Annotated in this window: 35 protein-coding genes, 1 tRNA gene, 3 rRNA genes, 4 pseudogenes and 1 other annotated feature (2 of these 44 only partly in view); of the genes and pseudogenes, 13 read left to right on the top strand and 30 right to left on the bottom strand. The window is 68.5% G+C overall.

Annotated elements, in window-relative coordinates:
- Nucleotides 1–52, bottom strand: the 5' portion of a protein-coding gene (gene gcvH / locus SOY78_RS05500; protein WP_002854607.1) for a glycine cleavage system protein GcvH. 335 nt of this gene lie to the left of the window's left edge; only the first 52 of its 387 coding nucleotides appear in the window; the start codon lies at nt 50–52; the stop codon falls past the left edge of the window.
- 85 nt (nt 53–137) lie between these two features.
- The gene (locus tag SOY78_RS05495; RefSeq protein WP_269600675.1) at nt 138–1673 is read right to left on the bottom strand and encodes a peptide MFS transporter; all 1536 of its coding nucleotides are present in this window, start codon (nt 1671–1673) and stop codon (nt 138–140) included.
- 100 nt (nt 1674–1773) lie between these two features.
- Between SOY78_RS05495 and SOY78_RS05490 the strand changes: the two genes are divergently transcribed.
- The gene (locus tag SOY78_RS05490; protein WP_073116589.1) at nt 1774–2295 is read left to right on the top strand and encodes an adenine phosphoribosyltransferase; all 522 of its coding nucleotides are present in this window, start codon (nt 1774–1776) and stop codon (nt 2293–2295) included.
- A 309-nt stretch (nt 2296–2604) separates the two neighbouring features.
- A complete protein-coding gene (locus SOY78_RS05485; protein ID WP_324701903.1) occupies nt 2605–2808 on the top strand; it encodes a hypothetical protein in 204 nt (67 codons plus the stop codon).
- 42 nt (nt 2809–2850) lie between these two features.
- Here the strand turns inward: SOY78_RS05485 and SOY78_RS05480 are convergent, their stop codons facing one another.
- The 5 genes and pseudogenes from SOY78_RS05480 to SOY78_RS05460 all read right to left on the bottom strand — a co-directional run.
- On the bottom strand, nt 2851–5475 hold the full coding sequence (locus SOY78_RS05480) for a TrlF family AAA-like ATPase (protein ID WP_324701902.1): 2625 nt from the start codon (nt 5473–5475) through the stop codon (nt 2851–2853).
- Between the two features lie 28 nt (nt 5476–5503).
- Nucleotides 5504–9202 (bottom strand): DNA-binding protein, encoded by a 3699-nt coding sequence (locus SOY78_RS05475; protein ID WP_269600369.1) that lies wholly within the window; start codon nt 9200–9202, stop codon nt 5504–5506.
- On the bottom strand, nt 9195–11990 hold the full coding sequence (locus SOY78_RS05470; RefSeq protein WP_269600367.1) for a DEAD/DEAH box helicase family protein: 2796 nt from the start codon (nt 11988–11990) through the stop codon (nt 9195–9197). The genes SOY78_RS05475 and SOY78_RS05470 overlap by 8 nt, the downstream gene beginning before the upstream one ends.
- Complete coding sequence (locus SOY78_RS05465; protein WP_324701901.1) at nt 11974–13959, bottom strand: site-specific DNA-methyltransferase; 1986 nt, start codon at nt 13957–13959, stop codon at nt 11974–11976. Before SOY78_RS05465 ends, SOY78_RS05470 begins: the two co-directional genes overlap by 17 nt.
- A gap of 358 nt (nt 13960–14317) precedes the next feature.
- A pseudogene (locus tag SOY78_RS05460) lies at nt 14318–14536 on the bottom strand (integrase core domain-containing protein); the annotation flags it as partial.
- A 166-nt stretch (nt 14537–14702) separates the two neighbouring features.
- Between SOY78_RS05460 and SOY78_RS05455 the strand changes: the two are divergent.
- The 5 genes and pseudogenes from SOY78_RS05455 to SOY78_RS05435 form a co-directional block, all read left to right on the top strand.
- Complete coding sequence (locus SOY78_RS05455; RefSeq protein ID WP_042752856.1) at nt 14703–16046, top strand: IS256-like element ISMlu11 family transposase; 1344 nt, start codon at nt 14703–14705, stop codon at nt 16044–16046.
- A 68-nt stretch (nt 16047–16114) separates the two neighbouring features.
- A pseudogene (locus SOY78_RS05450) lies at nt 16115–17398 on the top strand (IS256 family transposase).
- Nucleotides 17399–17460: 62 nt separating this feature from the next.
- A complete protein-coding gene (locus SOY78_RS05445) occupies nt 17461–17793 on the top strand; it encodes a DUF3024 domain-containing protein (protein WP_036315702.1) in 333 nt (110 codons plus the stop codon).
- 44 nt (nt 17794–17837) lie between these two features.
- Complete coding sequence (locus SOY78_RS05440; protein WP_324701900.1) at nt 17838–18035, top strand: hypothetical protein; 198 nt, start codon at nt 17838–17840, stop codon at nt 18033–18035.
- Between the two features lie 59 nt (nt 18036–18094).
- A pseudogene (locus SOY78_RS05435) lies at nt 18095–19323 on the top strand (IS3 family transposase); the annotation flags it as partial.
- Nucleotides 18394–18528 (top strand) — a sequence feature (AL1L pseudoknot). Its footprint overlaps the pseudogene before it by 135 nt.
- Before the next feature lie 306 nt (nt 19324–19629).
- Here the strand turns inward: SOY78_RS05435 and SOY78_RS05430 are convergent.
- The 8 genes and pseudogenes from SOY78_RS05430 to SOY78_RS05395 form a co-directional block, all read right to left on the bottom strand.
- Nucleotides 19630–19706 (bottom strand) — tRNA-Pro (locus SOY78_RS05430).
- Nucleotides 19707–20084: 378 nt separating this feature from the next.
- Nucleotides 20085–20564 carry a hypothetical protein gene (locus SOY78_RS05425; RefSeq protein ID WP_020628098.1) on the bottom strand — a complete coding sequence of 160 codons (480 nt, stop codon included), beginning with the start codon at nt 20562–20564 and terminating at the stop codon, nt 20085–20087.
- A 104-nt stretch (nt 20565–20668) separates the two neighbouring features.
- A complete protein-coding gene (der, locus tag SOY78_RS05420) occupies nt 20669–22207 on the bottom strand; it encodes a ribosome biogenesis GTPase Der (protein ID WP_324701899.1) in 1539 nt (512 codons plus the stop codon).
- Nucleotides 22204–22935, bottom strand: coding sequence for a (d)CMP kinase (gene cmk / locus SOY78_RS05415; protein ID WP_002857424.1), 732 nt, complete (start codon nt 22933–22935; stop codon nt 22204–22206). The genes der and cmk overlap by 4 nt, the downstream gene beginning before the upstream one ends.
- 1 nt (nt 22936) lies before the next feature.
- Nucleotides 22937–24097, bottom strand: coding sequence for a prephenate dehydrogenase (locus SOY78_RS05410; protein ID WP_141843108.1), 1161 nt, complete (start codon nt 24095–24097; stop codon nt 22937–22939).
- Nucleotides 24094–25051: pseudogene (locus tag SOY78_RS05405) on the bottom strand (pseudouridine synthase). The gene SOY78_RS05410 and the pseudogene SOY78_RS05405 overlap by 4 nt, the downstream one beginning before the upstream one ends.
- Nucleotides 25052–25273: 222 nt before the next feature.
- On the bottom strand, nt 25274–26134 hold the full coding sequence (locus SOY78_RS05400; RefSeq protein ID WP_324701928.1) for a ParA family protein: 861 nt from the start codon (nt 26132–26134) through the stop codon (nt 25274–25276).
- Between the two features lie 158 nt (nt 26135–26292).
- Entirely contained in the window at nt 26293–28248 is a 1956-nt protein-coding gene (locus tag SOY78_RS05395) for an AMP-binding protein (RefSeq protein ID WP_324701898.1), read from the bottom strand.
- 215 nt (nt 28249–28463) lie between these two features.
- On the opposite strand from SOY78_RS05395, the gene SOY78_RS05390 reads away from it, so the two are divergent.
- The 4 genes from SOY78_RS05390 to SOY78_RS05375 are packed head-to-tail and all read left to right on the top strand — an operon-like array spanning nt 28464 to nt 32816.
- Complete coding sequence (locus tag SOY78_RS05390; RefSeq protein ID WP_002857413.1) at nt 28464–29153, top strand: GntR family transcriptional regulator; 690 nt, start codon at nt 28464–28466, stop codon at nt 29151–29153.
- Complete coding sequence (locus SOY78_RS05385) at nt 29150–30676, top strand: MmgE/PrpD family protein (RefSeq protein ID WP_250161775.1); 1527 nt, start codon at nt 29150–29152, stop codon at nt 30674–30676. Before SOY78_RS05390 ends, SOY78_RS05385 begins: the two co-directional genes overlap by 4 nt.
- The gene (prpB, locus tag SOY78_RS05380) at nt 30676–31614 is read left to right on the top strand and encodes a methylisocitrate lyase (RefSeq protein ID WP_250161774.1); all 939 of its coding nucleotides are present in this window, start codon (nt 30676–30678) and stop codon (nt 31612–31614) included. Before SOY78_RS05385 ends, prpB begins: the two co-directional genes overlap by 1 nt.
- Before the next feature lie 56 nt (nt 31615–31670).
- The gene (locus tag SOY78_RS05375; protein ID WP_324701897.1) at nt 31671–32816 is read left to right on the top strand and encodes a bifunctional 2-methylcitrate synthase/citrate synthase; all 1146 of its coding nucleotides are present in this window, start codon (nt 31671–31673) and stop codon (nt 32814–32816) included.
- 245 nt (nt 32817–33061) lie between these two features.
- Here the strand turns inward: SOY78_RS05375 and SOY78_RS05370 are convergent, their stop codons facing one another.
- From SOY78_RS05370 to tyrS, 12 genes are all read right to left on the bottom strand, one after another.
- Nucleotides 33062–34771 (bottom strand): CTP synthase, encoded by a 1710-nt coding sequence (locus SOY78_RS05370; protein ID WP_080695883.1) that lies wholly within the window; start codon nt 34769–34771, stop codon nt 33062–33064.
- Between the two features lie 9 nt (nt 34772–34780).
- A complete protein-coding gene (xerD, locus tag SOY78_RS05365; protein WP_036315732.1) occupies nt 34781–35797 on the bottom strand; it encodes a site-specific tyrosine recombinase XerD in 1017 nt (338 codons plus the stop codon).
- Nucleotides 35794–36501, bottom strand: coding sequence for an NUDIX domain-containing protein (locus tag SOY78_RS05360; protein ID WP_036315735.1), 708 nt, complete (start codon nt 36499–36501; stop codon nt 35794–35796). Before SOY78_RS05360 ends, xerD begins: the two co-directional genes overlap by 4 nt.
- Nucleotides 36502–36542: 41 nt before the next feature.
- On the bottom strand, nt 36543–38285 hold the full coding sequence (gene recN, locus SOY78_RS05355; RefSeq protein WP_036383274.1) for a DNA repair protein RecN: 1743 nt from the start codon (nt 38283–38285) through the stop codon (nt 36543–36545).
- Nucleotides 38282–39370, bottom strand: coding sequence for an NAD kinase (locus SOY78_RS05350; protein ID WP_036383271.1), 1089 nt, complete (start codon nt 39368–39370; stop codon nt 38282–38284). Before SOY78_RS05350 ends, recN begins: the two co-directional genes overlap by 4 nt.
- Before the next feature lie 114 nt (nt 39371–39484).
- Entirely contained in the window at nt 39485–40327 is an 843-nt protein-coding gene (locus SOY78_RS05345) for a TlyA family RNA methyltransferase (RefSeq protein ID WP_324701896.1), read from the bottom strand.
- Complete coding sequence (locus SOY78_RS05340) at nt 40320–41150, bottom strand: HAD-IIA family hydrolase (protein WP_051995271.1); 831 nt, start codon at nt 41148–41150, stop codon at nt 40320–40322. Before SOY78_RS05340 ends, SOY78_RS05345 begins: the two co-directional genes overlap by 8 nt.
- Nucleotides 41147–42049, bottom strand: a complete 903-nt coding sequence (locus tag SOY78_RS05335) for a hypothetical protein (RefSeq protein ID WP_324701895.1) — start codon at nt 42047–42049, stop codon at nt 41147–41149. Before SOY78_RS05335 ends, SOY78_RS05340 begins: the two co-directional genes overlap by 4 nt.
- A gap of 519 nt (nt 42050–42568) precedes the next feature.
- Nucleotides 42569–42685, bottom strand: a 5S ribosomal RNA gene (gene rrf, locus SOY78_RS05330).
- A 192-nt stretch (nt 42686–42877) separates the two neighbouring features.
- Nucleotides 42878–45969: ribosomal RNA gene (locus tag SOY78_RS05325) — 23S ribosomal RNA — on the bottom strand.
- 438 nt (nt 45970–46407) lie between these two features.
- A 16S ribosomal RNA gene (locus SOY78_RS05320) occupies nt 46408–47930 on the bottom strand.
- Together the 16S, 23S and 5S rRNA genes form the textbook arrangement of a ribosomal RNA operon.
- A gap of 784 nt (nt 47931–48714) precedes the next feature.
- Nucleotides 48715–50058, bottom strand: a complete 1344-nt coding sequence (gene tyrS / locus SOY78_RS05315) for a tyrosine--tRNA ligase (RefSeq protein ID WP_036315682.1) — start codon at nt 50056–50058, stop codon at nt 48715–48717.
- A gap of 127 nt (nt 50059–50185) precedes the next feature.
- On the opposite strand from tyrS, the gene SOY78_RS05310 reads away from it, so the two are divergent.
- Nucleotides 50186–51196, top strand: a complete 1011-nt coding sequence (locus tag SOY78_RS05310) for an IS481 family transposase (RefSeq protein ID WP_122054731.1) — start codon at nt 50186–50188, stop codon at nt 51194–51196.
- 55 nt (nt 51197–51251) lie between these two features.
- On the opposite strand, the gene SOY78_RS05305 is transcribed toward SOY78_RS05310, so the two are convergent.
- From SOY78_RS05305 to SOY78_RS05295, 3 genes are all read right to left on the bottom strand, one after another.
- Nucleotides 51252–53540, bottom strand: coding sequence for a HelD family protein (locus SOY78_RS05305; RefSeq protein WP_324701894.1), 2289 nt, complete (start codon nt 53538–53540; stop codon nt 51252–51254).
- A gap of 168 nt (nt 53541–53708) precedes the next feature.
- On the bottom strand, nt 53709–55169 hold the full coding sequence (gene argH, locus SOY78_RS05300) for an argininosuccinate lyase (protein WP_324701893.1): 1461 nt from the start codon (nt 55167–55169) through the stop codon (nt 53709–53711).
- An 85-nt stretch (nt 55170–55254) separates the two neighbouring features.
- Nucleotides 55255–56496, bottom strand: a complete 1242-nt coding sequence (locus SOY78_RS05295) for an argininosuccinate synthase (RefSeq protein ID WP_060775414.1) — start codon at nt 56494–56496, stop codon at nt 55255–55257.
- Nucleotides 56497–57117: 621 nt separating this feature from the next.
- On the opposite strand from SOY78_RS05295, the gene rpf reads away from it, so the two are divergent.
- Nucleotides 57118–57671: the 5' portion of a resuscitation-promoting factor Rpf gene (gene rpf, locus SOY78_RS05290; RefSeq protein WP_225348551.1), read on the top strand. The gene runs 412 nt beyond the window's last position; only the first 554 of its 966 coding nucleotides appear in the window; the start codon lies at nt 57118–57120; the stop codon falls past the right edge of the window.

Here is a 57671-nt window from a genome sequence, read left to right as displayed (position 1 = left end):
CGATCCACTCGTGCTCGGCGGAGTACTTCAGGCCTTCGGGGATGGAGCTCATGGAGTGCGCGTCCTTTGCGTGGTCGGGAGTGATGACGTCGTCTCGCAGACTACCGAGCGGCGCGTGATTCGCGCCACTGGCGCGCTCAGAGCACGCCGCGCATGCCGCGACGCACCGGCTTGGCGATGGCCAGCACGAGCAGGCCCACGCCCAGGGTGACCGCGCCGATCACGCCGAAGTAGCCCACCTCGTTCTGTTCCGAGTAGGAGCCGGCCAGGGAGCCCGCCAGGGCCGTGCCCAGGGCGACGGACAGGTTGTACAGCGACACCATCATCACCGGGAAGCTGCGCGGGGCGACCTTGGTGGCCAGGGAGAGGCCCACCGGGGAGACGAGAAGCTCGCCCATGGTGCAGACGAAGAGGATCAGCGTCAGCCACAGCAGCGGCACGGCGACGACGTCGGCCACCGGGATGAACAGCAGGAAGGCGATGCCGATCAGGACGATGCCGATGCCGAACTTCACCGGCGTGGCGGGCTGGCGGGCGCCCAGCTTGGTCCACAGCGCGGCGAACACCGGGGCGAACACGATGATGAAGATCGGGTTGATGGAGTTGACCCACTCCATGGGCATGAGCCAGCCGAACAGGTTCCGGTCGAGGCGGTGCTCGGAGTACAGCGCGATCACGGTGAACTGCTGCTGGAAGAGGGCGAAGAACACGGACGTGCCGATGAACAGCGGGATGAACGCCTTCACGCGCGAGCGCTCCTCCTCCGAGACCTTCGTCGAGGTCAGCAGGACCGCGAAGATCGCGATGGCCGCGACGGCGGCGAGCACGACGACGGCGTCGGAGAGGTTGTCCAGGGTGATGACGTCCGTGAGGAACAGGGCCACGACGACGGCGACCATGCCCAGGCCGATCAGGCCCCAGCGGCCGTACTGCGACCGCGGCAGCGGATCCGGGACCCGGTGCACGGTGCTCGGCAGGTTCTTGCGGGTCAGGGCGTACTGCGCCAGGCCGATGGCCATGCCGGCGGCGGCGAGGCCGAAGCCCACGTGGAAGCCCATCGTGTCGCGCGCCAGGCCGGTGAGCAGCGGGCCGAAGAGGGCGCCGATGTTCACGCCCATGTAGAAGATGGAGAAGCCGGCGTCGCGCTTGGGGTCCTCGCGGGAGTACAGGGAGCCGACGAGGTTCGTGGCGTTGGCCTTGAGGCCGCCCGAACCGACGGCGACGAGCACGAGGCCGAGGGTCAGGCCCGGGACCCCCGGGACGAGGGCCAGCGCGATGTGGCCCAACATGATCCCGACGGCACTGAAGAACATGGTGCGCTCGGAACCGAGCAGGCGGTCGGCGACCCAGCCGCCGAGGATGCAGAACACGTACACCATGCCGCCGTAGGCGCCGACGATGCCCGTGGCCACGGCCGGGTCGATCCCGAGGCCGCCCTCGGCGGCGGTCCAGGACATGTAGTACACGAGCATGGCCTGCATGCCGTAGAAGGAGAAGCGCTCCCACAGCTCCACGGAGAACAGGTTCGCCAGCGGGCCGGGCTGGCCGAGGAACGGGCGGCCGCGCCAGTCGGGGGTGGCGTCGTCGGGACGGGTGGCCGTCGACGCCGCCACGCGGGCGGACGGCTCGACGTCGGGCACGCGGCCCGCGAGAGGATTCTGGGGATTTTCCACCGATCTACTGTCCTCCCCTGAGGGAGCCAGAGCAAACTCCCCGCCCGATGACGCCGATCACATCCGCGGCCCGGGCGGCGTCCGTCCTAGAGTGGAGGCCGTGTCCGTCACCTCCGAGATCGCCCGTGCCCGCTCGCTCATCCGTGTGGTCCCCGACCATCCCAGCCCGGGCGTGGCCTTCCAGGACATCACGCCCCTGCTCGCCGACGCCCGCGCCCTGAGGGCGTGTGTTGAGGCCCTGGTGGCGCCGTTCGAGGGGCGGTTCGACCTCGTGGCCGGCCTCGAGGCCCGCGGGTTCCTGCTCGCCGGGGCGGCCGCCGTCCTGACCGGCACCGGCCTCGTGCCGCTGCGCAAGGCCGGGCGCCTCCCCGCTCCCGCGGCCCGCGCGGACTACACGCTGGAGTACGGGACCGCGAGCATCGAGGTCTCCGAGGACCTGCGGGCCGGGTCACGGGTGCTCCTGCTCGACGACGTCCTCGCCACGGGCGGCACCCTCGCCGCCGGCCGGCGGCTCATCGAGGCGCGGAGCGCGGAGGTGGTGGGCCCGGCCTGCCTGCTGGAGCTCACGGCCCTCGGCGGCCGGGCCGTCGTGCCGGACACGCACGTGCTGTTCGCGGCCTGAACCGCCCCGCCCGACCGACGGAGAGTGGCGGACCAAGCTGCCCCGCCCCCGGGCACGACGAAGCCGGAGCCCTGCGTTGCAGGACTCCGGCTTCGTCGACGTGGTCGGGCTGCTGCGAAACTACTGCCAACAAGGGCGGAAACCCGCGAAACTAACCGATCTCCTGGCCACGGCACCCGAGTCGACACGAGAGGTCAACGACCGCCCGCTCCCCCCCAGCACAATGCGCTGCGTCGCTCGGTTGTCGAGCTCCTGATCGAGGACTACGAGGCCGGCGCTTCGACGCACGAGCTCGCGAAGCGGTACAACGTGCGCCGCAAGACCGTCCGCGACACACTCCGCCGCGCGGGGTTCGACCCCGCTGACAAGGGGAAACGTGCAGCCTTCAGCGACGAACAGAAGGCCGAGGCGAGGCGTCTGTTTGCCGGCGGTTCGACCCGTCGCGAGCTGATGGAGATGTATGGGGTAAGCGAGTCGACGATCCGGCGGATACTGCGGACGCACGCACCGTAACAACAGATGTCTGGACGGCGCTGCCTTGAACCGGAATAGCAGTTAGAACCCGTAAAGATGCTGTCGAGCGTTGAATGCTGCAGGCCCTCCCTCGAGCACGTTCTCAACGTGTGAGCGAATGGCTACATCGTCCAGGGATCCGATCCCGTCCGCTGCAGCTCGGCCGTTCTGGCCATCTCCTTCGAGAGCCACGATCAACTCAGCGTCACCGAGCACTGGAACGTTCGCGTTGTGAGTACTCGCGATGATCTGACGCTTACCCTTAAGGCTCCGAAGGTTGGTGACGATGCCGTCATAAACAAATCGGTTGTCGAGATCATCCTCAGGTTGGTCGATCACGAGCGGAGCATTCGATGCGCCGAGCAAGAGAAGAAGCAGTGCGGTCGCACGCTGGCCTTTCGACAGATCGTCCATCTTCTTGAACTCGCGTGTTCCGGTTCCTGCCTGCACGTCCAGCTGCACCTCCACAGCTCGCCCCACCGACTGCTCTTCGAGGTGGCGGAAAAGGGGCTCGCCGGCTTCGACCAGAGATCGCGCCTGCGCGCCAGTGATCGAGAACTGCGCGCTCAGCTCCGGCTCTCCGGCCCGCGCCGCTTCCACGAAAGCTCGCGTTGAGAAGTTGTCCTGGTCGATAGCCGCCATGATGCGATTGCGCTGGCCGGAGATGGACTGCTCAATCAGCGACTTGATGTGCTTCCGATCCGACGCGGGGACGGGTTTCACGATCACGACTCCGCCGGTCGCGGCGTTCGCGGCACGGATCGCCTCGGTCAGTTCTCGTGCCCGGTCGTTCTCGTGGCCTGCGAGCGCCTGCAGCAGGGTGTCCCGCTCGGTTTGCAGGGCCCGAAGGCTTGTTGCGATACCGGCGCGTCGAGACTCCTTAGCCTTCAACGTCTCCAGCGCTCTGGTCGTGTCGAGGTACTTGTTGGGCTCCAGCCCTTCCTCCACGAGCTTGCGCAGCACCTCATCGTGTTCGTCACGCTGCTCACGAACTGCGTCTGACCACTCGCTCTTCGCTGTCTCGATCTCCAAGGATGCCGCGTCGAGCGCTGTGCGGGCCTCAGTCGCAAGCGCCGTCAGCGTGGCGGCCAACGCCGTCGATGCAGCCTGCGCGCGCTTGAGATACTCAGATCTCGGTGAGTCATGGATGTTCTCAAATGCCGCCTCCAGCTTGGTGATCAGCTGCGGGTCAGTGAGCGCTGTTAGCGACTCCTGAGCAGTGGTCACGCGCGCCGTTGCTTCGGTGAACACCGCTTCATCTTGGGTGAGTCGCGTGACCTCCTTGAGCCGAGTCGGCACATCCGTGTCGGTGTAGTGCCGCACCTGTTCCTCAAGCCGCGGGATATCCGCAAGCTCATCTTCGAGCTGGGATCGCCCTTCCTCCGCACGAATCAGCTTCTCTCGATTCAGCTTGAGCTTCTCCAAGGTGTCGATGTGCTCGACTGTCAGTTCGCCGCTCCCTTGGAACCGCTGCAGCATGCTCGCGACCTTCGAGCTGTCATTCGTCAGCTCGGCGAGCTCGTGCTGCCCGAAGATCTCCACGTTCGCGATGACATCGACTGGCCGCAGGTTGGTGGCAGTACCGCTCTCGTCTTTCACGACCGGAAGGTTGTTGACGGAGCGTTCGATGGTGAATGTTCGCACGGACGGCGAGGCGGTCTCGACAAGTAGCTTCACAACGGTGCCCGACTTGAGTACGCCGCTCACGATGTCGTCATGGTCTCGTTTCGCCTCTGCGCCAATCGGGGTGAGCCCCAGCACGAATCGGAGGCTCTCAATGGCGGTCGATTTCCCAGTTCCTCGTCCACCAATGAGTGTCGTGAGATCGGTCGAGAGCGGGATCGTTACGCCATCCAGGAAGCCGCCGACCCACGAGATCTCCTTCAGGGTGGGGCGCGCCTCGATCGCGGGATCTTCCAGCGAGACTCGGGTCTCAGGAGTTCGGACGGCGAGCTTAAGGCTGTCTACGGAGAGGCGGCTGACCTTGAACCAGCAGCTCGCGCCCTCGTTCTGGAGGGCGGAGGGCTTCGTCACATCGTCAGCATGGATCGCGGCAAGCGGATGAGCCCTGTCGTAGGGCTTGGTGCCGTTGAGGATCGCAGCCTGATCTGTACCATCGGCTTGGCTCGGCGTGATGCCGAGTGCATGAAGTTCCGGGTGCTTGATCTTCGTGACGAGCGGCTGTCCGGCTCGGCCGGTCAGAAGGCCACTGTTCGGGACATTCACGTGGGCAGGAATCACGAGCGCACCCTGCGCGGTCATTTTCTCGAGGATGTCGGTGAACGACGCACCAGTTGTCCCGTTGGCGCAGCCCGGTGCAACACCGCACATCCCGATCGCGGCGTTGATCGCCGCAGCGCTGGTACCCGCTTCGAAGATCACCAGGATATGGATGCCCTCATCGGAGTTCGCCTCGAAGCCAGGAAGGGCAACGATGCCCCGATCGGCTGCGTCGCGGATGAGCTGGAGCGCGGAGTCGACCTTCCAGTGATCAGTGACCGCGAACAACTCAGTGCCCTGCACTTCGCACTCGTCGAGCAGGGCCTTGTTGTAGTCAGCCTCGGTGTTGTATGTGGCCGACGGTGCGTTCTTCCCCTGGTACTCGTAAGGGTTCACCTGGAGAGCGGCCCGCACCCATCGTGCCCCATGTGTTGTCTTCTCGCTCATCTCTGTCCTCGCTGCCTGCAAATGCAGATCACTTGTGCTTCCTGTTCACCTTGATAGGCGACACACTCGTGTCATACGAGCTGACGGTTCCGTGACTCTTCAAGCATTCAAGGAGAGCTCGGTCTGCGGGCGTGTTTGCGACATGCAGGGAGGTACGTCCCACAGTGGTCAGGCTTGAATACTCCCCGCTCAAAGCCTGTAAGATCGCGAAGAGGTCTGCGCGGGCAAGGTCGCCAAGGTGTGGCTCGAGAAGGGGCACTACGTACTGCGCAGAAGCACCACCCTGCGCCATCTTCTGCACGACAACAGACGGGATGGTGCGCCGATACTGCACAGCGAGGCGCGCCAGCTCATTCAACCCTCGTTGTCCAGCGACCTCGGCGTATGGGGCCGATTGCTCGACGACCACCCGCTTGATCGCGTCCTCGATGTCATTGTCGGCGAGGAGCACCGCCAGATCCGGCTGCACCAGCTCTGGCGTCATGTAGCTTGCGAACTTCTCCGACTCGCGGATGAACGCCCTTCGCGTTGGCCAATTTGTTGTTGATAGGTGCTCATACGACTCCGCGTCGTCCGAAATGATGTCGTGCTTGAGGAGTAGCGCGAACAAGTCGCCCGACTCGGCAGCAATCTCCCCAACATCGAGGTAGCTACTCAGCTCCAAGCTCGCAACAAGGCCCGCGCGCAGCGTTGCGGCTGGCAGTTGCTCCCGCGCCGCAAGAATCGTGGTCGCCAACGTGGTCTTCTCATCCTCTTCGGCCGACTCAGCCTCGGTGAGCGCGCCTGCTTCCGCCAGCAGCGGAGCGATGTGGACATCGAATCCAAGCGCAGCAACGTATCGGCTGACGTTGTTGAACGTTGCAGGGAATCGCTGATGCATAGCCAACGCCGGCCACGCCCCCTCAGAGATAGCGCCTAGATCTACAACCTGGCATACCGGCGCAGAGCGCTCAACCACGTCGGCCAAGCGAGGCGTTCCTTGCTCGAGTAGCTCCTCGAGCACTGCGATGAACTGCTCACCTGCATCGACCGTCGCGGAAGAGCCTTCGACCGCGCCCAGATAGGCATCTACATGTTGAAGGACATAGCCATAGACCGTCTTGTTCGCCGCTCGAATGACATCGAGGGCGACCGTCTCGTCATTGCCAATAGCGAGGGTCAGGTTCTCATGCGTGATGTCGTACAAACTGCGCGAGACGAACGACGGACGGGCACTTGCCGAGAGCGGCGTCAGGCTAGGCAATGTGATGCTCGCCTCGGCGAAGAGCGCTCCAACTTGCTCTGCCTGGGCGGACGTCCAGTCGTTGGTGAGGACGGAGAACTCCGCGTAGTGCGTCCGCAGGTAGTCGACGACCCGTGCGTCCGTGCGCTGCGCTGACGATGACAGATTCGCCAGTGCAACGTCCACCAGTTCTAGCTGCGAAGCTTCGTCCAGCTCCGCTTGGTTCACGAGGTAGATAAGTGTTCTTGGCGACATCGTCACAAACCGCTGGACGAGTTGTGCGCGCTGCTCACCGGCTGTCAGGTACGCCTGCAGGAACTGCGTCTGGCTCTCTCCCAGGCCAACCAGCGAGCGAATCATGATGTCGGCTGCATCAACGTCGGTTACAAGGAGACGGTCGAGGATCGCGATGTTGTAGAGCGCGGGCTCTTTCAGTGCGCTCTTGCCACGCTCCCGGACGACGGCATCGACGTCCCTCGGGCCAAGTTCAAAGTGCGCATCCATCAGGTCTCGCTCGACATGGTGGATGATGAAGTTTGTCGCCGATGGACTTACGCGGTCGCCGTGAAACGTCGAGGTATATAGCGTGAAGTTGCGGTTGATGTGTCCGGCCCGAACTAGCTGGTAGGCCAAGCCAGGCTTGAGCAGTGCCTTGGCGACGTACTCAAGCGACTGTTTCGTCTCCTTGTAGGTCGCAGGCGTACCTTCGCTCGCAGACGTGTCGAGTTCCTTAAACATGACAAGAAACTCTGGGCGCTTGATCAGATCACCCATGTCCGCACCGCGCAGGAAGTTGATCGCGTCTGTCCTTTCCTGGATCTGCTCCATCAAGGCTTCGTGATCGGCACCATCCCAACTGTCGGCGTCGAGTGGATCGCCGAGGACAGCCGAGAGGCTGGATCGAGAGAACGTGAGCTGATGCCCGGATGACATTTGCTGACGCAGTTCCGGATCCCCGTCGGCAGCGACGAACGATGCCCAGAAGTCCACTGAGCGCAGGTCGGTATCGGACTTTGCGGCGCCATCGACCGACGACGACACTCCGTTCCGTCGTCGTGTTCCGAGCATCGCCGCCGAAGTCGCGGTTCGTTCAAGGTGCGCAATCAAAGAAGCACCAAGGCGATCGCTACGCGCTTCCGCAATGTTCTTCCGGGCAAGCCTCTGACTAAACCCACGACGCTCGCCCTCGATCCGCTTGATGTTATTGGCTACCAGCTCGCGACTGACCTTGTAGAGAGTGTCCAGATTGCTCTTGCCGAGCCGGATCGTCTCGAAGTCCGTGAGGTGCGTGCTCTTGTAGAGCATCATCGCGAACAGGTCGGTCTCGCTCAGGTCGAGTTGCTCACCGTCACCTGAGAAAATTCGATCGCGGAAGATGATGAACTCGTTGCGGACGTTCTTCAGTAGCCGCATGTCAGGGACGTACTGCGCGGCCAGATCGAGCAGTTCCGGCGCCACCTTGTGCTCGATCTTGCCCAGTAACTGGGTCGCCAGGTTCCGGGCACTGCGATGCGTAATGAACGGAACTACGGGAATCACGAGATCGAAGAACTTGGTGCGGTTCGCACGCACCGCCTCGGCTTGCGCCGGATCGTCGATTGCTAGCACGCCCGTCTCGAGCTTGCGGCCTTCCGCTTCCAGCCCGATTCGGTCGAAAATACTGTCCTTGATCGCGTAGATGAAGCGGATCGGCTTCTCGATCTGAGGCGAAGCGTTGAGCAAAGTATTAAGCGCGCGCAGCGTCTCGAAGATGTGTGAGTCGTTGAACCGGTCAATGTCCTCGAAGATCACGACGTCACGATCCGACACGTCGAAGAAGTAGACGATCTCGTCGAGGTACTGGTCGAAGTATGAGACGGAGTTGTCGTCAAGCGTGACGGTCGCGGCGCCGGCAGACAGCTGCTTAATGCGGATCTTCCCGTAGAACAGCCAGCGCACCAGAATCACCGCAGTTGTTGCCACGCCCCAGACGATCAGGTGCGTCCAGACGTCGAGATCGTTCAGCGCCGTGAAAGTGCGGGCGATCTGCGCAGTCCAGCCAGTCAGCAAGAAAATGACGGCAACGGCCAGACCGATCAGTGCAGCCGTGCCGAACTCTCTCCACCACCGGAAGCGCTCGATTCGACGAAATCTGGACGCAGGCGTCTTGCTCGGATCCTCCCGGTAAAGCAGCTGCTTGACGATCTCCTGCTGAATACGGTTCGTCGGAGTCGTGGCCTGCAGCGGCACCGACTCGTCTAACCTGGACGCTTCAATCGGGGCAAGGGTCGACAGCGAAAGCTCGACAACGCGGCCGTCAAGTCGCTTCCCGAGCTCGCGCAAGATGCTGCTCTTGCCAACGCCGTAGTTTCCGGACAGCGCGATGTTACGGATCTCATCGTCCTCAAGCGCAACCTCAAGTGCCGAGACGTAGCCACTGTGCTCAGCTGCCAGATACTCAGGGGTGAGCGGCACAAGGTTCCAGACCGCGCTGGGAGCAGGTGCGTTCGGGTCCTCTTTACTCATCAACCCCTCCGTTGACACCAGACGCTCCACCGATCATCAAGCCAGCTTTGTCGGTCGTGTAGTTGTAATCGACCGGCCCAATCGGTGCAGCATCGAAGTGGTGCTCGGCAAAGCGGATGCGCATGGCCTCGTCCCAGTCGAGGTCGTCGAGATTGCGGGTGTCCTTAGTCTCGCGGATGAGGTAGAGCCGCTGCGTGCCGTTCTCGTCGTAGACGATGGCCCAGTCCGGCGAGTACTCCCCCACAGGCGTGCGCACGCGGAAGCGGCGCGGCAGCTTGGTGAAGAGCTTGACGTGCTCGCGGTTGTTCTCGAGCTGTGCGGCGAAGGCACGCTCGACGTGACTGTCGTAGTCGACGTGGTCGTAGAGGTTCACGCCGCCCTCAGGCGCGGCGATGACGCCGTTCTTCGGATCGGGGTTGCCCGGCAGAGGCTGCGGCGGGTTCTTGGATTCGACTTCGAGGAAGACGACCTCGGCATCCCACCAGTCCGTCTCGTCGATGGGTTCGTAGCTGATACCGCGCACCATCTGTTCGATGGTCTCGATACGGATGGCGTTCGCCACGATGCGTGCCCAGCGGTCAGGATCATCGAGGACGTGCCGGGCGTAGTCGCGGTCGGGATAGTTCAGGATCTCGCGCACGATCCCAGCCAGGGTCGGGCGGGTGAGCTGGAGCGGGAACTTGCCGTACTGCAACTGATCCTCGATGAGCTGCACGACGTCGGGCAGCCGCTGGCCTGCAGCAACGATGCGCTCGCCGCGCGACTCTGCCACTGCAGAATCCGCAGTGACGACATGCCCCTCGTCGTCGTAGACGAGATCAGCGGACTGCACGACGTTGGCGCGGCGCTCGATGAACTCGAGGTCGGCCAGGTGTTCCGATGCTGCGACCACGATGCGGAGTGCGTCCGGATCGACGGTGACGCGGTAGCGCGCCTTGTAGCGAATACGCTTCCACAGTTCAGCGAACTCGGGGCTCTCGAACAGGGCAGGGCGCCTGCGGACGACGACCTCATTGTCGGCGTTGTCGACCTCGGGGCCGGCCTCGCCGGAGCCACCACCAGAGGCGATGTATTCGGCATTCAAGCCGTCGCGGAACTCCGTGAAGGACTCGTCGACGATGAGCGTCAGCCTGTTGATCGCCGGGTCCATCACGCGGTGACCGTTCTGGTCCACCGGCAGACGCAGGCCACGGCCGATCTGCTGTCGACGCTCCAGCTCGGAGCGCGTGTGACGCAGGAACCCGACCTGGAAGACGTTCGGGTTATCCCAGCCCTCCTTGAGCGCAGAGTGGGAGAAGATGAACGCGCGCGGGTTGGCGCGGTCGAGAATGAGCTCCTTGTTCGCGATGATCTCCTGGTACGCCCGCGCCTCCAGCTCGGCGTCCGATGCACGCCCCGATGTGTCCTTCAGGATGCCCGTTTTGGTAGACGGGAAGTAGGCGACCCGCAGCTCGGCAGGGTCAGGCATCTCGCTCTCGGAATTGCCTGCCCGGAGCCACTCCTCACGGAACAGCTCGTCGAACATCGCAGGCAGCACCGCCTCGTCACCGGCGTAGTCAGCCACACGTTCTACGAAGAACAGCGACAGCACCTTGACGCCACGGTTCATCGGATCGATCTGCCCCTGACGGGCCAGGTGCGTTCGAATGGTGTGGCGAATCTGGTCACGCCAGACAGCCTCAGCGTCCACGCCGGTCTCGGTGCCGGCCTGCACGACGAGCTTGTTCTCGAAGATCACGCGGTCGGGCTTGCGCTCGATGCTGTCGACAACCAGGCCGCGGTACTGCGGCAGGTTACCGGACTCCTCGAACAGGTCGGTGCCGTTCTGCAGCACCACCGGCACACGCTTGCCGCCGGCTTTGTCGATGACGGCCTCGGCCATCAGCCGTTTACGGACGCTCCGAAGCTTGTCGAGACGGACGTAGGGCTTGCCGTCCTGGCCCGCGACGATGCCTTTGACTGACACCCGCTTGACCAGACCAGCCTCGGCAGCCTGCTTCGGGCCAAGCCTGTGCACGAGGTTGAACGGCTCCTTGTGCGTTGCGCTGTAGCGCAGCCCCACCAGGGGGTTCAGTGTCGCGATGGCCTGCCGGCGTAGCGGCGTCGCCATGTTCTGCGGCTCATCAATCAGGACAATCGGACGAGCCTTCGCGATCTGCTGCACACCGCTAAGCGAGTCACCCCAAAGCTGGGGCTGCTCCGCACTGGCGTAGAGCGTGTTCGTGTCCGGCTTGTCGAGCGCCTGCACGCTGGCAACCAGGAACTGCACCGTGCCCGACGGCTCGGTGAAGTCGTTCAGCGCCGAGTTCTCGCCCAGCACACCCCACTTGTACGGGACGCCGGGATACTTCAGCCGGAAGTGCTCCTCGGTCTGTTCGAACGTCTTGACCACGCCTGCACGAATCGCGATCGAGTGGACGAGGATGACGAACTTACGCAGCCCATGCAGCTCCGCTAACCTCAGCGCCGTCGAGATATACACGTAGGTCTTGCCGGTACCCGTCTCCATCTCGACGGAGAAGTTCGGGAACTCCCGCTCTGCGCCTTCGAGATCTGTCTCGGCAAGCAGCTCCAGCTGGACCTGCGGTTCAACAGCCTCACGAGCGGTGATCCTCGTCAGGTTGTCGGTAAGGACGGAGCGTTCCAGCGTGAAGCCCGCGTGCCCATCCGCGCCCGGCGCCTGCCCAGCAAGCGCATCGCGCGGCGGCACCAGGGCACCCTCAAACAGGTCGACCACCGCGGAAACAGCGGCTGACTGATGTGGCTGATCATCAAAGCGAAACTTCACGAGGCACCCGCTCCAGAAGAATCAGCTTTGACTGCAACCGCGGCGCCAACGTCAGCGTCACCGAGTCCTCGACCTGATCACCACGAAGGATCAGGGTGTCGTCATCACTCAAGGTAAGCGCATCGGCCGCCGCCAGCGAGAACGCATCTAGCGAGATCAGGAGACGACCCGACGTGCTCTCGCTCTCGCTCTCGGCGGGAGCGAACTCGTAGACCATCACGCCGTCCACCTCATGCGTCGTCACGCGCGCATCGAGCCTCGTCCCCGTGGCCTTGAGCGCCACCTCCCATGCCACGTCGAGCGGGCTTGCTCCATCAACCACGGGAGAACCCGCCGTGTGGTCGAGCACCTGCGTCAGGTAGCTCTGCCCGGTCATCTCCGGAAGCGCGAACAGCGGCTTCTCGATGACGAGGTTGGTCGGACGGGTGCGGAAAATCCGGAAGCCGAGCTGTGGAGCGTCGAGCGTGTCCTCCTGCAGGGACGCCGCCGCGCGGCGCAGTCGCTCCGCCGTCACCTCGAAGATCGTCTCGTACCCAGCCGCGAGCGCGTTCTTGCCCGATTCCTCAGACGCCCCCGGCTTCTCCGGCACCTGCACCAGAATCCAGCGCCGCGTCTTACCGTCCTTCGGATTCTGCTCCCACACCGCCTGGCCGGTAGAGCCAGAGCCCGCGAAGAAGTCGAGAATCAGGTCGCCGTCGTCGGTGATGGCGTGAAAGAGACGGGCAAGCACGTCGGTACTCTTCGGATCGTCGAAGACCTTGGCACCCATGAGCTTGTTGAGCGCGCCAGAGGCCGCGCGACGGTCTCGGTAGAAGACAGATGCAGGCGCCCACTCCTCGTGCTCAGTCAGGTAGCGCTTGACCTGAATGCGCTTGTCTTTCGAATCCGGGTAGAGCAGACGACCATCGGCGTCGAGACGCTCCATGGCTGCGAACTCGTAACGCCATCCGTTCTTCGGTACCGCATACCCCTTCCATTCAAAGGTGAGATTCGGACGAGGGTTCGGGCTGGCGATATCCCCGGGGAAGAACACGCCCCGTTGATCGATTGTGTTGTAGTGCGCGTGCGCTTTCGAGGGGTCTTCTTCTGCGAGCGACTTGTACCAGGCGCGGAGGCCTACGGTCATGGCCTCGTAGTTATCTCCGTGCTCGGTTCGCAGCTCTGCAACCTTCGCGTAGATCGGCTCTAGGCCTTCCTTACGCTCACGCCAGCCGATATCGTTCGCCTTGAGGAATGAGCGGTCTCGCGCGTACACCAGGATGTAGTCCTGGCCTCCGCCAGTCAGCTTCGCGTCACCCTTTCGTGCTCCGCGCCAAGTCATCATGTCGACGAAGTTCTCGGCTCCGAACACCGCATCGAGCAGCAGGCGCAGATGATGCACCTCGTTGTTGTCGATGGAAACGAGGATCACGCCGTCGCGGCGCAGCAGGTGACGTGCCAGCGCCAGACGCGGGAACATCATGGTCAGCCATGGCGCGTGCTTGCGCCCTCCGGTCTCGATCCGGCTGATCGTGGCGTTGCCCTGCTCGTCGACTTGGCCGGTCTCCTCGAGGTACTGCCGCTCGGGCACCGCGAAGTCGTCGTTGTAGGTGAAGGTGTCGCCCGTGTTGTAGGGCGGGTCGATGTAGATCAGCTTGACGGCCCGCGAGTAGCCGTTCTTCAGGAGCTTGAGCACCTGCAGGTTGTCGCCCTCGATCAGGACATCACGAGCATCCGGCCAGCCCAGGGAAGCGTCCTCGTCGGGCACAAGCGTTGCTGTAGTGGGGACACGCGCGTCCTGGCGTGCTCGCTCGATCCCGGGCCAGGTGAAGGAGAAGGCAGGCTTGTCCTCGCCGTCAAGGCCAAGCGCCCCGAGCAACGCATTACGATCAAGTTCCCCATCGAGGAAGGCGCTGAGCACCAGGTCGCGGAGCTGGGCGAGCAACTCTTCGTGAGCGTCCCGGGTCTCGTCCGGCACCGACGGGGTCATCGGGCGACCTCCTGGCGATGGGCGTCACGGTCACACGTTGTGCTGCTGGGGCCGTGCGACCACCTGGTGCTGAACGTTGTCATGCTGTGCTGGTTCTCCTCCGCGCTGAGGCCCGTTTTAAGTTGTGCTCTCGGGGCATGTCTTACGCTACCGACCACCACTGACATTGCTAGGGTGCCGCGCCGGAGGCGGTGCCGAGAGGGGTCTCGCGACGGGGAGCCTGACCGGCTCGACCGAACGTTGCGATCTGTCCTGGTTCTCTCACGATCAGGCTTTTCGTGAAGATCGACTTACACCACTCGAAGGTTGGCTCGGCTCGGAGTTCGCAGCTGCGCTTCGCCTTCGATAGCAAAGGTGACTAGATGTGATGTCCAGGGAGGTTATTGAGCCTGGTGGCAGGCACGGCGCCGATCGCGGAGTGGACGCGATGATGATTGTAGAAGTGCAGCCATCCAGGCAACGCGGCTCTGCGCTCCGTCTCTGAGCTATAGAACCGGGCGTAGGCCCACCCATCAGCGAGCGTGCGATGGAACCGCTCAATCTTCCCGTTCGTCTGCGGCCGGTAGGGCCGAGTCCGAGTTGCGTCCGGCAGAGTGGTGTACGAATCCCGCAGCACGTTGACTCCGGTTGGCGTGTCGACCGCGAAGTAGAAGCGGTCACCGCGGGAGGCTTTCGAGGAAACTCTCGGGCGTGTCAGATGGTCTGTGTAAGCCGTACCGAGAGGAACGGTAAGAATCATGACCATGATCGACGAGAAGAACCCAGGCGAGCCCTCGGGCCAGGACCTGGTCGAGCAGCTGAAAGCCTCAGGGCAGCTTGATTCCCTATTCGCGCAGATCGACGCGGGCGGCGTCGAGCTCACCGGTGACGGCGGGTTCGTGCCCGCGCTGGTCAAGGCCGCGCTCGAGCGGGGCCTGCAGGCCGAGCTGACCAGCCATCTGGGCTACGAGAAGGGCTCGAGCGAGGCGCCGAAGCACGCCAACTCCCGCAACGGGACCACCCCGAAGACCGTGGAGTCCGAGGTCGGGCCGATCGAGCTGGACGTCCCGCGAGACCGGGGCGGGTCGTTCACCCCGCGCCTGGTGCCCAAGGGCCAGCGGCGCCTCGGGGGCCTGGATGACATGATCATCAGCCTCTATGCCGGCGGAATGACGATCCGGGACATCCAGCACCACCTGGCCTCCACGATCGGCACGGACCTGTCGCACGAGACGATCTCCAACATCACCGACGCCGTGAGCGAAGAGGTCCTGGCGTGGCAGTCGCGGCCGCTGGAGGAGTTCTATCCGGTGATCTATCTCGACGCAATCCGGATCAAGATCCGAGAGAACAGCCAGGTCCTCAACCGTGCCGCCTACATCGCCGTCGGCGTGGACCTCGAGGGCATCAAGCACGTGCTGGGGATCTGGGTCCAGGACACCGAGGGCTCGGCGTTCTGGGCCCACGTCTGCGCCGATCTCGCCAACCGGGGCGTGCAGGACGTGCTGATCGTGTGCTGCGACGGGCTCAAGGGCCTGCCGGAGGCGATCGAGGCGACGTGGCCGGACTCGATGGTCCAGACCTGCGTGGTTCACCTGATCCGGGCCGCGATGCGGTTCGTGGCCTACCAGGACCGCAAGAAGGTCGCCGCCGCGCTGAAGCCGATCTACACCGCCCCCAACGAAGAGACCGCGAGGAAGGCGCTGGCCGAGTTCGAGGCCTCCGAGCTCGGCACGAAGTACCCGTCTGCAGCCGCGACCTGGGCGAACTCCTGGGAGCGGTTCATCCCGTTCCTGCAGTTCCCACCCATGCTCCGCAAGGTCATCTACACAACCAACAGCATCGAGTCGCTGAACTTCCAGCTACGGAAGGTGACCAAGAACCGCGGCCACTTCCCCTCGACCGAGGCGGCGGTGAAGCTGCTCTGGCTCGCGATCTGCAACATCGAAGACAAACGCGCCGCCGAACGCGCTCGGGACCGGGGCAAACCCGCCGGCCAGCGCAAAGCCCAGGGCCGGCTCGTCGAAGGTCAGGCCGTCACGAACTGGAAGCAGGCCCTCGCCCAGCTCGCCGCGGCCTACCCCGACCGGATCAACCCCTACCTGTGACCACCCCGCTTACACAGACAAGTTGACACGCCCAAACTCTCACATCCCACTCGAAAGGGACACCCGCGATGACCGCTCCCCACGATATCGACCCCCAGGCGTTTCTGTCCGATCTGCTCACCCAGGCCTCGCCGGACTTGATGCGTCAGATGCTCACCACCTTCATCAATGCCCTGCTGTCGGCCGAGGCTGACAGCGTGTGCGGCGCCGCCTACGGCGCCCGCTCGGATGAGCGCACCAACCGGCGTAACGGCTACCGGCACCGGGACCTGGACACCCGCGCCGGCACCATCGACGTCGCGATCCCGAAACTGCGCGAAGGCACCTACTTTCCCGACTGGCTCCTGGAGCGGCGCCGCCGCGCCGAGGCAGCGCTGACCACGGTGGTCGCCACCTGCTACCTGCTCGGCGTCTCCACCCGCCGGATGGACAAACTGGTGCAGACTCTCGGCATCACGGGCCTGTCGAAATCGCAGGTCTCATAGATGAGTAAAGACCTGGATGCGCCGGTCGAAGCGTTCCGCACCCGGCCGCTCGATGCTGGGCCGTATCGGTTTGTCGCCGCCGACGCGCTCGTGCTCAAAGTGCGTGAACACGGCCGGGTCGTCAAGGTCGCCGCCATGGTCGCCACCGGCATCAACAACGACGGCTACCGCGAGATCCTCGGCCTGCAACTGGGCACCGCGGAGACCAGGGAGGGGTGGCTCGGGTTCTTCCGTGATCTGGCTGCCCGCGGCCTGTCGGGGGTGGAGCTGATCACCTCCGATGCCCATGCCGGGCTGGTCGAAGCGGCCGGGGCGGTGTTCGGGACGGCGCAGTGGCAGCGCTGCCGCACCCACTACGCGGCCAACCTGATGGCGGTGTGCCCGAAGTCGCAGTGGCCCGCGGTGAAAGCGCTGCTGCACAGCGTCTACACCCAGCCCGACGTCGAGGCGGTGATCGCCCAGTACGAGCACATGATCGACAGCCTGGCCACCCATCTGCCTGCCGCTGCCGAGCACCTCGAGGGCGCCCGCGATGAGGTGCTCACGTTCACGAAGTTCCCGAAGGAGGTGTGGAAGAAGATCTGGTCGAACAACCCGAACGAACGGCTCAACAAGGAGATCCGGAGACGCACCGACGTCGTCGGCATCTTCCCCAGCCGAGTCGCGGTGATTAGACTTCTCGGCGCGGTGCTGGCCGAGCAGCACGACGAATGGACCGAATCACGGCGCTACATGAGCCTGGAATTGCTGACCGCGACCGACACGATGCTCGCCGAAGCAGCCGCGAAAGCCGCGGCTGAACAAGCCGCCCTACAGGTCAGCGACACCATGACCGACGACCCCGGCCACGCGGCACTCGCCGCCTGACAACCCACCCGACCACGAGGAACCCGACAAAGCCTCGATACACCACTCAAAAGGACTTGACCATGGCTATGCCCGAGACCGACCTGCTGCGCATCGGCCGCTGGTGCCGTGAACGCGTGCCCGAGCACCTGTGGGATCAGGTGAGAGTAGAAGCCGAGATCGCCGACCGGCACGTCACGATCATCGAGACGCGGCCGCCGTGGGACGGGCAGGGCGACTGGACGCGGTTCCCGGTCGCGCGCCTGCGATACACCGTCAAGACCGGCCAGTGGAGCATCTACTGGCGTGACCGGCACATGAAGTTCCACGAGTACACGAAGAGGCGCCCGACGAAGAACGTCCAGAGTCTGCTCGACTACATCGGCAGCCACCAGGATCCGATCTTCTGGGGCTGAGAGCTCCCACGGCCGTGTCGGTACTCACCGCTACGGTCGGGAGTATGAGCGAAGAGCAATGGGATGAAGCGGCCTTACGCGCATCGATCCCGGCCGCGCGCGAGAAGGTTGAGTTTGCCGCAAGGTTCTGCGAGATCGGCCCCTCACAGCCCCGCTGGGATAGTCACCGTCCCGTCGTCGAGTTGATCTTCTATCTCTGCAAGCTCGACTACGACATCAAGGTGCTCCTGCTGCCTTCCTGACCGATTGAAGCGCCCTGGGTTTGTTGGAGACTCCTGACCTTGGAAACGAGGATGGAGTTATGCCGAAAGAGCAGACAGCGGGGAAGCCGACGACGCGTCGGTATTCGCCGGAGGAGAAGGCCGCGGCGGTCCGGATGGTGCGGACGCTGCGTGCCGAGCTGGGGACCGAGCATGGGACTGTGCAGCGGGTCGCGACGCAGCTCGGATACGGGGTTGAGTCCGTGCGGATGTGGGTCAAGCAAGCCGACATCGACGACGGCGTCACCTCTGGCGTGAGCAGCGCTGAGGCGCGGCGGGTGCGTGAACTGGAGCAGGAGGTCCGGGAGTTGCGGCGGGCCAACGAGGTCCTCAAGCGTGCTGCGTCTTTCTTCGGGGCGGAGCTCGACCGCCACTACCGGAAGTAGTCGCGTTCATCGACGCGGACAAGGATGACCTGGTCGACGCTCGCCGGCTCGGAGTCGAGCTCATCTGCAGGCTGCTGCAGGTGGCTCCGAGCAGCTACTACGCCGCCAAGACCCGCGCCCCCTCGGCTCGCGCGGTGCGGGACGAGGAGCTGATCCCGCAGCTGGTCGAGCTCTGGGAGACGAACTACCGCGTCTACGGGGTCAGAAAGCTCTGGAAGACCGCGCGTCGCGCCGGGATCGACATCGGCCGAGATCAGACGGGCCGGCTCATGCGCGCCGCAGGGATTAAGGGCGCGACCAGGTCGAAGCGGGTGAAGACGACCCGGCCGGACCCGGCGTCGGCGCGGCACCCGGACCTCGTGAAGCGGGAGTTCACCGCGCCTGCCCCGAACCGGCTCTGGGTCACCGACCTGACGTTCGTGCCGACGTGGGCCGGCGTCGCGTACGTCTGCTTCATCGTCGACGCGTTCTCCCGGATGATCGTAGGGTGGCGGTGCGCGTCACACATGCGCACCAAGATGGTCCTCGACGCGATCGAGATGGCCCGCTGGTCCCGCGGCGCTCGCCACGAGGACCTGCGCTGTCACAGCGACGCGGGGTCTCAATTCACCTCCATTCGCTACGGCGAACGCCTCGCCGAGATCGGAGCGACACCGTCGATCGGGACCGTCGGGGACAGCTACGACAACGCCCTGGCCGAGACCGTGAACGGCTATTACAAGGCCGAGCTCGTCCGCGGACCCGCACGGCCAGGTCCCTGGCGGACGGTCGAGGACCTCGAGCTCGCGACCCTCGGGTGGGTGTCCTGGCACAACACGCAACGCCTCCACGGCTACCTCGGCGACGTCCCACCCGCCGAGTTCGAGGACACGTTCTATGCTGTCGAGGCCGGCCGCGAACAGTTGTCGGAATCAAATAGCGCGAGTCTCCATCAGACCCAGGGGGCTTCAGGGCCAACGCTCTGGTCACCGACGAGATCGATTTTGGATCGAGCCGCTCGGCCACTGAGGAAGTTCTGAATTCCCGGGGATATAAGTCGAGCCGAACGCCGAACCGTAGGGTCTGTCTCGATCAGTTTGTGCTAAGGAATATGTCAGGCACGGAAAGAGGCCCAGGCGCTCCCCTCGAGGGAGTACCTGGGCCTCATTCCATTTTCCCTCGTCAGATGCGGACTCTGACCCGTGGGAACGTGGTCGGGCTAGCGGGATTTGAACCCACGACCTCTTGACCCCCAGTCAAGCGCGCTACCAAGCTGCGCCATAGCCCGTGGCGAATCGCGGTCATCCGCGCTTCGGCACCCGACGAGCATACCCCACCCGCACCGCCGGATGCGAATCGGGAGCGGGCCCGCCGGGTCGTCGTCGTCAGGGGTGAACGGCACGACACCCCCGAAACGTGAACAAGGGGCCCACGTCCTCTTCACAGACGTGAACCCCTCATCCCTTGACCGAGGGCCACCCGACCGAGAGTCCCCCAGCGACCGCGGCCCCGGCGTACCGGTGGGCCTGGCGGTCTGCACGAACCCTCTCATGACTGAGGGTGCAGTCGCGCACGTGAGAAGTGTAACACGCTGAGCCGCTCCGATCCGCCGTTCCGGGCGCGTCGCAGGGGCGTGTCGGGGGCCTCACGGAGCCCCGTCGCAGGCTCAGAACGTGAAGGTTCGGTCCCCCACGCGGAATTCGACGTCCTCCAGGTCCGGGATGGCGTCGCGCGCCCGGTCCGCCGCCTCCCGCATCGTGTCCTCGAGAACCTGGGGATCGGCCTCGAGCAGGGACTGGCCGTACTCGATGACCACCTTCCCGTCCTCCCGAAGGGCCTCGACGTCGACGATGTCCGAACCGGAGGGCAGCGATCGCGTCAGGTCCTCGACGACCTCGGCGGCGCGCTGGTCCGCCTCCTCGAGGGCGCCCTCGGCCTCCTGGCGCAGCTGCCCCAGGTCCACGCGGTCCGAGGCGTCCGCCTCCAGCTCGCTGATCCGGTCCTCGGCCTGGGCGAGCCGGTCCTCCGCGCTCTGCAGCGCGGCCCGGGTCGCGCCGTCGTCGACCGCGCAGCCGGATGCGGCCAGCGCGAGCGCGGCCAGGGTGGCAAGGGACAGGGCGGCGGGGCGACGTCGGATGAGGCTCATGCCCTCAGGCTACGAGGCGAAGGTGGACGAACGGTGGGAGCCGGCCGGGACGACGACGTCCCCCGACGCGGGTGGTCGAGGGACGTCGTCGGGGCGGGGCCGGATCAGCGGCGGCGACCGCGCTTCTCGCGCACGCGCATCCCGATCTCGAGGGGCGTGCCCTCGAACCCGAAGGTCTCGCGCAGGCGGCGCACGATGAACCGGCGGTACCCGGGGTCCAGGAACCCGGTGGTGAACAGCACGAACTTGGGCGGCAGGCTCGAGACCTGGGTCGCGAACAGGATGCGGGGCTGCTTGCCGCCGCGCAGCGGGTGCGGGTGGGCCGCCACGAGCTCGCCGAGGAACGCGTTGAGCTTGCCCGTGGGGATACGGGTGTCCCATGAGTCCAGGGCGAGGTCCAGCGCGGGGACGAGACGGTCCTTGTGCCAGCCGGTCTTCGCGGAGATGTTCACGCGCGGCGCCCACGCGACGTGCGCCAGGTCCCGCTCGATCTCCTTGGCCAGCTGGAGCCGCCGATCCTCATCCACCTGGTCCCACTTGTTGAACGCGATCACGAGGGCGCGACCGGAGTCCAGCACCATCTGGAGGATGCGCACGTCCTGCTCAGAGATCACCTGCGGCGCCTCGAGCAGCACCACGGCCACCTCGGCGCGGTCCAGGGCGGAGGCCGTGCGCAGCGAGGCGTAGTAGTCGGCGCCGTGGGCCATGTGCTGCCGTCGACGGATGCCGGCGGTGTCCACGAAGCGCCACAGCCGTCCGCCGAGCTCCACGAGCTCGTCCACGGGGTCGCGCGTGGTGCCGGCCAGGTCGTCCACCACCACGCGGTCCGAGCCGGCCAGCTTGTTCAGCAGCGAGGACTTGCCCACGTTCGGCCGGCCCACGAGGGCGATCCGGCGCGGGCCGCCGCGCGGCACGAGACCGCCGTGGGCGGACTCCTCCGGCAGTGCCTCGAGCGCGGCGTCCAACAGGTCCGCGACGCCGCGGCCGTGCACCGCGGACACCGGGTACGGGTAGCCGAAGCCGAGCGACCACAGGGTGGCGGCGTCGGCCTCCTGGACCATGTCGTCCACCTTGTTGGCGGCCACGATCACCGGGCGGTCCTTGCGACGCAGCATCGAGACCACGGCCTCGTCCGTGGCCGTCATGCCGACGGTGGCGTCCACCACGAACACGACGGCGTCCGCCACGTCCACGGCCAGCTCGGCCTGCTCGGCCACGCGACGGTGGATGCCCTTGGCGTCGTGCTCCCAGCCGCCGGTGTCCACCACGGTGAACTCGCGGCCGTTCCACTCGGCGTCGTAGGAGACGCGGTCGCGCGTCACGCCGGGCACGTCCTCCACCACGGCCTCACGGCGGCCGATGATGCGGTTGACGAGCGTGGACTTGCCGACGTTCGGCCGGCCCACGATGGCCAGCACGGGCGGCACGGGCGCGTCGACGTCCTCGTCGGGCCCGAGCTGCCACGCGTCGAGGAGGGCGGCGTCGTCCTCCTCGAGCTCGTAGTCCTCGAGGCCGGCGCGCAGCGACGCGGCGCGCGCCTCGGCCTCCTCCTCGGTCATGGCGGCGAGCCGCTCGGCCACCTGATCGTCGCCGGCGGGGACGAACTCGTCCTCACCGGAGCGGTGCTGGGGGTTCTCGGTCATCGTCGGCCTCCCTTCACGGCCGGGATGCCGGCCTGGTCCTCGACGGCGGCCAGGACGGCCGCCACGGTCTGCTCGAAGTCGAGCTCGGTGGAGTCCACGAGCGCCACCCCGTCGGCGGGGCGGTCGAACGTGGACACGGTGGCGTCGCGGGCGTCGCGCCCGGCCACCTGACGGTGCAGCGTGCCGGCGTCGACGCCGGTCTCCCCCGCCGCGGCCAGCTGGCCGGAGCGGCGGGCGGTGCGCACGGCCTCGGAGGCCGTGAGCAGCACGCGCGCGTGGGCGTCCGGGGCCACCACCGTGGTGATGTCGCGGCCCTCGGCGACCATCCGGCCCGCGGCGGCGATCGCCGCCCGCTGGCGGCGGTGCAGCTCCTCGCGCACCGGGATCACCACGGCGACGGTGGAGACCGTGTCCGTGACCTCGGGGCCGCGGATCGCCTCGGTGACGTCCGTGCCGCCGACCCGCACGGCCTCGACGTCCGGGTCGGTGGACTGGTCCAGGTCCATGGCGACGGCGGCCGCCGCCACGGCCTCCGCATCGGCCAGGTCGACGCCCTCGTGCAGGCAGTGCCACGCCACGGCGCGGTACATGGCGCCGGTGTCCAGGTATGCGGCGCCGAGACGCCGGGCCACGGCCTTGGACACGGACGACTTGCCCGAGCCCGAGGGCCCGTCCACCGCCACCACGAGCGGCGCGGGTGCGACGTCGTCGCGGGTGTGCTCGGTCATCTCAGACCACCTTCCATCCGGCGGCGGTCAGCGCCGCCACGAGTTCGTCCCTGCGGCCGGGCAGCACGGAGATCTCCACCATGCCGACCCGGTGGCCCGAGGCGTGCTCGAGCCGCAGGTCCTCCACGTTCACGTCCGTGCGGCCGACCTTGTCGAGGAGGGCCGCGATCTGCCCGGGGGCGTCGTCCACGATCACCGTGACCACCGCGAACGCCTGCGGCGGCGCCCCGTGCTTGCCGGGCACCCGGGCCCGACCGGCGTTGCCCTCGGCGATCAGCTGCGCCATGTCCAGCCGCGCCCCGGGGGCGGAGGGGTCCTCCAGGGTGCGGATCAGCCGGTCCAGGTCCGCCCGCAGCCCGTGCAGCGCCGGCACGATCCGCCCGGCGTTGCCGGAGAGGATCTGCACCCACAGCTGCGGGTCCGACGCTGCGATCCGGGTGGTGTCCCGCAGCCCGTTGCCGGCCAGGGCGAGCGCCTGGTCCGGGGTCTCCTGCAGGCGGGAGGCCACGAGCGAGGCGGCGATCTGCGGCAGGTGCGAGATCAGCGCGACCGACTCGTCGTGGGCGCGGGCGGCCATCCGGTACGGGGTGGCCTGCAGCGTCAGCGCGAGGGCCCGGCCGGCCGCGAGGGCGGCCGGGCGGGTCGTGTCCGTCGGGCACAGCACCCACGGCGCCTGCGTGAACAGGGTGCCGCGGGCCGCCACGGGACCGGACCGCTCGGAGCCGGCCATTGGGTGCGTCCCGAGGTACCGGTCGGCGTCCTGCGGGGCCAGGCGGGCCTCGTCGACGGCGGCCCGCACGCCCGCGGCGACCGCCTCCTTCACCGAGGCGATGTCCACCACCACGGCCGCGGGCCAGCGGCGCAGCGAGTCCACCACGACGTCGGCGGTCACGTCCGGCGGCGCGGCCACGACGACGAGGCCCGGGGCGGCGTCGAGGTCGTCGCCCTCGGCGTCCAGGCGGGCGGGGCGTCCGGCGCGGATGTCCGCGGCCACGGCCAGGGCGGCGGGCGAGGGGTCGTGCAGGCGCACGTCCACACCGGCCGCGCTCAGCCCGATGCCGATCGAGGCGCCCAGCAGACCGGTCCCCCGGACGAGCACGGGCTGCGGGATCCCGGCCGGGCCGTCACCGAGCTTGGCGGCGGACTCGGCGGGCGCGCTCACAGGCCGACCAGGGCCTTGAGGTGGCCCAGCTCCTGCGCGTTGAGCGCGCGGACGGTGCCCTGCTTCTGGTCGCCCAGCAGGATGGGGCCCACCTTGACGCGGACGAGCCGCTCGACCGGGTGGCCGATCTCCTGGAACATGCGACGCACGATGCGGTTCTTGCCCGAGTGCAGCACGACCTCGACGAGCACGTGGCCCGGCGTCGAGTCGACGAGCTTGAACGAGTCGACCTGCGCCACGCCGTCCTCCAGTTCCACGCCCTCGCGCAGCCGGTTGGAGACGCCCTTGGCCAGCGGGCCGCGGGTCTGCACGACGTAGGTCTTGGGGACCTCGTAGCTGGGGTGGGCGAGGCGGTTGGCCAGCTCACCGTCGTTGGTGAGGATGAGCAGGCCCTCGGTCTCGTTGTCCAGACGGCCCACGTGGAACAGGTGCTCCTGCCCGGGCTTGAGGTAGGTGGCGATCGAAGGGCCGGCCCTCCGGGTCCACCATCGTGGAGATCACGCCGCGGGGCTTGTTGAAGACGAAGTACTGCTTGGTCACGTCCGTCTGCACGGAGATGCCGTCCACCCGGATCACGGCCCGGGCCGGGTCCACGCGCACGCCGGGCTCGGTGACGACGACGCCGTCCACCTCCACACGGCCCTCCGCGATGAGGTCCTCGCTCACGCGCCGGGACGCCACACCCGCCGCGGCCAGCACCTTCTGCAGGCGCTCGCCCGACTCGTCGTGGATGCGGTCGAGGTGGGCGGCCTTGGCCCGGGCGGCGCCGGCGCCGCGGCCGCGGCGGCCGCGGGTGCGCGGCACGGCGTCCTCGTCGAAGGGGGCCTCCTCACGGGGGGCGGCGGCGCCGCGGCGGGCACCGATCTGTCGCTGGAAATCGCGCTCCTGGAACGGGCCGCCCCGTCGACCGACGGCGGGGGTGCGTCCGGAGCCTCGCGGCTTGCGGGAGTTCATGGGGAGGGCGTCCTTTCGGGTGCGCGTCAACGGCGCCGGTCGGGCCGGCGGCGGACGGGTCAGGGGGTGAGGGACGGTCCGGAGACGGACACGCCCGGCTTCATTCTCGCAGATCGGCGGCGTCGCGTCTCCCGGCCACCGCTCCCCCGGCCGCGAGCGCGGAGAAAACCGGCCCGGTCCCGCGACGGGACCGGGCCGGCGTCGTCGGCGGTCAGCGGACGGTCACGGCGCGCCGCCGCGGCAGATCAGCTCGCGGGCGAGCTGCCGGTAGGCCTTGGCCCCGTCGTGGTTCTCGGCGAACAGGGTGATGGGCGTGGCCGCCACCGTGGCGTCGGCGAACTTGATGGACCGCTTGATGACGGTCTCGAACACGCGGTCCCCGAAGCCGGCCACGAGCGAGCCCACGACCTCCTTGGAGTGCAGGGTCCGCTGGTCGAACATCGTGGCCAGCACGCCGTCGATCTCCAGGTCCGGGTTGAGCCGGTCCTGCACCTTCTCGATCGTCTCGACGAGCAGGGCGACCGCGCGCAGCGCGAAGAACTCGGCGGTCAGCGGGATGATCACGCCGTGCGAGGCGGTCAGCGCGTTGACGGTCAGCAGGCCCAGCGAGGGCTGGCAGTCGATGAGGACCACGTCGTAGTCGTCGCGGACCTGGCGCAGCGCACGCTCGAGGACCTGCTCGCGGGCCACCTCGTTGACGAGCTGCACCTCGGCCGCGGACAGGTCAATGTTGGCCGGCAGCAGGTCCATGTTCTCGAAGTCCGTGGACAGGATCGCGTCCTTCGCGGTCACCGACCGTTCCATGAGCACGTTGTACACCGTGCTGTCGAGCTCGTGCGGGTTCGCGCCCAGGCCGGCTGAGAGGGCGCCCTGCGGGTCGAAGTCCACCATGAGCACCCTGCGGCCGTAGCCCGCGAGCGCGGCGCCCAGGTTGATGGTGGAGGTCGTCTTTCCGACGCCGCCCTTCTGGTTCACCATCGAGATGATCCGCGCCGGGCCGTGCGAGGTCAGGGGCGCGGGCTCGGGGAAGTCGTGCTTGGGCCGGCCGGTGGGCCCGAGCACGGGCTCGCCGTGGATGGTCATCACGGGGATCGGTTCTCTCGAGGTCACGGCGGCGCCGGCTCCTTCCACGGTGGTCTGCACGCCCGGCCGCGGGCCGCGGCGCGCCGCGGCCGCCGTCGTCGGCGTGTCCGGATCTTCCCCCACCCTAGTGCCTGGCGTTCCCGGGACGACGGCGGCGCTCAGCCCGCCGGGCGCAGCACCCCGGCCAGGGCCTCGAGCACGGCGGGGTCCTCGATGGTCGAGGGCACCGCGTACTCCTCGCCGTCGGCCATCTGCCGCATGGTCTTGCGCAGGATCTTGCCCGAGCGGGTCTTGGGCAGCGCGTCCACCACGACGACGTCGCGGAAGTCCGCCACCGGGCCCACCTCGCGGCGCACCGCCTGACGCAGCTCGTCCAGGAGCGCGGCCTCGGCCTCGGAGCCGGCCTTGGGCGTCTCGACGCCGGACTTGAGGACCACGTAGCCCGAGGGCCGCTGGCCCTTGAGCGGGTCCGCGATGCCGATCACGGCACATTCGGCCACCGCCGGGTGGGCGGCCAGGGCGGCCTCGAGGACGCCCGTGGACAGCCGGTGCCCGGAGACGTTGATGACGTCGTCGGTGCGGCCGAGCACGAACACGTAGCCGTCCTCGTCCACGACGCCGGAGTCACCGGTCGCGTAATGGCCGGGGAACGCGCTGAGGTAGGAGTCGATGTAGCGCTGGTCGTCGCCCCACAGGGTGGGCAGGGTGCCCGGGGGCAGCGGCAGCCGCAGGGCGATGTTGCCCTCGGTCCCGGCGGGCACGGGCTCGCCCAGGCCGTCCAGGACCACGAGATCGACGCCCGGCGAGGGCACCGAGGACGAGCCGATCTTCACCGGCAGCTGCTCCAGGCCCACCGGGTTCGCCGCGATGGCCCACCCGGTCTCGGTCTGCCACCAGTGGTCGATCACCGGCATGCCCAGCAGGCCCTCGATCCACCGCTGCGTCTCCGGGTCCAGGCGCTCGCCCGCGGCGAAGAAGTGCCGCAGGGAGGACAGGTTGTGGTCCTTGAGCAGCTCGCCCTCGGGGTCGGCGCGGCGGATCGCGCGCAGCGCCGTGGGGGCCGTGAAGAAGGAGCGCACGCCGTGGTCCTCGATCAGCCGCCAGAACGCGCCGGCGTTGGGCGTGCCCACGGGCTTGCCCTCGTACATCACCGTGGTGGCCCCGGCCAGCAGCGGGCCGTAGACGATGTAGGAGTGCCCCACGACCCAGCCCACGTCCGAGGCGGTGCACATCGCCTGCCCCGGGCCGACGTCGTAGATGTTCTCCATGGTCCAGCGCAGGGCGACGGCGTGGCCCCCGTTGTCCCGGACGACGCCCTTGGGCTTGCCGGTGGTGCCCGAGGTGTACAGCACGTACAGCGGGTCGGTGGCCTGCACCGGGACGCAGTCGGCCGGCTCGGCGGCCGCGACGGCCTCGCCCCAGTCCTCCCAGCTCGCGCCCCCGCGCCCGTCGGCGTCCGCGAGCGCGGTCTCGAAGCCCTCGCGGTGGTGGACCAGCACCGTGCGCACGGGGTGCGCGGCGGTCTCGAGCGCCTCGGCCACGGCGGGCAGGTATTCGACCCGACGCTTGGGCTCGATGCCGCCGGAGCAGGTGAGCACGACGTCGGGCGTCGCGTCGTCGATGCGGGAGGCGAGCTCGCGCGGGGCGAAGCCGCCGAAGACCACGGAGTGCACCGCGCCGAGCCGCGCGCACGCCAGCATCGCGATGTGGGCCTGCGGGATCATCGGCAGGTACACGAGGACGCGGTCGCCCTTGCCGACGCCGCGCGCGGCCAGGGCGCCGGCCAGGCGGGCCACCGCGTCCGTGAGCTCGGCGTACGTGTAGCGGGTGACCTCGCCGGTCATCGCGGAGTCGTGGATCAGCGCGACGGCGTCCCCGCGGCCCGCCTCGACGTGCCGGTCCAGGCAGTTGAAGGCGGTGTTCAGCTCGCCGTCCGGGAACCAGCGGTACAGGGGCGCGGCGGAGTCGTCGAGGGCGCGCGTGGGCGCGACGGTCCAGTCGATGGCGCGCGCCGCGTCGAGCCAGAACCCCTCGGGGTCGCGGAGGGAGCGGGCGTGGGCGTCGGCGTACGCCCCGGAGGGGCCGTCTTCGGTGGGGGCATCGTGGGTCGCCATGTGCCCAGCGTAGTGCCGTGGATCACACCGGGCAAGAGATCTGTATACATTTCTTGTCCCGTGCGGGAGGCGTGGTGGCACACGGGCGTCCCCGCCAGGGGCACGGCACCCGGCCCCCGCACGCCGGACGACGCTTCCCGTGGACGGCGTCGCCCGACGCGTGCCCCGGACACGCCCCCTGCCCTCGGCAGGACTGTTGTGTATACACTGGCGGCATGCGAGCGAGTGAGCGGGCGTACCAGGCCCTGAGGGCGGAGATCCTCGACTGGTCCCTCCCACCGGGCGCGGGCCTGGGCGAGGTGGAGCAGGCCGAGCGCCTGGGCATCTCGCGCACCCCTCTGCGCGAGGCGCTCTCCCGCCTGGTGGCCGACGGCCTGGCCGAGCAGGCACCGGGCCGGGGCATCGTCGTGGCCGACCTGTCCCTCGAGCAGGCGGACCAGCTGTTCGACCTGCGCATCGCCCTCGAGTCCCTCCTGGCGCGCCGGGCCGCGCAGCGGGCCACCCCGGAGGCGGCCGAGCGGTTCACGGTCCTCGCGGGCCGTTTCCAGGAGGCCGAGACGGCCCTGCGCGGCGGGACCGACCCGGCGGACTACTACGCGATGACGGCCGAGCTGGACAGCCGGCTGGACGAGGCCGCCGCGAACCCCTACCTCGTCTCCACCCTGCGCACCCTGCGCCTGCACCTGGCACGCCTGCGCCGACTGGCCGCGGACGACCCGGCCCGCCTCGCGGCCTCCGCCGCGGAGCACGCGGACATCGCCGACGCCGTCGGCTCGGGCGCCGCGGACCTCGCGGAGGCGACCACGCGGGTCCACCTGCACCACGCCTTCCACCATCTGACCCGGCGCGGCCGCGCCGAGGAGACCCCGACCCTGCTGACCCCCACCGAAGGAGACCGACCATGAAGAACCATCACGTGCGCGTCCACCGCTCCGAGGAGAACCTCGAGCGCAAGGACCAGCTGGCCTGGAAGCTGGCCGAGGTGGCCGTCGACGACGTCGAGGTGCTGCCCGAGGTCGAGGAGATGATCATCAACCGGATCATCGACAACGCCTCCGTCGCCGTCGCCTCGCTGAAGCGCGGCCCGATCGTCGCCGCCCGCGCCCAGGCCCTGTCCCACCCGGTCTCCACCGGCGGCGAGGGCGCCTCCGTGTTCGGTGTGGAGCAGAAGGTCTCCCCCGAGTGGGCCGCGTGGGCCAACGGCGTGGCCGTCCGCGAGCTGGACTACCACGACACGTTCCTGGCCGCCGAGTACTCCCACCCGGGCGACAACATCCCGCCGATCCTCGCCGTCGCCCAGCACGCCGGCCGCTCCGGCAAGGACCTGATCCGCGGCATCGCCACCGGCTACGAGATCCAGGTGGACCTCGTGAAGTCCATCAACCTGTACGGCCACAAGATCGACCACGTGGCCCACATCGGCCCCTCCGCCTCCGCCGGCATCGGCACCCTGCTCGGTCTGGACACCGAGACCATCTTCCAGGCCATCGGCCAGGGCCTGCACACCACCACCGCCACCCGCCAGTCCCGCAAGGGCGAGATCTCCACGTGGAAGGCCCACGCCCCGGCGTTCGCGGGCAAGATGGCCGTCGAGGCCGTGGACCGCGCCATGCGCGGCCAGACCTCCCCCGTCCCGATCTACGAGGGCGAGGACGGCGTGATCGCCTGGCTGCTGGACGGCCCGGACGCCTCCTACGAGGTGCCCCTGCCCGAGCAGGGCGAGCCCAAGCGCGGCATCCTGGACACCTACACCAAGGAGCACTCGGCCGAGTACCAGGCCCAGGCCTGGATCGACCTGGCCCGCAAGCTCCACAGGGAGCACCCGGAGGCCACCGACCCGGCGAACGTCGAGTCGGTGCTGATCAAGACCTCGCACCACACCCACTACGTGATCGGCTCGGGCGCCAACGACCCGCAGAAGTACGATCCGACGGCCTCGCGCGAGACCCTCGACCACTCGATCCCCTACATCTTCACCGTGGCCCTGCAGGACGGCTCCTGGCACCACGTGGACTCCTACGCCCCCGAGCGCGCCCAGCGCGAGGACACCGTGGCCCTGTGGCACAAGGTGACCACCGTGGAGGACCCGGAGTGGACCCGCCGCTACCACTCGCTGGACCTCGCGGAGAAGGCGTTCGGCGGCGCGGTGGAGATCACCCTCAAGGACGGCACCGTCATCACCGACGAGATCGCCGTGGCCGACGCCCACCCGCTCGGCGCCCGGCCGTTCGCCCGCGAGCAGTACATCCAGAAGTTCCGCACCCTGGCCGAGGGCATCGTCTCGAAGGAGGAGCAGGACCGCTTCCTGGCCGCCGCCGAGCGCGTGGCCGAGCTGCAGCCCGGCGAGCTGGACCAGCTGAACATCCTGGCGGACCCGGCGTCCCTGTCCGAGGCCGACCTCGCCGCCGCCCCGAAGGGCCTGTTCTGATGCTGTACTCGACGAAGACGGCCGAACAGAAGCGGATCGACCTGCGGCAGACCCTGAAACAGGGCGGCGCCCAGCAGTTCCCGGGCGCGTTCACCCCGCTGACCGCCAAGCTGATCCAGGAGAAGGGCTTCCCCGGGGTCTACATCTCCGGCGGCGTGCTCGCGAACGAGCTGGGCCTGCCCGACGTCGGGCTGACCACGCTCACCGAGGTGGCCGTGCGCGGCGGGCAGATCGCCCGCCTCACGGACCTGCCGTGCCTCATCGACGCGGACACGGGCTTCGGCGAGCCGATGAACGTGGCCCGCACGGTGCAGGAGTTCGAGAACGCCGGCCTGGCCGGCTGCCACATCGAGGACCAGTTCAACCCCAAGCGGTGCGGCCACCTCGACGGCAAGAACATGGTGGACCTCGACACCGCGGTCAAGCGCATCGCCGCCGCCGTCGACGCCCGCCGGGACCCGAACTTCCTCATCATGGCGCGCACCGACCTGCGTGCCGTGGAGGGCCTGGACGCCGCGATCGCCCGCATGAAGGCGCTCGTGGAGGCCGGTGCGGACGCGATCTTCCCGGAGGCCCTGAAGGACATCGGCGAGTTCGAGACCGTGTGTCGCGAGCTGGAGCCCCTCGGGGTCCCGGTCCTGGCGAACATGACCGAGTTCGGCAAGTCCGAGCTGTTCACCCGCCAGCAGCTGGCGGACGCCGGCATCGCGATGGTGATCTACCCGGTCACCCTGCTGCGCTCCGCGATGGGCGCCGCCGAGCGCGTGCTCGACGCCATCAAGGAGGAGGGCACCCAGCAGTCGCAGGTGGCGCAGATGCTCACCCGCGCCCGCCTCTACGAGCTGGTGGACTACGAGGGCTACAACGCCTTCGACACGGGCATCTTCAACTTCGACGTGCCCACGCTCGACATCGGCGCCAACCACGCCGACCTCTGACCCGTCACCGGGCCCGCCCGTGCGCGGGCGGGCCCCACTCCCCGAGGAGGGACACCATGACCGAGACCGAGATCAAGAAGGGCCTGGCCGGCGTCGTCGTGGACACCACGGCGATCTCCAAGGTCAACCCGGAGACGAACTCCCTGCTGTATCGCGGCTATCCCGTGCAGGACCTGGCCGCGCAGCTGCCGTTCGAGGCCGTCGCGTTGCTGCTCTGGACGGGCGAGCTGCCCACGGACGAGGAGCTGGCCGCGTTCGAGCGCTTCGAGCGCGCCCACCGTGCCCTCGACCCGAAGGTGAAGCAGGCCATCGACCTGCTGCCCACCGACTGCCACCCCATGGACGTCGGCCGCACCGCCGTGTCCGTGCTCGGCGCGAACCACCCGAAGGCGGAGGACTCCTCCCCCGAGGCCGAGCTGGAGAAGGCCCAGGCGCTGTTCGCGGCGTTCCCGGCCGTCGTCGCCTACGACCAGCGCCGCCGGCGCGGCCAGGACGTGGTGGAGCCGCGCGAGGACCTGGACTACTCGCAGAACTTCCTCTGGATGACGTTCGGCGAGGAGGCCGCCCCGGAGGTCGTGGACGCGTTCCGCGTCTCGATGGTGCTGTACGCCGAGCACTCGTTCAACGCCTCGACTTTCACCGCGCGCGTGATCACCTCGACGCTCTCCGACCTGCACTCGGCCGTGACCGGTGCGATCGGCGCGCTCAAGGGCCCCCTGCACGGCGGCGCCAACGAGGCCGTGATGCACACCTTCGACGAGATCGGCATCCGGAAGGAGGAGTCCCGTGAGGACGCCGCCGCCCGAGCGAAGGCGTGGATGGAGGACGCCCTGGCCCAGAAGAAGAAGGTCATGGGCTTCGGCCACCGCGTCTACAAGAACGGCGACTCCCGCGTGCCCACCATGAAGGCCGCGCTGGACCGGATGATCGAGCACTACGGCCGCGAGGAGATGCTCGGCCTGTACGACGGTCTGGAGCAGGCCATGGACGAGGCCAAGCAGATCAAGCCGAACCTCGACTACCCCGCCGGCCCGACCTACCACCTGATGGGCTTCGACACGGAGATGTTCACCCCGCTGTTCATCGCCTCGCGCATCACGGGCTGGACCGCCCACATCATGGAGCAGCGCGCCGCGAACGCGCTGATCCGCCCGCTCTCGGCCTACGACGGCCCCGAGCAGCGGGAGCTGCAGGCGGGCTGAGCCTCGTGAGGGGCGGTCGGGGCGACTTGTCGGAGGTGTAGACGCAGATCACCTCCGACACGTCGCCCCATTCGCTCGCGGCGCGGTGCCGCGTGCACGACGACGGCGGGTCGCCCCGGGTGGGGCGGCCCGCCGTCGTCGTGTCGTCATCGGTGCGACGCCCTCGCAGAGTGGTCACGACACGCCGCGTGCCGGGCGCGGCGACGGCGTGTCGTGACCACTGTGTCGGGCCGGTCGTCGGCCCCTCAGCGCCGGGCCGCCGCGTCGGCGCGGCGGGCCAGGCCGGCGGCGACGAGGCCGGCGAACAGCGGGTGCGGGCGGGTCGGCCGGGAGGAGAACTCCGGGTGGGCCTGCGTGGACACGTAGTACGGGTGCACGTCCCGGGGCAGCTCCACGAACTCCACGAGGGCGCCGTCCGGGGAGGTGCCGCAGATCGCGAGACCGGCCTCCTCGAGGCGGTCGCGGTAGGCGTTGTTCACCTCGTAGCGGTGGCGGTGGCGCTCGGTCACCTCGGTGGTGCCGTAGGCCTCGGCCACCACGGAGCCCGGGCGCAGGGTCGCGGGGAAGGCGCCCAGGCGCATGGTGCCGCCGAGGTCCCCCTCGCCGGCCACGATCTGCTCCTGCTCGGCCATGGTGGCGATCACGGGCGAGGCGGTCTCCGGGTCGAACTCGGTGGAGTCCGCGTCCTCCAGGCCGAGGACGTTGCGGGCGTACTCGATGACCATGGACTGCAGGCCCAGGCACAGACCCAGCGTCGGGATCCGCTGCTCGCGGGCGTGCCGCAGCGCGCCGAGCTTGCCCTCGAGCCCGCGCACGCCGAAGCCGCCGGGCACACACACGGCGTCGACGTCCGCGAGCGCCACCGCCGCGCCCTCGGGGGTGGCGCACTCGTCCGCGGCCACCCAGCGGATGCCCACCTTGGCCCGGTGGGCGAAGCCACCGGCGCGCAGCGCCTCGGTGACGGACAGGTAGGCGTCCGGCAGGTCCACGTACTTGCCCACGAGCGCCACCGTGAGCTCGTGCTCCGGGTGGTGCACGGCGTCCATGAGGGCATCCCACGCGGTCCAGTCCACGTCCTTGAACTTCAGGTCCAGGGACTGCACCACGTGGGCGTCGAGGCCCTGGTCGTGGATGACGCGGGGGATGTCGTAGATGGAGGGGGCGTCGGCGCAGTTGACGACGGCGTCCTGCGGGACGTCGCACATGCGGGCGATCTTGCCGCGGACATCGTCGGGGACGGCCCGGTCCGAGCGCAGCACGATCGCGTCCGGCTGGATGCCGATCGAGCGCAGGGCGGCCACGGAGTGCTGGGTGGGCTTGGTCTTGAGCTCCTGCGAGGGGCCGATGTACGGCACGAGGGAGACGTGCAGGAAGAAGACGTCGTCGCGGCCGACGTCCTGGCGGACCTGGCGGGCGGCCTCGAGGAAGGGCTGCGACTCGATGTCGCCGACGGTGCCGCCGATCTCCGTGATGATCACGTCCGGGGCGGGGCGGTCGCCGCGGGGCTCCGCGGGCAGGCGCATCCGGCGGCAGATCTCGTCGGTGATGTGCGGGATGACCTGGACGGTGTCCCCGAGGTACTCGCCGCGGCGCTCGCGGGCGATCACGGTGGAGTACACCTGGCCGGTGGTCACGTTGTCCAGGCCGTCGAGGTCCTCGTCGAGGAAGCGCTCGTAGTGGCCGATGTCCAGGTCCGTCTCGGCGCCGTCCTCGGTGACGAACACCTCGCCGTGCTGGAACGGGTTCATGGTGCCCGGGTCCACGTTGAGGTAGGGGTCGAGCTTCTGCATCACCACCCTGAGCCCGCGCGCCTTGAGCAGGTGGCCGAGCGAGGAGGCCGTGAGCCCCTTGCCGAGGGAGGAGGCGACACCGCCGGTCACGAACACGTGACGGGTGACGCGCGTGGACGTCTGAGTACGAGAAGTTCGTTTCACCACGGATTTTGAGCGTATCAGGTGCGGGGCTCAGCGCGCGCGCGGATGCGCGGCGGAGTAGACCTCGCGCAGGGAGTCCACGGTGACGAGGGTGTACACCTGCGTGGTGGTCACGGACGCGTGCCCGAGCAGCTCCTGGACCACGCGGACGTCCGCGCCGCCGGCCAGCAGGTGCGTGGCGAAGCAGTGGCGCAGGGTGTGGGGCGAGACGTCCGCCTCGAGGCCGGCGCGCTCGGCCGCCCGCTTCAGCACGGCCCACGCGGACTGCCGGGAGAGCCGGCCCCCGCGGGCGTTGACGAACAGGGCGGGCGTGGAGCGTGTGACTCCCGTCATGATCGTGGGCCGTCCCCGCACCAGCCATGCGTCGAGCGCGGCGGCCGCGTAGGAGCCGATCGGCACCACGCGCTCCTTGGACCCCTTGCCGAACAGGCGGACCACGGGCTGGCCGCCGTCGTCCCCGGTCTGCGCGAGCCCCACCACGTCGTCGACGTCGAGGCCGACCACCTCGGAGATGCGGGCGCCGGTGCCGTAGAGGAACTCGAGCAGCGCGCGGTCCCGCAGTCCGGCGGGGGTGTCGACGGGCACGGCCTCCAGCAGCGCCGTCACCTGCTCCACGGGGAGCGCCTTCGGCAGGCGGTCGCCCGGCTTCGGCGGGTGGACGTCGCGGGCGGGGTCGGCGGGCGTGAGTCCCTCGAGGGCCCAGAACCGGTGCAGGCCGCGCACGGCCGCGAGCACGCGGGCCGCCGAGCGGACCGCGAGGGGCCGCCCGCCGTCCTCGCCGGTGCCCAGCGCCCGCAGGAAGCCGGAGACGTGGCCGGGGTCGACGTCGGCGGGGGCGCGCACCCCGTGGGCTTCGAGCCAGCGGCGGTAGCGCTCGAGGTCGCGGCGGTAGGCGGCCAGCGTGTTCGCGGCGAGGCCCCGCTCGACGGCCAGGTGCTCCAGGTGGCGGCGGAACGGGGCCGCGAGCGCGGACTCCGCGCCCCGGCCCCCACGGCTCCCACGGGCCTCGGCCTCGCCGCTCCCCCGGGCGGCCGGGTCGGTGCTCACGCGGGCCAGTCCGCCCCGGGGCCGTGGCGGTCCGGGACGAAGGGGGCGTCCACGGGGCGCAGGCGCCGCCACCCCTGGGCGCGGTGGGCGCACAGGGCGAGGATCGCCACGACCGTGGAGGGGTTGTGCACGCGCCCATCCAGGACGGCGTCGGTCACCTCGTCGACGCCGACCCACACGAGCGGCATGGCGGCCTCCTCGTCCTGCCGGGTGTGCCGCTCGCCGTCGGGGATCTCTTCGATCTGACGGGCCAGGAACACGCGGATCGCCTCGCTGGAGCCGCCCGGGGTCGTGTAGTAGTCGACGAGGGTGTGCCACTCGCGGGCGCGCAGGTCGGCCTCCTCGGCCAGCTCACGGACGGCGACCTGGTGGAGGTCCTCCCCGTCCACGTCCCGCAGGCCCGCCGGGATCTCCCACAGCTCCATGCCCACGGGGTGGCGGTACTGGCGGACGAGGGCCACCTGCTCGCGGGGGCCGGTGGTGGTGAGCTTGGTGCGGACCGCGAGGATCGCCACGGCGCCCGGGTGCACCATCAGCTCCCGGGTCAGCGGTTCCCGGGACTTGTCCGCCGGGTCCAGGCGGAACGACTCCCGGGCGATGTCCCACACTCGGCCCTCGTAGACGGTCTTCGACTTCTTCACCGGGCGGGGGACGTGCAGGTCGCGCAGGGGCGAGCGTCCCGCGGACGCGGGGATCTCAGGCATGGGGCGATCCTTTCATGTCGGGGCGGCGTCCACGGACCGGGTCAGCCGCGTTCGCGGGCGGAGGACTCGAGCAGCTCCCGGGCATGCTCGCGGGCCGCCGCGGAGTCCCCGTGCCCGGCGAGCATGCGGGCGAGCTCCTCGACCCGCTCGTCGGCCGTCAGCGTCACGACGTCGGAGGTGGTCACACCCGCGGCCGGGTCCGAGTTCTTCTCCACCCGCACGTGCCGGTCCGCGTAGGCGGCGACCTGGGGCAGGTGCGTCACGGCGATGACCTGCACGTGGCGGGCGAGCCGGGCCAGGCGGGCCCCGATCCGCACGGCGGCCTCACCGCCCACGCCGGCGTCGACCTCGTCGAACACGAAGGTGGGCACCGGGTCCGTGGCGGCCAGGACCACCTCGAGGGCGAGCATCACGCGGGAGAGCTCGCCGCCGGAGGCGCCGCGGCCCAGGGGCCGGGGCTCGACACCCGCGTGGGGGCGCAGGGCGAGCGTGACGTCCTCAGCGCCGTACGGGCCGAGACCGTCCCCGGCGACCGGCGTCAGTCCCACGTGGAACGAGGCGTCCGGCATGAACAGGGCGTGCAGCTCCTCGGTCACCGCGGTCTCGAGCCGCTCGGCGGCCGCGGTGCGCAGGGCGGTGAGGGTCGCGGCCCGTTCGCGCAGCGCGGCGTCGAGCCGGTCGACCTCCGCCTCGAGCTCCTCGAGGCGGCCGGAGTCGCCCTGCAGCTCGTCCAGGCGCGGACGCTGGGTCCGGGCCCAGTCGATCACGTCGGCGAGCTCCGGCCCGTAGAGCCGCTGCAGTCGTGTGAGCTCGGCCAGCCGCGACTGGGCCGCGTCGAGGTCGGAGGCCGCGTCGGCGTCCAGGTCAGCGGTGTAGCGGGCCAGGTCGCCGGCGATGTCCGTGAGCACGACGGCGGCCTCGGCCAGGCGCGCGGCCGCGGCGGCGAGCTCGGGGTCGTCGCCGGGGGCGGCGAGCACGGCCTGCTGCGCCGCCTCCACGAGGCTGACGGCGCCGGGGGTCTCGTCCATCGTGTCCACGTCGGGGCCGGCCAGTCGGGCGTGTGCCTCCCCGGAGGCGGCGCGCAGCTCCTCGACGTCCTCGAGCCGGCGGATGAGAGCCCGCAGCTCCTCGTCCTCGCCCTCCTGCGGCTCGGCGAGGTCGATCTCCTCGAGCGAGCGCTGGAGCGCCTCGGCTTCGCGGGCCCGCTCTTGGCGGTGGGCGGTGAGCTCCTCGCGCTCCCGACGCGCGGCGGTCCAGGCGGCGTGGTCCGCGCGGTAGGCGCGCAGGGCCGCGGCGAGCTCGGCGCCGCCGAACGCATCGAGGGCGTGCCGCTGGGCGTCGGCGCCCTGGAGGCGGACCTGGTCGTTCTGGCCGTGCACGGCCACGAGGGTCGCCCCGATCTCGGCGAGCAGGCCGACGGGCACGGTCCGCCCGCCGGCGGCGGCGCGCGAGCGGGTCCCCTCCCCGGACGCCGTGACGCTGCGGCTCAGGACGAGCTCCCGGACGCCCTCGTCGGCCTCGTCCAGCACGGCCCCGGCGTCCTCGGCGAGGGCGAGCGCGGCGTGCGCCTCGGGCAGGCGGACGCCGGCGTCCACGACGGCACGGGACGAGCCCCGGCGGACCGCGCCCGCGTCGGCGCGAGCGCCGAGCAGCAGGCCCAGGGCGGTGACCACCATGGTCTTGCCGGCGCCGGTCTCGCCGGTGACGACGGTGAAGCCGGGGTCCAGGTCCACGGTGGCCTCGCCGATCACGCCGAGCCCCGAGATCCTCAGATGGTCGATCATGCGTCCTCCCCGGGGTGACGCGCCCCGCGGTCGCGGTGGCGCTGGATGTCCGCGGGCGAGAGCACCGACAGCGGCATGGTGGCCGGTTCGACGACGTCGGGACGCGGCCCCGCGTGCCGCGGCTCGACGGTCTCCACCGCGTGGAGCACGCCCGCCCGCTCCTGGGCGGTGACGGGGCCGCGCCAGCCGTCCGTGGGCAGCCGGAACTTGCGCACGAGCCGTTCCGCGAAGGGCGTCGGGTTGAGACGGGCCAGGCGCACCGGCTCCGCCGACCGGGACACCTCGATCCGGGCCTGCGGCGGCAGTTCGACGGTGCGCCGGCCGTCACACCACAGCACACCGGTCTCGCGGGTGCGGGTGAGCACGTCCACGCCGATCGTGGAGCGCGGACCCACCACGAGGGGGCGGGTGAACAGGGCGTGGGCGCTGATGGGCACGCACAGCAGGGCCTCCACGGAGGGCCACACGACGGGGCCCCCGCCGGAGAAGGCGTAGGCGGTGGAGCCGGTGGGGGTGGCCAGGACGACGCCGTCGCAGCCGAAGGCCGTCAGCGGCGAGTTGTCCACGGAGACGACCACCTCGAGCATCCGCTCCCGGTGGGACTTCTCCACGGAGGCCTCGTTGAGGGCCCACGTGCGGGCCACCTCGCGGCCCTCCACGAGCACGACGACGTCCAGGGCCATGCGCTCGATCACCACGTAGGACTCCGAGGCGATCGCCTGGACGGTGCGGTGCAGGTCGGTGCGCTCGGACTCGGCGAGGAAGCCGACGTGGCCCAGGTTCACCGCCAGCAGTGGCACGTTGTGGCCGCGGACGAAGTCGGCCGCCCGCAGCACCGAGCCGTCGCCGCCGAGGACGAGGCCGAGGGTGATGTCCTCGAGCTCGCAGTCGACCCCGAGGGCCTCCGGCGCGAACTCCGGGGGGTCCCCCGCGGCCGCGCGGATGGCGGCCACGTCCTGTTCGAGCATGACGCTGACCAGGCCCTCCTCCGCGAACATGCGGGTGGCCTGCAGCGCCGCGCTGATGGCGTCCTCGCGGCCCGTGTGGGTCAGGACGAGGACACGACGTCCGGGGGTGTAGGGCATGGTTCCTTCCGCGAGCCGGGGTGCCGGGCACTGCGCTCCAGGATAGCCACGAGATCGGACACGCGAACCGGTGGCCCCGCGCCCGTGGACGGGCGGCGCCCCCCCGGACGCGGGTCAGGACCAGTCGATGTGGGCGCCCCGGACCCACCCGGCGGCGCGCTCGTCGGCGGGCGTGGCCGGGCTCGTCCTGCCGGCCGGGTCGTCGGCCGCGGTGGCGTCGGGGCGGTGGAGCCGCAGGAAGAACTCGGCGTTCCCGTCCTGGCCGGCCAGGCCGGATCGGGTGAGGCCGCGGGGGGCGAGGCCGGCGCCCAGCGCGGCCGCGGCCACCCCGGCGACGGCGTCGCGGCGGGCGTCCGGATCGGTGACGACGCCGGAGCGCGGCAGGGCGCGCCGCCCGACCTCGAACTGGGGCTTGACCATGAGCAGCAGCTCCGCGCCGGGTCGGCACACGCCCGCGAGCGGGGCGAGGACGAGGCGCAGCGAGATGAAGGACAGGTCGGAGACCACCAGGTCCACCGGACCGTCGATGTCCTCGGCCGTGAGGTCGCGGACGTTGAGCCCCTCGCGCACGAGGACGCGGGGGTCGGCCTGGACGGTCGGGGCCAGCTGGTCGTGGCCCACGTCCACGGCGGCCACCCGTTCGGCGCCCCGCTCGAGGAGGACCTGGGTGAATCCGCCGGTGGAGGCCCCGGCGTCGAGCGCCCGGCGGCCGGCCACGGCGACGTCCGGGAACGCCTCGAGCGCGCTGACGAGCTTGTGGGCCGCACGGGAGACGTACCGCGGGCCCGGGTCGCGCAGGCGCAGCGTGGCGTCGGCGGCCACGCGGTCGGAGGGCCGGCGCACCGGGCGGCCGTCGAGGAGGACCTGCCCCGCGCGGATGAGCGCCGCGCCCTCCGTGCGGGAGCGGGCCAGGCCCCGGGCGGCCAGGGCGACGTCGGCGCGTGCGGTCTCAGCCACGCCGTGGGTCCGCGGAGCCCTCGGCCCCGCCGGCGAGCAGAGCGGGCAGGTGCGCACGGACCCACGTGGGCCGGTCCGGCCCGGGGGCGGCGGCCGCGGTCTCGCGCGTGTCGATGCCGGTCAGGACGAGCACCGTGTCGAACCCCGCCGCGTTGCCGCCGCGGATGTCCGTGTCCAGGCGGTCGCCGACCACGAGGGGACGGGCCAGGCCGAGGGCCTCGGCCGCCGTCCGGAACAGTCGTGGCTCGGGCTTGCCCGCCGCGACGGGCGCGGTGCCGGTGGCCCGGCCCACCGCCTCGACGAGGGCCCCGTTGCCGGGGGCGATCCCCTCCGCGCGCGGGATCGAGGTGTCCAGGTTGGTGGCGACCCAGGTGGCCCCGGCGCGCACGGCGTACGCCGCCTCCGCCAGATCGGCCCAGCCGAGACCGGGGTCGAAGCCCTGGATCACCGCGTCGGGGCGCTGCGCCGCGGACGCGACCACCTCGTAGCCCCGCTCCTCGACCACGGCGCGCAGGTACGCCGAGCCGACCACGAGCACCCGGCCGGTGCGGCGGCCGAGCGTCTCCTCGAGCAGGTCGACGCCCGCCGGTGCGGAGCCGAAGACCTGCCCCGCCTGCGCGGGCACCCCGAGCGTGCGGAGATGCTCGGCCACAGACTCCGGCGCGCGGGAGGCGTTGTTCGTCACGAACCCGACCGGCACGCCCCGTTCCTGCAGCGTCGACAGCGTCTCGACCGCCCCGGCGATCGCGCCGCCTCCGGCGTAGACGACGCCGTCCAGGTCGCAGAGCAGCCCGTCGTGACCGGCGAAGAACGTGGCGCTCACCGCTCGTCTGCCTCCGGGGCCTCGAGGGCGTCGAACAGCGACAGCTGGTTCGGGTCGACCTCGTCCGGCGCGTCGACGGCGGCCGGCGGCTCTGCGGCGGCCTCCGGCCGGGGCGCCTCGGTCGGCTCCGTGGCGGCCTCCGGCTCCTCGGCCGGGGATCCGTCCGCCGTCCGCTCCGCACCGGCCTCGGCCGCATACCGCTCGTGGCGCCGGTCGCGGGGGGACGGGCGGCGGTCCCGGGGGTCCTCGACCGGCTCGGTGTCCACGTCGATGATCTCCGGGTCCGCGAACCCGCCCACGCCGAGGGCCTTCTCCGCGACGCGCACGGCACGCGCCCAGAGCCGAGCCTCGTCGCGGCGCCCCAGGGCGAGCAGCACGTCGGCCTGACGCTGGAACAGCCGGGGAGAGAAGGGGTAGCCGCGCCGCCGGTCCAGTTCCGGGATCTGCAGGGCCTCATGGGCACCCTGAAGGTCGCCGGCGTCCTCGCGGATGCCGGAGACGACCATGGCCAGCTCGGCCCGCGCCGCCCGGTCCAGACGCGAGGCATCCACCTCGGCGGCCAGCTGCAGGGCCTTCTCCGTGCGGCCGAGGGCACGCTCGCTGTCCACCTGCGCGGCGATGTGGGTGTCGTCGCCCGTCATGCGCCGGTAGGTGCGGAACTCGCGCAGCGCGTCGGCGTACTCCCCCGCCGCGTAGGCGGTGAGCGCGACTGCCTCGCGCACGCGTGAGAGGCGGCCGCCCTTGCGGGACGCGGCGAGGGCGTGCTGGAACGCCAGCGCCGGGTCGACGTCCAGGTAGCGGCCGGCCATCACGAGATGCTTGGCGACCCAGCTGGCAGGACGCTCGTCAAGGCCGTTGATCTCCTTGAGCGTGCCGCGGTCGAGCTCCTGGCCCGTCACGTCCGGGTCGATGTCCGGAGAGCGCTCCTGGTCCGCACGATTCGCCGCTCGGAGGTCACCGGGATTGTGCGCGGGTCGTTCGGCGCGGTCCTCGCGACGAGGGCCCGTCGGCGCACCGCGGCGCTCGGGGCGTCCGCCCCCCTGGCCCGGGCCGCGCCGCCGGTCCTCGTGAGGCCCGCCGGAGCGGCGCCGGTCACCGGCACCGCTGCGAGGACGTCCGTCGCGGTCACCACCACGACGCCGGCCATCACCGCCACCACGGGGCCCGCGGCCCTCGGATCCGCGGTCCTCGCGGCGCTCTCGGGGGGTGTCCTCAGCCATGGTGTCCTTCCTGGGCGTCACGCCGCGACGGTCCGCGGGAACGCGGTCTCTGTTCCTCATGTGCCGGCCTCGCGGCCGGGTCCTCAGGGGACCAGGCTAGTGCCCGGAGCCTGTGGCAGACCGTCCTTGCGGGGAAAACAGTCCAGAAATGCGGGAAGGGCCTCGCACCCAACGGTGCGAGGCCCTCCCTCAAAGAATGTCCGGCGGCGACCTACTCTCCCACAACCTCCCGGCTGCAGTACCATCGGCGCTGTGGGCCTTAGCTTCCGGGTTCGGAATGGAACCGGGCGTTTCCCCCACGCTATGACCGCCGTAACCCTAACCCCACACCACCACCCTCAACACGGGCAACAGCAGGGAAACCTACGGGTCACACAACAGTGACACTATTCAACTCAAAACACCCCAACCACCCACCAACAAGCAGACAGCCGGTTGCAATCAGACAACCGCACAGTGGACGCGAACACCAACCCATCACCTTGAAGCAAGCAATAGGATAAGAGTGTGTGTAAGTCATCGGCCTATTAGTACTGGTCAGCTTCACGAGTCTTCAGTCCTCGCTTCCACATCCAGCCTATCAACCCAGTGTTCTAGCTGGGGGCCTCACACCCTCAAAGGGGCAAGGAAATCTCATCTCGAAGCCGGCTTCCCGCTTAGATGCTTTCAGCGGTTATCCATCCCGAACGTAGCTAATCAGCCATGCACCTGGCGGTACAACTGACATACCAGAGGTTCGTCCGTCCCGGTCCTCTCGTACTAAGGACAGACCTTCTCAAATTTCCAACGCGCGCAGAGGATAGGGACCGAACTGTCTCACGACGTTCTGAACCCAGCTCGCGTACCGCTTTAATGGGCGAACAGCCCAACCCTTGGGACCTACTCCAGCCCCAGGATGCGACGAGCCGACATCGAGGTGCCAAACCATGCCGTCGATATGGACTCTTGGGCAAGATCAGCCTGTTATCCCCGAGGTACCTTTTATCCGTTGAGCGACGGCCGTTCCACAACGAGCCGCCGGATCACTAGTCCCGACTTTCGTCCCTGCTCGAGCTGCCACTCTCACAGTCAAGCTCCCTTGTGCACTTGCACTCGACACCTGATTGCCAACCAGGCTGAGGGAACCTTTGGGCGCCTCCGTTACATTTTAGGAGGCAACCGCCCCAGTTAAACTACCCATCAGGCACTGTCCCTGACCCGGATCACGGGCCGAAGTTAGATATCCAGAGTGACCAGAGTGGTATTTCAACGGCGACTCCACGAACACTGGCGTGCCCGCTTCACAGTCTCCCACCTATCCTACACAAGTCACACCGAATACCAATACCAAACTATAGTAAAGGTCACGGGGTCTTTCCGTCCTTCTGCGCGTAACGAGCATCTTTACTCGTAATGCAATTTCGCCGAGTTCATGGTTGAGACAGCGGGGAAGTCGTTACTCCATTCGTGCAGGTCGGAACTTACCCGACAAGGAATTTCGCTACCTTAGGATGGTTATAGTTACCACCGCCGTTTACTGGGGCTTAAGTTCTCCGCTTCGCCGAAGCTAACGGGTCCCCTTAACCTTCCAGCACCGGGCAGGAGTCAGTCCATATACATCGTCTTACGACTTCGCATGGACCTGTGTTTTTGATAAACAGTCGCTTCCCCCTGGTCTCTGCGGCCCCGATCCCCTCACACCAGCACGTGGTGCTCAAGGTTGGGGCCCCCCTTCTCCCGAAGTTACGGGGGCATTTTGCCGAGTTCCTTAACCATGATTCTCTCGATCGCCTTAGTATTCTCTACCTGACCACCTGTGTCGGTTTAGGGTACGGGCAGTTTGAACCTCGCGCCGATGCTTTTCTAGGCAGCATAGGATCACCGGATCACCCACCACGTGGGCGCCCATCAGGTCTCAGGCATACAGCCGGCGGATTTACCTACCGGCAGCCCTACACCCTTAGACCAAGTCATTTCCATTGCCCGGCCCGGCTACCTTCCTGCGTCACACCTGTTAATGCGCTTGCCTCCCCGGTTCAGGTCCCGCGCTCCCCATCACCGACCCCGTCAAAGACGGGGTTCGGGATGGTTCGGGCGGTTAGTATCACCGGCTCAGCATGGGCGGTTCTTCACTGGTACGGGAATATCAACCCGTTGTCCATCGACTACGCCTGTCGGCCTCGCCTTAGGTCCCGACTTACCCAGGGCAGATTAGCTTGACCCTGGAACCCTTAGTCATCCGGCGGACGGGTTTCTCACCCGTCTTTCGCTACTCATGCCTGCATTCTCACTCGTCCACAATCCACCAGAAGTTACCCGCTGGCTTCACCTCGTGAACGACGCTCCCCTACCCATCCAGCAAAACTGAATGCCACGGTTTCGGCGGTGTACTTGAGCCCCGCTACATTGTCGGCGCGGAATCACTTGACCAGTGAGCTATTACGCACTCTTTCAAGGGTGGCTGCTTCTAAGCCAACCTCCTGGTTGTCTCAGCAACTCCACATCCTTTCCCACTTAGCACACGCTTAGGGGCCTTAACCGGTGGTCTGGGCTGTTTCCCTCTCGACTATGAAGCTTATCCCCCACAGTCTCACTGCCACGCTCTCACTTCCCGGCATTCGGAGTTTGGCTGAAGTCAGTAACCTTGTAGGGCCCATCGTCCATCCAGTAGCTCTACCTCCGGGAAGAAACACGTGACGCTGCACCTAAATGCATTTCGGGGAGAACCAGCTATCACGGAGTTTGATTGGCCTTTCACCCCTACCCACAGCTCATCCCCTCCATTTTCAACTGAAGTGGGTTCGGTCCTCCACGCGCTCTTACACGCGCTTCAACCTGGCCATGGGTAGATCACTCCGCTTCGGGTCTAGGACACGCGACTCAATCGCCCTATTCAGACTCGCTTTCGCTACGGCTTCCCCACACGGGTTAACCTCGCCACGTATCACTAACTCGCAGGCTCATTCTTCAAAAGGCACGCTGTCACCCCACAAGGAGGCTCCAACGGTTTGTAGGCACATGGTTTCAGGTACTATTTCACTCCCCTCCCGGGGTACTTTTCACCATTCCCTCACGGTACTGATCCGCTATCGGTCAACAGGTAGTATTCAGGCTTACCAGGTGGTCCTGGCAGATTCACACGGGATTCCTCGGGCCCCGTGCTACTCGGGCAACCCTCCAACAGCGGCGGAACACATTTCGACTACGGGACTCTCACCCTCTACGGTCCAGCATCCACACTGGTTCGTCTATATGCCCGCACCTCACTGCGCCATGCCGGCAGACATGACAAGGAGGGGCCCACAACACCGCACATGCAACCCCTGCCGGGTATCACACACATACGGTTTAGCCCCATCCGCGTTCGCTCGCCACTACTAACGGAATCACTTTTGTTTTCTCTTCCTGTGGGTACTGAGATGTTTCACTTCCCCACGTTCCCTCCACCCGGTCTATGTGTTCAACCGGGGGTCACACGACACGTCGTGCGGGGTTTCCCCATTCGGAAATCCTGGTCTCAACGTCCGGTTATCGACTCCACCAGGCTTATCGCAGATTCCCACGTCCTTCTTCGGCTCCTGTTGCCAAGGCATCCACCATGCGCCCTTGGAAACTTTCACACACAATGAAAGTCCTCAAATGAGCAATATCTAACTAAGATGTCATTCTCGGCATCACCACACCTCACACACCACCCCAGGGGGGAACAGTGCGATCAACGATGCAGCAACAAAAAATAAGATGCTCGCGTCCACTATGCAGTTCTCAAACAACAACCCACACCCCATCCACCAACCACACAGGCCAGCTTCACAAGGCACGGACACCAGAAACAACAACCCCAACCCTCACAGGTCAGGGTGCCTGCTGTTCCAGGACCCAACAGTGTGCCAACACCAGCTCGCAGCCACCAACACCACCCATTCCAACCACACCCTCACAGGCATGACGTACTCGAGCACTGCCGGCACCACCACTGGCACCATTCATTGATGTTCCACCCATGAGCAACCCGCCATCACACACGCGGTGATGCAACGGGCACTAATGCTCCTTAGAAAGGAGGTGATCCAGCCGCACCTTCCGGTACGGCTACCTTGTTACGACTTAGTCCCAATCGCTGGTCCCACCTTCGACGGCTCCCCCCACAAGGGTTAGGCCACCGGCTTCGGGTGTTACCAACTTTCGTGACTTGACGGGCGGTGTGTACAAGGCCCGGGAACGTATTCACCGCAGCGTTGCTGATCTGCGATTACTAGCGACTCCGACTTCATGGGGTCGAGTTGCAGACCCCAATCCGAACTGAGACCGGCTTTTTGGGATTAGCTCCACCTCACAGTATCGCAACCCATTGTACCGGCCATTGTAGCATGCGTGAAGCCCAAGACATAAGGGGCATGATGATTTGACGTCGTCCTCACCTTCCTCCGAGTTGACCCCGGCAGTCTCCCATGAGTCCCCACCATTACGTGCTGGCAACATGGAACGAGGGTTGCGCTCGTTGCGGGACTTAACCCAACATCTCACGACACGAGCTGACGACAACCATGCACCACCTGTGAACCCGCCCCAAAGGGGAAACCGTATCTCTACGGCGATCGAGAACATGTCAAGCCTTGGTAAGGTTCTTCGCGTTGCATCGAATTAATCCGCATGCTCCGCCGCTTGTGCGGGCCCCCGTCAATTCCTTTGAGTTTTAGCCTTGCGGCCGTACTCCCCAGGCGGGGCACTTAATGCGTTAGCTGCGGCGCGGAAACCGTGGAATGGTCCCCACACCTAGTGCCCAACGTTTACGGCATGGACTACCAGGGTATCTAATCCTGTTCGCTCCCCATGCTTTCGCTCCTCAGCGTCAGTTACAGCCCAGAGACCTGCCTTCGCCATCGGTGTTCCTCCTGATATCTGCGCATTCCACCGCTACACCAGGAATTCCAGTCTCCCCTACTGCACTCTAGTCTGCCCGTACCCACCGCAGATCCGGGGTTAAGCCCCGGACTTTCACGACAGACGCGACAAACCGCCTACGAGCTCTTTACGCCCAATAATTCCGGATAACGCTCGCACCCTACGTATTACCGCGGCTGCTGGCACGTAGTTAGCCGGTGCTTCTTCTGCAGGTACCGTCACTTTCGCTTCTTCCCTACTGAAAGAGGTTTACAACCCGAAGGCCGTCATCCCTCACGCGGCGTCGCTGCATCAGGCTTGCGCCCATTGTGCAATATTCCCCACTGCTGCCTCCCGTAGGAGTCTGGGCCGTGTCTCAGTCCCAGTGTGGCCGGTCACCCTCTCAGGCCGGCTACCCGTCGTCGCCTTGGTGAGCCATTACCTCACCAACAAGCTGATAGGCCGCGAGTCCATCCAAAACCGATAAATCTTTCCAACACCCACCATGCGGTGGACGCTCCTATCCGGTATTAGACCCAGTTTCCCAGGCTTATCCCAGAGTTAAGGGCAGGTTACTCACGTGTTACTCACCCGTTCGCCACTAATCCACCCAGCAAGCTGGGCTTCATCGTTCGACTTGCATGTGTTAAGCACGCCGCCAGCGTTCATCCTGAGCCAGGATCAAACTCTCCGTAAAAAAATTACAGAACAACACCGTGGCAGCCGGAAATAACCACCACGACATCCATTCAATACCTGGCAGACCATCACCACACTACGGGGGTGGCAGGCGATGATCAACCAATATGTGTTAAAACAATTGGCATCAACAAACTTGGCACACTATTGAGTTCTCAAACAACAGGCGCTTCCAGCTTCAGCGACCCACTCCGCGGGCCGTTTCGCTCTGGAGCAACTTCTCCATCCTAGACCATCCGATTCGACCGTGTCAACTCCGTGTCCGAAGCCTTCACCGTCCGTTCACGTGGCCGGGCTAGAAAACCTTACCACGCGATCCGACCATGTTAACTCCGCTCAACGCGGTGTCAGACACTCACCGGACCATCCACGTGGAAGGCCTCGCAAAGCTTACCACATGATTCCCGGCTGTCAAACCAGATCATCTTCTTCAGGAATTCCGACCCGCATCACTGCCGGCCGCGCACCCGGTGAGCACCACCCGCCCTGGACCTGCCATTCTCGGCATGAATCCGCGGATTCTGTGTTCTTCACCCCGCCTCCCGGTCACCCGGTCGGCGTCTTGAGCACGAGATGGAACTCTACACACGAATCCCACCGAACACAAAACCAGGGGCGACACCCGGCGTCCGGGCACGAAGGAGGGCCCCGTTCTCCGCAGAATCCTGCGGGGAACGGGGCCCTGTGCTCCTCCCGTGGGCGGTTGCTTCGCCGTCGCCGCCCGTCGTGTCCTCGGTCACTTTTCGCGACTCACGGTGGACACCGGTGGTCTGCAGCCGCGGTCAGCCCTCCCCCAGGTCCGCACCCGCCATGCTCTTCTTGCCCCGGCGCACCAGCAGGTGTCGGCCGGCGAGGGCGTCGTCTCGGGTGAACACCTGGTCGGCATCCGTCACCCGCACGTTGTTCACCGAGGCGCCGCCGTCGCGCACCGTCCGACGCGCCTCGGAGCGCGAGGCGACCAGCCCGGTGGAGACCAGCAGCTCGACCGCGGTCACGGTGCCCGGCTCCCCCTCCCACTGGGTCCGGTCGGCCTGCGGCAGCTCGGCCAGCACGGCGGTCAGCGTGTCCGGATCCACGGTGGTGAGGTCGCCGCCTCCGAACACGGCATGGGAGGCCTCGATGACCTTCGTCGTCGTCTCCTCTCCATGGGCCAGCGCCGTGACCTCCCACGCCAGGCGCTTCTGGGCCTCCCGGCGGAACGGCTCGTCGGCCACCTTCTGCGCGTACTCCTCGATCTCCGCGCGGGTCAGGAACGTGAAGACCTTGAGCCGGTCGACGACGTCCGCGTCCGCCGTGTTGAGCCAGAACTGGTAGAAGGCGTACGGGGAGCACATCTTCGCGTCGAGCCAGACGGCGTTGCCCTCGGACTTGCCGAACTTGGTGCCGTCCGCGTTCGTGATCAGCGGCGTGCCCAGCGCATGGGCGTGGGTCCCCTCCACCTTGCGGATCAGCTCGGTGCCGGCGGTGAGGTTGCCCCACTGGTCGGAGCCGCCGGTCTGGAGGGTCACGCCGTGCCGGCGGTGCAGCTCGAGGAAGTCGTTGCCCTGCAGCACCTGGTAGGAGAACTCCGTGTAGGAGATGCCCTCATCAGAGTTCAGGCGCTTGGCCACGATCTCCTTCTTCACCATGGTGCCGACGCGGAAGTTCTTGCCGACGTCCCGCAGGAAGTCCAGCGCGCTCATGCCCGCGGTCCAGTCCAGGTTGTTGACCATGGTCGCCGCGTTCTCCCCCTCGAAGGAGAGGTACGGCTCGATCTGCGCGCGCAGGGACTCCACCCACGCCGCCACGGTCTCCTGCGAGTTCAGAACGCGCTCCGAGGTCTGCCGCGGGTCGCCGATGAGCCCGGTGGCGCCGCCCACGAGGGCGTACGGGCGGTGGCCGGCGAGCTGCAGGCGGCGCAGGGTGAGCAGCTGGACGAGGTGTCCCAGGTGGAGGGACGGAGCGGTCGGGTCGAAGCCGCAGTAATACGAGACGGGCTCCCCGGCCAGCGCCTGCTCCAGCGCGGCCTCGTCCGTCGAGACGTGCACGAGCCCGCGCCAGCGCAGCTCCTGCCAGACGTTCTCGAAGCTCGGGTCGTTCGCCTGTGCGCGCAGTCGGGCCGCGCGCTCCTCGTTCTGGGGTGCCATGGCCCCAGCCTAGCTGTTGTGGGTCATGAGGTTCTTGCCACGAGGCGCCGGCTGAGATGAGACGAGTGGGCCCCGCCCCGCAGGATGGAAGTTCCTCAACAACCCACCTGCCCGAAAAGACCCACTCATGACTCACGCTAACGCACCCCTGACCCCGACTGGCCGACTCAGGATGGTCCACCGCCACCTGCACGACGGGATCCCGCAGGCACACGTGGCCGCCGAGTTCCGCGTCAGCCGGCCCACGGTGGCCACCTGGGTCGCCCGCTACCGCGCCCAGGGAGAAGCCGGCCTTCAGGACCTGCCCAGCCGGCCGCACCGTTCACCTGCCCAGCTCGATCCGGTCCTGGTCGCCCAGATCCACGCCCTGCGGCGGGAGCGCAAGTGGTCCGCACGGCGCATCCATCACCACCTCGTCTCCGAGGGCCACCAGCTGTGCCTGCGCACCGTGGGACGGTGGCTGCACCGGGCCGGGATCTCCCGCCTACGGGACCTGACCCCAGCCGGAGAAGACCTCCGCCGGCAGCCGGCCCGGAGGATCACCGCGAGAGGGCCAGGGCACATGGTGCACCTGGACGTGAAGAAGATCGGGCGCATCCCTGACGGGGGCGGCTGGCGTGCGCACGGACGGGACTCCGAGAACGCGCGAGCAGCCAAGCGCGGGCCTGGCCGACGGGTCGGCTACACCTACCTGCACTCGGCGATCGACGGGTTCACCCGCCTGGCCTACACCGAAGCCTTGCCCGATGAGCGGGCAGCTACGACCGTGAGCTTCTTCTGCCGGGCGCGGGCGTTCTTCGCCGCCCACGGCATCCGGATCGACAGGGTGATCACGGACAACGGCAACAACTACCGGGCCGTGGACTTCACCGCGAAGGTGGTCTCGCTCGGGGGCCGGCACCACCGGATCCGGCCCTACACGCCCCGCCATAACGGGAAGGTCGAACGCTACAACCGGCTGATGGTCGATGAGGTCCTCTACGCCCGCCCGTATACCTCAGAGACGGCCCGGCGTGAGGCGTTGGCAGTGTGGGTGAACCACTACAACTACCATCGGCCGCATACCTCCTGCGGAGATGCTCCACCGGCCTCGTTGGCCCCGGCCCGAGTCAACAACGTCATGACCTCTTACACCTAGCGACGCGCCCGCGCGCCTCCGCGACGCCGCGCACGTGCGACGTCGCCCGCGGGGCTCACTCCGGGACGTCCGCCAGCCCGGCCGGCAGCGCGGCCGCGTCCGTCCCGGCGACGACGGACAACGACTGGGTGGCGCGGGTCATCGCCACGTACAGATCGCCCACCACGCCGCGCGCGTCGGCCACGATCCGCTCGGGCGAGACGAGGACGACGGTGTCGAACTCCAGTCCCTTGGTCTCCCACGGGGTGGCAACGACGATCTCGACGCCGGGCAGCGGCGCGGTGTCCACGGCCGCCTCTCCCCACCGCTCCCGGAGGACCGTGAGCAGCTCCCCCGTCCGCCCGGCGGGGGCGATCACGGCGGTCAGTGCCTCGGGCACGCGGCCCCGCTCGGCCTCGACCGCCTCGAGGGCCAGGGCCGCGACGTCACCGCCCGGCTCCGTCACCAGGCGCGGGCGATGGTCGCCCTCGCGCACGGCACGCGGATGGGAGACCTCGAGCCCGGCCGCGCGCGCGACCTGCGCGGCCCAGCGCATCACGCGCGCCGGCGAGCGGTAGTTCACGGTCAGCTCCTCCAGGCGCCAGCGGTCCCCGAACTCCGGGGCGAGGACGGACGCCCACGAGCCGGCCGCGTCGCGACGGGAGGACTGCGCGATGTCGCCCACGATGGTGAACAACTTCATCGGGCAGCGGCGCGCCAGCAGGCGCCACTGCATCGGAGAGAGCTCCTGGGCCTCGTCCACCACCACGTGCCCGTACGTCCAGGTGCGGTCGTGGGCCGCGGTCTCGGCGGTGGTCCGTCGCACCCCGCGCGCCTCGTTGGCCGCGGCCAGCTGCTCGGCGTCCACGACGCCGTCGACGCCCAGGTCCGCGAGCGTCTGGTGCATGTTCTCCAGGGACGCCCGGGCGTTCTCGAGGTTGCGCTCGTGCTGGGCCGCGGACTCGCCGCCCCGGCCCGGGGTCTCGAGGCGTCCGAGCAGCTCGGCCGCCTCGTCCAGCAGGGGCACGTCGGCCTCGGTCCAGGGGGCGCCGGCCGGCCTCAGGAGCGCGCCGACCTCGACGTCGGACAGCCACGGGGCCGCCGCCCGGAGCAGGTCCTCCCGGGTGAGGAGGTCGCCGATGAGCTTCTCCGGCGTCAGCGGCATCCAGCAGAGGTTGAGCGCGATGCGCACGTCGCGCGAGGTGCGCACGTCCTCGAGCAGGAGGTCACGCTGCACCGGGGTGCCCGAGGACTTCTCCAGCTTCTTGCGCAGCTTCTCCGCGAGCTCGCGGACGAGGATCTTCACGAACGTCACCCGGGCCTCGTTGTGGGGCTTGCGGGTGGCCCGTGCCTTGTCCCGGGCGCGCCGGACCATGGCCGGCTTGAGCTTGACGGCCGTGCCGTCGATCATCAGGCGCCGCGGCTCGACGAGCAGGCGCTGGCGCTGCGCGACCGCGTGGGCGACGGCGTCCACCATGTCCAGCCGGCCCTTCACCGCCGCCGCGTCGAGGTCCCGCTCCGGGACGGCCCGCACGCCCGGCATCAGCGTACCCAGCGAGGACATCACGACACCCGTCTCGCCCAGCGAGGGCAGCACCCGCTCGATGTACCGCATGAACGCGGTCGAGGGGCCGACGATCAGCACGCCCGAGCGGGCGAGGCGCTCCCGGTGGGTGTACAGCAGGTAGGCGGCGCGGTGCAGGGCGACGGCGGTCTTCCCCGTGCCGGGCCCGCCCTGCACCACGACCGCCCCGGGCAGGGGCGCGCGGATCACCTCGTCCTGCTCCGCCTGGATCGTGGCGACGATGTCCCCCATCCGTCCCGTGCGTCGGGCGGTGACGGCGGCCAGCAGCGCACCCTGGGCATCGGCGCGCACGCCGTCCCCGCCCAGCAGCGTCGGGTCCAGGATGTCGTCCTCGAGGTCGCGCACCTCGCGCCCCCGCAGCATCAGGTGACGACGACGGCGCACGCGGCCCCGGTGGGCCGCCGTCGCCTGGTAGAAGGCGCCGGCCTCGGCCGCGCGCCAGTCGACGAGGAGGCGCTCGTGGTCCTCGGTGGTGAGGCCGATGCGCCCGATGTACCGCTGCTCGTCGGCCCCACCCTCCCGCTCGGCGTCGAGGTCGAGCCGGCCGAAGACGAGGCGGTTGTCCACGGCGTAGAGCTGGGCGAGTCGGTCCTCGTAGAGGCTGGCGAAGGCGTCGCGCTCGGAGTGGTTCTGCAGCGACCCCTGCGGGCCGGTCCGGCGCACGGCCGCGAGCTGGCGCTCCTTCTCCTCACGCAGGGCGTCGAGGCGGGCGTACCGCTCGGCGACCCGACCCCGCTCGAGGTCGAGCTCGGACTGGCGGACGGACACGGTATCGGTCATCGGGGGCCCTCGCGGTGCGGTGAGGGGCGGACCATGCTGCGGCCCGCCCGGCGGAAAAGTGACCACCCATGCTACGCCGACCGCGGTGAACGGCGGGTGACGCGGCGGTGCCCTGCCGGGCACCGCCGCGTCCGGCCCGGCCGCCGCCGACTCGGCCGGGCGACCGCGTCAGCGGGCGTCGACGACGGAGCCCGGCGTGTCGGCCCAGCGGCGCAGCGGTTCCAGGGCGTCCTCGAGCGCCCCGATCTGCGCCGCGACGGCCGTCGGTGCGGTCCCGCCCTGGGCGTCGCGAGAGGCGAGCGAGCCCTCCGTGCTGAGCACCTCGCGGACCTGCGGGGTCAGCGCCGGCGAGATGGCGGCGTACTCCTCGTCCGTGAGGTCCCACAGCTCCACGCCCCGGGCCTCGGCCGCCTTCACGGCCTCGCCGGACAGCTCGTGGGCCTCGCGGAACGGGACCCCCTGGCGGACGAGCCACTCGGCGACGTCGGTGGCCAGCGCGAAGCCCTGCGGGGCCAGCTCCGCCATGCGCTCCGTCTGGAACTCGAGGGTGGCGATCATCCCGGAGACGGCGGGCAGCAGCAGCTCGAGGGTGTCCGCGGCGTCGAAGACGGGCTCCTTGTCCTCCTGCAGGTCGCGGTTGTAGGCCAGCGGCATGCCCTTGAGCGTGGCCAGCAGCCCCGTGAGGTCGCCGATGAGGCGGCCGGACTTGCCGCGGGCCAGCTCGGCGACGTCCGGGTTCTTCTTCTGCGGCATGATCGAGGACCCTGTGGAGTACGCGTCGTGCAGCGTCACGAAGCCCGCCTCCTTGGTGGCCCAGAAGATGACCTCCTCCGAGATGCGGGACAGGTCGACGCCGACCATCGCGGCGACCCACGCGAACTCCGCGTACACGTCGCGGGCGGCGGTGCCGTCGATCGAGTTCCACACGGCCGACTCGAAGCCGAGCTCGGTGGCCACGGCGTTCGGGTCCAGACCCAGGGAGGAGCCTGCCAGGGCCCCGGAGCCGTACGGCGAGACGGCCGCGCGCGCGTCCCAGTCCACGAGCCGCTGCAGGTCCCGCGCGAACGCCCAGGCGTGCGCGAGCAGGTGGTGCGAGAGCAGGACGGGCTGCGCGTGCTGCAGGTGGGTGCGGCCCGGCATCGGCGCGTGCGGGTGCGCCCGCGCCTGATCGAGCAGCGCGTCCACCGTGGCGATCACGCCCCGCGCGATGATGCGGGCGTGGTCGCGCAGGAACATCCGGCCGAGGGTGGCGACCTGGTCGTTGCGGGATCGGCCGGCCCGCAGGCGGCCGCCGAGCTCGGGACCGGCCCGCTCGATGAGGCCGCGCTCGAGCGAGCCGTGCACGTCCTCATCGGACGCCGCCGGGGTGTAGGCACCGGAACGCACGTCCGCCTCGAGACGGTCGAGGGCCGCGATCATCCCGTCCAGGTTGTCCGCACTGAGCAGACCGGCGGTGTGCAGCACCCGGGCGTGGGCACGGGAACCCGCGATGTCATAGGGCGCCAGGCGCCAGTCGAAGTGCGTGGACTTGCTGAGCGCGGCGAGCGCCTCGGAAGGGCCGCCGGCGAAGCGGCCGCCCCACAGGGCGCCCTCGTTGGTCCCGTGGCGGGCATCGGTGTTCTCGGTCATCGAAGGTCTCCTCGAGGTCGGTGACAGGCCGACGGCGGCCGGCCCGGTCGCGGGCGGGCCGCCGTCGTGCACGGGGCGTGCGGGGTCAGTCGTTGGACAGGCGGGCGACGTCCTGGAGGTCGTCGCTGCCGCGCAGGCGCTGCTCGCGCTCGGAGGCCGTCTTCGCGGACAGGCCGAAGATGTCGATGAACCCGCGGGCCGAGGACTGGTCGAACGAGTCGCCCTCGTCGTATGTGGCGAGGTTGAAGTCGTACAGGCCGGTCTCGGACCGGCGACCCTGCACCGTGGCGCGGCCACCGTGGAGCTCCAGGCGGATCTCACCGTTGACGTGCTCCTGGGTCGCGTCGATGAACGTGTCCAGGTTCCGCTTCAGCGGGGAGTACCACTGGCCGTCGTAGACCAGCTCGGTCCACCGCTGGTCCACATGCTTCTTGAAGCGCGCCTGTTCACGCTCCAGGGTGACGTTCTCGAGCTCACGGTGGGCCGCGATCAGCGCCATGGCCCCCGGTGCCTCGTAGATCTCGCGGGACTTGATGCCCACGAGGCGGTCCTCGACGATGTCGATCCGGCCCACGCCCTGGGCACCGGCCCGGCGGTTGAGCTCCTCGATGATCTCCAGCGGGCTCAGCGCGCGACCGTCGAGGGCCGTGGGGACGCCGCGCTCGAAGGCGATCGTGACCACGTCCGGCGCCGGCGGGAAGGCGGGGTCGTCCGTGTAGTCGTAGACGTCCTTCGTGGGGCCGTTCCAGATGTCCTCGAGGAAGCCGGTCTCGACGGCGCGGCCCCACACGTTCTGGTCGATCGAGAACGGGTTCTTCTTGGTGGTGACGATCGGCAGGTCGTTGCGCTCGGCGTACTCGATGGCCTTCTCACGGGTCAGGGCGAGGTCGCGCACCGGCGCGATGCACTTCAGGTCGGGGCCGAGGGTCTGGATGGAGACCTCGAAGCGGACCTGGTCGTTGCCCTTGCCGGTGCAGCCGTGCGCCACCGTCGAGGCGCCGAACTGGCGGGCCGCCGCGACCAGGTGGCGGGAGATCACCGGGCGCGAGATCGCGGAGACCAGCGGGTAGGCGTCCATGTAGAGGGCGTTGGCCTTGAGCGTGGGCATGCAGTACTGCTCGGCGAACTCGTCACGCGCGTCGGCGACGTAGGCCTCGACGGCGCCGCAGTCCAGGGCGCGCTGGCGGATCGTCTCGAGGGACTCGCCCCCCTGGCCCACGTCGACCGCGACGGCGACGACCTCGGCGCCCGTGGCCTCGGCGATCCAGCCGATGGCCACGGAGGTGTCCAGGCCGCCCGAGTAGGCAAGGATGATGCGTTCCTTCACGTTTTCTCCTCTTTATATAGGGGGGTCTCCGAGCGCGGCACGTGGCCGTCGGAGGCGTGCTCGGCGACGATCCTACCCGGGTCTTGAATAAATATGCAACTGACGGAATATCAGCTCCTGATGGATCCTGCGCAGCCCCTCTGCGCCCACCGCGGCGGCCACCCGCAACCATGGCCCCGCGCTCGAAGTTCGGGTCGAACGCGACGCCGGTCACGGCTTCGACCGTCGATCGTGACCTTCGCCCACGCCCCTGTGACGGAGGTTGTCCACACTGTCCAATCAGACGCCCTAAGATCCAATGCGGGCAGTGGCGTGCATTTCGTCCACGTACTCCCGCCTCAGGGAGCGATTCGTCACCTGATCTCAAATGTGAGACGGACGGGCAAGAATTCGTCGACCCATGATTTGACGCGAGGGGGGCTCCCGTCGTTGACTCTTCCGTAGCCGATTCGTGATCGAACCGTGATCTGACCGAGAGGTCGGGGACGGGGAGGCCACGACATCGAACCCCCTCCGACGGTCGCCCGCTGCTGGGTCGTCTCGAACCGACGGAGGGCATGACCCGACCAAGGAGAAGGACGACCCCGGTGTGCCTCGGCCACCGATCAGCGAGGACTCGCCATGGACACCATGACTCTCTTCACCACTTCCGCCACCCGCTCCCGCCGTGCCACCGCCTCGATCGTTGCGGGCATGACCCTCGCCGGCGCCGCCGCCGTGGGCTTCTCCGCCCTGGCCCAGGCCGCCACCGTGGACACCTGGGACCGCCTCGCCGAGTGCGAGTCCAACGGCACCTGGGACATCAACACCGGCAACGGCTTCTACGGCGGCGTGCAGTTCACCCTGTCCTCCTGGCAGGCCGTCGGCGGCGAGGGCTACCCGCACCAGGCCTCCAAGGCCGAGCAGATCAAGCGCGCCGAGATCCTCCAGGACCTGCAGGGCTGGGGCGCCTGGCCGCTGTGCTCGCAGAAGCTGGGCCTGACCCAGGCTGACGCGGACGCCGGTGACGTGGACGCCGGTGACGTGGACGCCACCGAGGCCGCCCCGGTCGCCGTGGAGCGCACCGCCACCGTGCAGCGCCAGTCCGCCGCCGACGAGGCTGCTGCTGAGCAGGCCGCTGCTGAGCAGGCTGCTGCCGACCAGGCCGCCGCCGAGCGCTGGGCCGCCGAGCAGGC

Origin of the sequence: Micrococcus sp. HOU01 (genome assembly GCF_035609305.1) — a bacterium.
GTDB classification, from domain to species: domain Bacteria; phylum Actinomycetota; class Actinomycetes; order Actinomycetales; family Micrococcaceae; genus Micrococcus; species Micrococcus luteus.
The sequence above is the reverse complement of the archived record's forward strand: the minus strand, read 5'-3'. Positions and strand labels throughout refer to the sequence as shown.

What these genes read in the sequence shown, in the direction of transcription:
- cmk (WP_002857424.1), bottom strand. Translation starts at nt 22,935, where the DNA reads ATGACCGAGCACACCCGCGACGACGTCGCACCCGCGCCGCTCGTGGTG.
- SOY78_RS05310 (WP_122054731.1), top strand. Translation starts at nt 50,186, where the DNA reads ATGACTCACGCTAACGCACCCCTGACCCCGACTGGCCGACTCAGGATG.
- SOY78_RS05480 (WP_324701902.1), bottom strand. Translation starts at nt 5,475, where the DNA reads ATGAGCGAGAAGACAACACATGGGGCACGATGGGTGCGGGCCGCTCTC.
- SOY78_RS05385 (WP_250161775.1), top strand. Translation starts at nt 29,150, where the DNA reads ATGAAGAACCATCACGTGCGCGTCCACCGCTCCGAGGAGAACCTCGAG.
- SOY78_RS05400 (WP_324701928.1), bottom strand. Translation starts at nt 26,134, where the DNA reads ATGACCATCCACGGCGAGCCCGTGCTCGGGCCCACCGGCCGGCCCAAG.
- SOY78_RS05350 (WP_036383271.1), bottom strand. Translation starts at nt 39,370, where the DNA reads ATGCCCTACACCCCCGGACGTCGTGTCCTCGTCCTGACCCACACGGGC.
- SOY78_RS05465 (WP_324701901.1), bottom strand. Translation starts at nt 13,959, where the DNA reads ATGACCCCGTCGGTGCCGGACGAGACCCGGGACGCTCACGAAGAGTTG.
- SOY78_RS05305 (WP_324701894.1), bottom strand. Translation starts at nt 53,540, where the DNA reads ATGACCGATACCGTGTCCGTCCGCCAGTCCGAGCTCGACCTCGAGCGG.
- SOY78_RS05455 (WP_042752856.1), top strand. Translation starts at nt 14,703, where the DNA reads ATGATCGACGAGAAGAACCCAGGCGAGCCCTCGGGCCAGGACCTGGTC.
- argH (WP_324701893.1), bottom strand. Translation starts at nt 55,169, where the DNA reads ATGACCGAGAACACCGATGCCCGCCACGGGACCAACGAGGGCGCCCTG.
- SOY78_RS05440 (WP_324701900.1), top strand. Translation starts at nt 17,838, where the DNA reads ATGAGCGAAGAGCAATGGGATGAAGCGGCCTTACGCGCATCGATCCCG.
- prpB (WP_250161774.1), top strand. Translation starts at nt 30,676, where the DNA reads ATGCTGTACTCGACGAAGACGGCCGAACAGAAGCGGATCGACCTGCGG.
- recN (WP_036383274.1), bottom strand. Translation starts at nt 38,285, where the DNA reads ATGATCGACCATCTGAGGATCTCGGGGCTCGGCGTGATCGGCGAGGCC.
- der (WP_324701899.1), bottom strand. Translation starts at nt 22,207, where the DNA reads ATGACCGAGAACCCCCAGCACCGCTCCGGTGAGGACGAGTTCGTCCCC.
- SOY78_RS05375 (WP_324701897.1), top strand. Translation starts at nt 31,671, where the DNA reads ATGACCGAGACCGAGATCAAGAAGGGCCTGGCCGGCGTCGTCGTGGAC.
- SOY78_RS05395 (WP_324701898.1), bottom strand. Translation starts at nt 28,248, where the DNA reads ATGGCGACCCACGATGCCCCCACCGAAGACGGCCCCTCCGGGGCGTAC.
- SOY78_RS05390 (WP_002857413.1), top strand. Translation starts at nt 28,464, where the DNA reads ATGCGAGCGAGTGAGCGGGCGTACCAGGCCCTGAGGGCGGAGATCCTC.
- SOY78_RS05425 (WP_020628098.1), bottom strand. Translation starts at nt 20,564, where the DNA reads ATGAGCCTCATCCGACGTCGCCCCGCCGCCCTGTCCCTTGCCACCCTG.
- SOY78_RS05360 (WP_036315735.1), bottom strand. Translation starts at nt 36,501, where the DNA reads ATGCCTGAGATCCCCGCGTCCGCGGGACGCTCGCCCCTGCGCGACCTG.
- SOY78_RS05445 (WP_036315702.1), top strand. Translation starts at nt 17,461, where the DNA reads ATGGCTATGCCCGAGACCGACCTGCTGCGCATCGGCCGCTGGTGCCGT.
- SOY78_RS05475 (WP_269600369.1), bottom strand. Translation starts at nt 9,202, where the DNA reads ATGAGTAAAGAGGACCCGAACGCACCTGCTCCCAGCGCGGTCTGGAAC.
- tyrS (WP_036315682.1), bottom strand. Translation starts at nt 50,058, where the DNA reads ATGGCACCCCAGAACGAGGAGCGCGCGGCCCGACTGCGCGCACAGGCG.